This is a genomic window from Acidovorax soli, assembly GCF_014207955.1.
Classification (GTDB): domain Bacteria; phylum Pseudomonadota; class Gammaproteobacteria; order Burkholderiales; family Burkholderiaceae_C; genus Acidovorax; species Acidovorax soli_A.
Genome location: NZ_JACHLK010000002.1, coordinates 840623 through 895795 on the forward strand (window position 1 = coordinate 840623; position 55173 = coordinate 895795).

Sequence of the window (55173 nt, forward strand, 5' to 3'; positions counted from 1 at the left end):
CCACCGCCTGGCCCGTCAGCGCCTCGCCGCGCTTCTTCAGCGCTTCCACCTGCTGGGCCGTGGGCATCTGCTCTTTCGTCCATGACGCAGCCTTGCCCACCGCGCCCGCAATCTGCCCGGGCAATTCCGTTCCACGCATTCTGAGTTCCTCCATCTGCTGCGCCGTGGGCAGCTGTTCGCGGGTCCATGCCGCTGCCTTGCCGGCGGCACCGGCCACCTGGCCGCCATAGTGGTTGGCATGGCCCTTGGCCTGGGTCCAGGCCTTGGCGATCTCGCCCGGGGGCGGGGTCTGCAAGGTCTGCTGCACCTGGGCCAGCAACTGTTGTTCGGGCTCGGCCAGCACGGCCCCGCCGGCTGCCAGCATCTGTGCCAGGAAGGCGCCCATTTCGGCCGCGATGACCTGGTGGTTGCAGTCGGGGTTGGCATGCAGAAAGGCCGACAGCTCGCGCGCCAGCTCCTGGGGCGCAGCCTCGGCCAGGCCGGGCTCGATGGCGGCCATGGCGCGCGCGACAAAACGTGCGTCCAGCCCCCACTCGTCCACCAGGTGCGCGGCCAGGAAGTCGCGCCGCTGCGGCGGCACCATGCCCTGGGCGTCAGCGGCCAGCCGCAGCGACAGCGGTGCGATCAGATCGAACAGCGCCAGGCCCAGCGTATCGAGCGGGGTGTTGAGGCAGCGCGGAATCTCGATGACCCGGCTGCCCTTGGACGCACCGAGCCAGCGGTACATGCCATAGCAGGCTCCGCCCGAGGCCAGCGCCGCCAGCGCCACCCAGCCCACCGGTGTGACCGCCGCCCCCATGCCCAGCGCACCCACCACGCCCGAGGGCGCAAAGAACGCCGAGGCCACCAGGCTGGACTTGGCGACGGCCGCACCCGCGCCGGCAGCGCCGATCACGTCCCACAGCTCGCGCCCGCGGTTCACCATGCGCAGCGAGGCGTACGCGTTCTCGCCGATGGCCAGCTTGGCCTTGAAGCGCAGCGGCTCGGCCACCACGCGTTCGATACCGTCCAGGCCCGAAGCGGCCTCCTGCACAGCCTGGGGTTCGACCTTGGCTATCTCGCTCACTCTGCAGCTCCCGTGTTGGTCCTCGCCGGGAATGATCGCACGGGCCTGCCGAAAATCCCAAGCGCAGTTCCACGGCACGCCGCAGGGACACTGCGCTCAGCTCCCGGTAGAGGCATAGTGCCGCACACCCACGCGCCAGGCCCCGAAGGCCGCGGCCAGGAACACAAAGCCCGCCAGCGGCGACACCAGCCCCACCCACGCGGGCGCGCCCAGCGGGTCGGCCTTGCCCAGAATGGCCAGCACCGGGTAATAGGCCACGCAGGCCAGGGGCACGGCAAAGGTCAGCACGCGGCGGAACCACGGTGCGTACAGGGCCAGCGGGTACTGCGCCGCCTGCACGCCGCCGTAGGTGAGCACGTTGGCGATCTCCAGGCTCTCCACCGTCCAGAACGAGAGCGTGCCCTGCAGCACCAGAATGCCCAGGAACAGCGCCACGCCACCCGCCAGCGCCCACAGGGCAATGGCCACGGTGGCGGGCGTCCAGGCGATGCCCGCCTGCACCGTGGCAAAGCCCAGCACCAGCAGGCCCTGCGCCAGCCGGCCCAGGCGGCTGATGCGAAAGTCATGCCCCATGAGCTGCAGGGCCAACGGTCGCGGGCGCAGCAGCAAACGGTCGAAAGTGCCGGTGCGCAAGAACTCGGTGCCCAGCACATCGAAGCCACGGCCCAGCGCATCGGCCACGGCAAACATGCAGTTCACCAGCCCATAGAACAGCGCCACCTCGCCGATGCCCCAGCCCTGCACCTCGCCAAAGCGGTGGAACAGCGCCCACACCCCGATCACCTCGATGCCCGTGGCCAGGAACTGGCCCAGCGTGAGCATCAGCGCCGAGGCCGGGTAGCGCGCCTGCCCTGCGAGCGAGGCGCGCACGAGGCGGGCAAAAAGTGCCAGAGACCCCATATCAGCCTCCCTGGACCTCAAGGCGCCGCATGGTGTGCGCCATGGCCGCGCGGCCCAGCACCACCAGCAGCACGATCCACCCCGCCTGCAGCGCCAGGCCGCCCAGCGCCTGCAGGCCGGCCAACTGCCCGAAGTAGATACGCGCCGGGATGTCCATCACCCCCGCCAGCGGCTGCAGCAGCAGGGCCGTCTGCCAGGCATCGGGCAGCAGCACCAGCGGCAGCAGATTGCCCGAGAAGACGATGACCACCGGCGCTGCCAGCGCGTTGATGCCGCGCTCGTTGAGCGCCGCCACCGCCGCGATGTTGAGCAGCATGACCAGCGCGGCGGACAGCAGCAGTGCCAGCAGCGCCGATGCCGCAAACGCCAGGCCCGCGGCCACCCCGGCCGGCGGCTGCCAGGCCCAGGCGCCCAGGCCCGCCAGGGGCAGCGCCAGGCCGGCAAAGGCCAGCATCAGCGCCAGGCGCGGCAGCACGCGTGCCGCGATCCACCCGGCCGAGCGCACGAACCACAGCGTGTACGCATCCACCGGGCGCATGCGGTCGTAGGCGATGGAGCCGGTGCGCACGGCCTGCGCCACCTCGGGGTCGCCCAGCCAGGGCAGCAGTGCCAGCAGCCCCTGGGCCAGCCAGGTGTAGGTGATGGCCTGGGCCAGCGACATGGGCGCGCCATCACCGGCACTGCCGGCATAGAAGGCGGCCAGCACCATCACCTTGATGCCACCCCACCAGCACTGCGTGGCAAAGCCCGCATACGCCGCCGTGCGGTACTGCAGCATCTGCAGAAAGCGCGAGGCGAAGGCAGCCCTGTAGGGGCGCAGCCGTTCGTGCAGGGGCATGGCGGTGTTCGTCATGTCCGTCACGCCTCGGTGGCGCTGTGCAGGGCGTAAAAGCGCGTGATGACGGCCTCGATGGCCATGCCCTCGTCGTCCTCGGCATCCGCCTGCAAGCCCGTTTCGGCACGGCGCGCGGCCATGACCTGGGCGCGCAGCGCCTCCACCGGGCCATCGGCCAGCACGCGGCCGTGGCCGATCACGATGACGCGCTGGGCCAGCGCCTCGATGTCGTGCATGTCGTGCGTGGTCAGCAGCACGGTGGTGCCGCGCTCGCGGTTGGCGCGCAGCACGAACTCGCGCACCGCGAGCTTGGAGGGCGCATCGAGCCCGATGGTCGGCTCGTCCAGGAACAGGATGTCGGGCTCGTGCAGCAGGGCCGCCGCGATCTCGGCGCGCATGCGCTGGCCCAGCGAGAGCTGGCGCACCGGCTGGTCGAGCAGGCGCTCCAGTTGGAGCAGTGCCACCAGCTCGTCGCGCGTGCGTGCCAGGCGCACCGGGTCCACCCGGTAGATGTCGCCCAGCAGGCGAAAGCCGTCGCCCACGGGCAGGTCCCACCACAGCTGGGTGCGCTGGCCAAACACCACGCCGATGTGCGCCACATGGCGCTCGCGGTCGGCAAACGGGTCGCGGCCATTGACCTGCACCCGCCCGCCATCGGGCCGCAAAATGCCCGCCAGGATCTTGATGGTGGTGGACTTGCCCGCCCCGTTGGGCCCGATGAAGCCCAGCAGCTCGCCGCGCTCCAGCGCGAAGGACACGCCCGCCAGCGCTTCCACCGTGCGGTGGCGCGGGCGCAGCAGCGCGCGCAGGGCCCCGCCCACGCCCGGGTCGCGCTCGTGGATGCGGTAGCTCTTGCGCAGCTGGTCGACAACGATCTGTGGCATGGGGCGGGAGGGCAGCGCGGTGAAGGGGGGCGGATTCTAAGCGGTTTGCCCCCGCCCTTGCCCCGCCTGCTGGCGCTTGCCGTGCTCTAGCTCTTGCGGTCTGGCGCTACCGGCCACGGTCGGCCCTCTTCTTCTCCCGTTTCGCCCAGCCCTCGGCCCACGCGAGCAGCGGGTTCAGGGCTTCGCACAGGCGCCGGCCTTCCGGGGTCAGCTGGTAGCCCCCTGCGTCGTGCTCCACCAGGCCAGCGGCCCTCAGCTCGGCCAGCCGCATGTTCAGCAGCCGCGAGTTGGTCTCGCAGGCCTCCTGCAGCACCCTGAACGTGGCCGGATCGCCCCGGAGCTCCCACAGCAGGCGCAAGGTGGTTCGCCGCCCGAGCAGGTCCAGGGCCACCATGATGGGCCGCCCGGTGGTCGAGCCTCTGACAGGCTGTCCGATTTCTGGATTCTTCATGCTTTACTTTTTACAGCATAAAAAGCTACGATGGGCTACTTTACCTACCCCAAGGAGACCGCAGTGACCTGTCGCATCGCGCCAGCCCCCATGCCCTTCGATCCCGAAATCGCGCCCACCATCGAGCGCGTCATGAAGGGACAACCGCCGCTGCACCTGTTCGCCACGCTGGCGCGGGACACCCGGCTGGCCCAAAAATTTTTCGCCGCGGGCCTGCTGGACAAGGGGCACCTCAGCATCCGCCAGAGAGAGCTTGTCATTGATCGGACAACGGCACTGTGCCGGTCCGAGTACGAATGGGGCGTGCACGCCACGCTGTTCGCAGGGGTTGCCGGCCTGACCGCCGAACAGCTCCATTCGACTGCTGTTGGTGGTGCGGATGACCCCTGCTGGACGGGTGAAGACCGTTTGCTCATTCGCCTGTGCGATGCGCTGCACCAGGGCTGCGACGTGCCCGATGCACTGTGGTCCGAGCTTGCAGCACACTTCAGCGAGGAGGCGCTGCTGGAACTGTTGATGCTGGCAGGCTTTTATCGCACCGTGGCCTATCTGACCAACGCACTGCGAATGCCTCTTGAGAACGGTGTGGCGCGATTCCCCAAGCCCTGACCGCAGGCAGGAAACGCCACCCCCATCCAGAAAGCCACCGTGGATACCGACCAACTCGTCTCGTTTCTGGGCCACTCCTCCGTGCATGGCGCCCTCGACGCCTTTCTGAGCGCCCACGGCATCACCCGCCGACCCCGCCTGAGCGACAGCTACCCGTACAAGGTGGCCACGCCCGTGCCCGGCCTGGCCTTGGCGTTCGAGGACTCCGCCCAGGTGCAGGCCCTGCACATGGCCCGAAAGAGCGACGGCGAATTCGTCCTGCACGAGCTGTATTTCGACTGCGACCCAAAGAAGCACAGCGGCGCCTTCTTCCAGGGCCTGCTGCCCCTGGGCATGGGGGCGGCACGCTCCATGGCGCAGATCGAGGCGGCGCTGGGCACGCCCCGGGTGCGCAGGGATACCACCAATCCCAGGTTCCCGGGCCTCTTCGCCAGCTACCTGGCAAAAGAGGGCATCGTCGTACAGCTCAAGTTCACGGATGCCGAAGGCAGCGCGCTCAAGTTCGTGCGGGTCGGGCTTCTGGACAGCCGCCACGTAGCGCAAGGGCTGGCCTGAAGCACGGATGGCCGGGGCCGATGCCAGGCCGCCGCATCACCCGCCAAAATCCAGCTGCAGATACTGGGGTGCCAGTGCCTGCAGGAACGAGCGCGCATCGCCCAGTTGCCCTGCCGACAGGGCACCGCTGAGCGCCCCCTTGGCCGCCAGGATGCGCCCCACGGCCTGCGCGGCCAGGGGGCCCGTGATGGCATAGATGTCCTGCCCGCTGGCGCTGGCGCGGCGCTCTTCGCTGCCCCGGCGCACCACCACGTCCACCAGAAAGCGCTGGGCCGAGCGGCCTGACTCATCGACCGCCACGGGCGCGGGCGTGTCGGCCGCGCGCAGCTCGGTGAGCGGGGTCTCGTTCATCCAGGCGGGCACGTCGGGCACGCGGATGTGGTGGGCGATGGTCACGGCATCGGCGCTGGAAAAGCCCAGCATGGCCTGCTCGCCGAACGGCGCGGCAAAGGCCCAGGCCTTGCGCGGCGGCACGGCGGGCGGCAGCTGGAACTGGCCATCGCGGTAGACGATGTGCTGGCCCGCATTGCGCACACCGGTCTTGCGTGTGCCCGCGGTGGGGTGCCAACTGTCCAGCGCGATGTGGATGTCGATGGCATCGGCATCAGGCCAGTCACCCAGGGCGCTGGTGGCCAGCAGGTCGCCCACGGCACCGTAGAAGGCCACGGCCGGTGCGGCGCACAGGCCGGCGGCAGCAAAGCGCCCGCCCCACTGCTCGAAGACCGCGCGCGCCGTGGGCTGCTCGGCCGACACGTCCACATAGTGCACGCCGGCCTGCAGCCCGGCCTGCAGCAGCTGGGGCGCGCTGTCGGCAAAGGGGCCGGCGCAGTTCACAACCAGCGCACTCTCGGCGAGCAAGGCCGTGAGGGCCGCGGCATCGCCATCGAGCGCCAGCACACGCAACTGCTCGGCCGGTGCATGCGGAAAGGCGGCCTGCAGCTTGCCCAGGTCGCGCCCGGCCAGCAGCACGGCGTGGCCTTGGCTTCGCAGCGCCTGCACCACAAAGCGGCCGGTGTGCCCGGCGGCACCGTAGACCAGCACGGGGCGGGCAACAGCAGGGGAAGAAGAGGAAGGGAGGGAGGTGGCGATAGACACGATACAGACCTGTACGTTTTGTTGAGGGTGGCGCGATACTACATACAGGTCTGTATCGTGTCAACACGATCTGTGGGACAATGCCGCCATGAGCCCCACCGCCCCCCGCAAGACCGGCGCCGCCAGCGCCCCCGCCACAACGCCGCCAGCGCCTGCGGGCGACGTGCAGCAGCGCATCCTCGACACGGCCTGCCAGCTGTTCTATGCCGAGGGCGTGCGCGCCGTGGGCATCGACCTCATCATCGAACGCGCGCAGATCGCCAAGACCAGCCTGTACCGCTACTACCGCACCAAGGACGACCTGGTCGCCGCCTTTCTGGAGCGCGAGGACAAGGAGTTCTGGCAGCAGTGGGACGAGGCCGCCGCGCCGCACGCCCCCGAGGCGGCGGCCGAGCTCGACGCCCTGCTCGCCTGGGTGGGCGAGCGCGTGGCCCGCCCCGGCTACCGCGGCTGCCCGCAGCTCAATGTGGCGGCGGAGTTCGCCGACCCGGCCCACCCGGCCCGCGCCATATCGGCCGCGCACCGGCTGGAGCAAAAGCGCCGCCTGGCGGCCCTGTGCAAGCGCATGGGGCTGAAAAAGCCCGAGGTCACGGCCGCGCAACTGTCGCTGCTGGTCGATGGCGCGTTCAGCAGCGGCTCGCTGCTGCTGGGCGAAGGCGCGGGCAAGGTGCTGCGCGCGGCAGGCCGCGCGCTGGTTGACGCCGGTACCTGAGCCAGAGCGCGCCGCGTTCAAAGAGCGGTTGCGGCACGCCCGTCAATTAAGAATTTCATATTCTATTGACTGACAATCTATAAAAACATAGACTTTCAGGCATTGCCATGCCCAAGCAGCCCGCCCCGCCCATCGACATGACACGCCTGCGCCGCTCGGCCGAGGGCGCCAGCCGGCTCATGAAGGCCCTGGCCAACCCCGACCGGCTGCTGCTGCTGTGCCAGCTGTCGCAGGGCGAGCAGCGCGTGGGCGAGCTGGAGGCCCTGCTCGGCATTGCCCAGCCCACGCTGTCGCAGCAGTTGGGCGTGCTGCGCGACGAGGCCCTGGTCACCACCCGCCGCGAAGGCAAGCACATCTACTACCAGATCGCCAGCGCGCAGGCACTGGCCATGCTGCAGACCCTGTACGAACAGTTCTGCGCCCCCAAGGAGGCCCGCTGATGCACATCGATTGGAACCACTTCACCCCCTGGGCGGCCCTGGCGGGCGGCCTCATCCTGGGCCTGGCGGCCGCCGCCTTTGTGCTGCTGCACGGGCGCATCCTGGGCATCAGCGGCATCGTGGGCGGGCTGCTGCATCCACAAGGGAGCAAGGGCGGCAAGGACATCGCCTGGCGCGTGGCCTTCGTGCTCGGCCTGCTGGCCGCGCCCCTGCTCTACCAGCTGGCCGTGGGCGTGCGCGAGGTGCGCATCGACGCCGGCTGGGGCATGCTGGTGCTGGCCGGGCTGCTGGTGGGCGCAGGCACCCGGTACGCCTCGGGCTGCACCAGCGGCCATGGCGTGTGCGGGCTGTCGCGCATGTCGCTGCGCTCGCTGGTGGCCACGCTGGCCTTCATGGCGGCGGGCTTTGCTACCGTTTACCTGATCCGCCATGTGCTGGCCTGACCGCAAAGAAGGGGTAGCCCATGCTCAAGCGCATTTCTGAATTCGGCATCGGCCTGGTCTTTGGCCTGGGCCTCATCATCTCGGGCATGACCGACCCGGGCAAGGTGCTGGGCTTTCTGGACCTGGCCGGCCCGTGGGACCCTTCGCTCGCGCTGGTGATGGGTGGCGCCATCGTGGTCGGCGTGTTCGGCTTCACCCTGGCCAGCCGGCGCCGCACCAGCGTGCTGGGCGATCCCATGCAGATGCCCACCGCGCGCCAGATCGACCGGCGCCTGGTGCTGGGCAGCCTGGCCTTTGGCATCGGCTGGGGCATCGCAGGCTTTTGCCCCGGCCCGGCCGTCGTGTCGCTGGGCACGGGCGAACCCAAGGCCGTGGTGTTTGTGCTGGCCATGCTGGCGGGCATGGGGATTTTCGAGTGGCTGGAGCGGCGCAAGAAAGTGCCTCCCGGCAAGGCCTGACCGGAATGAACCGGCAGGAACTGCATGCGCTGCTGCAGGACACCGCGGGCCTGGTGCCCGAGCCAGTCGACAACCCGATCGCGTGCAGCTACTTCTTTCAGCGGGTCGAATGGCACCCGCAGCGCAGCACCCGGGTGTTTCGCGTGCTCGTCGACAGCGCGGGGGAACCGGCGCGCATACAGCTGTGCGCGTCGTCGGACAACAACAACACCGTGCTCCTTGCGCAGCCGTTCAGCCGGGAGCAACTGCTCGGCCTAGTCCGGCAGGAGGTGGCGTTGATCACTGCTCGGCTTGATCTCCAGGCGCCTGCTGCGCCATGGCACGCAGCGACCACGGCCGCGACTCCTACTGCATAGACAAACCGCACTGCTCATTTTTAGCGGACGACAAGGCTGCTTTGCGAGCGGGCATGGGTTCCGCAGCCGGAAACATGGCGCGTGACTTTGTCTACCTGACTGCCCCCACGCCCCCTGCTTTACCCTTGGTGGCGCGGATTTTTTCCCGAACGAAAGCGACAAACTCACGGCGTTTCTCGGATGACGTGAAGGCTCTATTCGGTATGACATGCGCCTTGTTGTGTGCCAGGTAAACGCCAGTAAATCCTGGCCTGGCCACCACCTTGCTCACACCGGGCCACTTCACAAACAACTTGGTGAAGGGCGTCGTCTCGACAAGTTCATCGTGCCTGGTCTCTAACGTATGCTCAGTTAATACAGTGACGTTGCGACGAAAATAGTCGAGCGCGCAGATGGCGACAATCGCAGCCCATTCTGCTAGATACAAGAGTGCTGCGCTGGCAACGGAAAAGCCGAATGACCTACCACCATCGCGAGCTGAGTTGAAGGCCATCCATGGAAGTACCAGGTAAAAGGCTTGTGCGATCGGGCTCAAGAAATGGTGCGAAACACTGAAGAGAAGCAAGTCCCGAAACTTGAGTTCATACTGAATTCTCATCTCGTTGTTTGCGGGTTCATCCATAAAAAGGCACAGGTGGTTGGTAAGACGAGCGCGAGCTTAGTGGATAGGCAAGCCAATTCCAAATGGCAAATGGAACCACCCCGAGCACGGCTCCACCCACTGTTGGTTTTCTAGCGCTCAACCCCAGAGTCTGCAAAGCCTGTCCGCGAGAAAATTCGCTATCGACAGATTCCGCAAGGGTTCAGTTCTTGCCCCATCCCGGTAGCGCCGCTGCCTGCTGGATCCACGCCACCATCTGCGCCTCGTCCAACCCACCTTCGTGGATGTTGACCCAGCGCGCATCCTCGCCCGCGCCGCCTTCGGGCGGCGGGTTCAGCGATGCGCCCTTGAAGAAGCTCACCTTGATGAACTTGGCGAACACGTGGTAGCCCAGGAACCAGCCCTGCCCGGCAATGCCGTAGAAGGGCGAGTTCCAGCGCACGGCCTTGAGCACCTGGGGCACATTGGCTTCGACCAGCACATCAAGCCGTGCGCACAGGGCACGGCGCCAGTCGTCGGGAATGGCGGCGATGTAGGCCTGCACGGGCGCGTCGCCATCGGCCTTGGCGATCTGGGGGTTGTCGCCTGACAGCAGCACGGGCTTGGCGGCGGGCTGTTTTTTGGCAACGGGCACCGCCGCTGCCTTTTTGGCGGGCGCTGCAGGCTTGCCGGCCACGGCCGCCGGCTTCTTGGCCGGGGCGGCCACGCTGCGGGTAGCGGTGGGCGCTGGCTTGGCCAGGGCCACCGTCTTGCTGCTCTTCGTGGGGGGTGACGATGCTTTCACGGGCGCCTTGGTGGACGCTTTTTTCGTTGTCGTGGAAGTCGAAGACTTCGCCGCTGCGGCTGCTTTTGCAGTTGCCTTGCGCGCAGGCGGCTTCGTCTCTGGCTTGCTGGTGGCCATGGCATTCACTCCCTGTGAATGGCGGGTCAGTCACCCCTATGGGGGATTGCCTGCCTTTGAAAAAGAGTGCAAAGGTTACCAGCCTTGTGTGAAGTTGTACGACGATTTTGCTTCAAGCAAAGTTGGAAACTGCGCTGATCCCACGGCCGGGACCAGCGCAGCCCTCAGCCAGCGCCAACCCCGCCCGGGTTGCCGATGCCTGTCAGGCCCACCCCTCCAGCACCACCTTGCCCCGCGCCTTGCCCGATTCGATGAGGGCATGCGCCTTCTTCAGGTTCTCGGCGTTGATGGTGCCAAAGCGCTCGGCCAACGTGGTGCGCACCAGGCCGGCATCGACCAGGGCAGCGACTTCGTTGAGCAACCGGTGCTGGCCGACCATGTCGGCCGTGCCGAACAGCGAGCGGGTGAACATCAGCTCCCAGTGGATGGAGACGGACTTGCGCTTGAAGGGCATCACGTCCAGCGCCTTGGGGTCGTCGATCAGGCCGAATTTTCCCTGAGGGGCAATGGCTTCGATGATCTGCGCCAGGTGGGCGTCGGTCTGCGTGAGGCTCACGATGTAGTCCACCGTGGGGTAACCGATGGCCTGGAGTTCTTCGGCCAGCGGCTTGCTGTGGTCGATGACATGGTGGGCGCCCAGCTCCTTCACCCAGGCCTGGGTTTCGGGGCGCGATGCGGTGCCGATCACCGTGAGGCTGGTCAGGCGCGATGCCAGCTGCACCAGGATGGAGCCGACCCCGCCCGATGCGCCGATCACCAGCAGCGTCTTGCCCTCGGGCTTCTTGCCGGGCTGCACGCCCAGCCGGTCGAACAGCATCTCCCACGCGGTGATGGCCGTGAGCGGCAGCGCGGCGGCCTGGGCAAAGTCCAGCGTCTTGGGCGCATGGCCCACGATGCGCTCGTCCACCAGGTGCAGCTCGGCATTGGTGCCAGGGCGGGCGATGGAGCCGGCGTACCACACGCGGTCGCCGGGCTGGAACAGGGTGACATCCGGGCCCACGGCCCGGACGATGCCGCTCGCGTCCCAGCCCAGCACCTTGTAGGGCTGGCCCTCGGCCGGGGCGCCGCTGTTGCGCACTTTCGTGTCCACCGGGTTCACGGAGATGGCCTTGACCTCCACCAGCAGGTCGTGGCCCGTGGCCACGGGTTCGGGCAGGGTGATGTCGAGCAGCGACTCGGCGTTGGCAATGGGCTGGGGCTTCTGGTATCCGACGGCTTTCATGGAGAAGGTCCTTTCAGGGGAGAGTAAACAACAAAGATCGAATCAACGCGGGTCAGGCAGTGGCCTCGGCAACCGCCTCGTACGGTGCGTAGTCGCTGTAGCCTTGTGCAGCTCCGCCAAACAGCGCCTTGGGGTCGAACGCGGCCAGCGGCAGGCCATGTGCCAGGCGGCGCGGCAGGTCGGGGTTGGCGATGAAGGGGCGGCCAAAGGCCACCAGGTCGGCAAAGCCATCGCTGAGCACCTGGCTGGCGCGCGTGGCGTCGTAGCCGCCGGCCACGATCAAGCGGCCCTGGTAGGCCTGGCGCAGCGCAGCGCGGAAGGACTCGGGGATCTGCGGCGCATCGGCCCAGTCGGCCTCCACCAGGTGCAGGTAGGCCAGGCCCGTGGCATCGAGCTGGCGCGCCAGGTGCAATATGGTGGGAATGATCTCGGGGCAGTCCATGCCGCGCTGGGTGATGAAGGGTGCCAGGCGCATGCCCGTGCGCTCGGCCCCAGCCTCGCTGGCCACGGCTGCGGCCACCTCCAGCGCAAAGCGGGTGCGGCCCTCCAGCGTGGCGCCGGTGTAGGCATCGGTGCGCTGGTTCGACGTGGTGCGCAAAAACTGGTCGATCAGGTAGCCATTGGCGCCATGGATCTCCACGCCATCGAAGCCGGCGCGCATGGCGTTGGCCGCCGCACGGCGGAAGTCGCCGACCACGGCCGCGATGTCCGGCACACTCAGCGCGCGCGGCACGGGGCTGTCGACCATGCGGCCCACGCCGTCATCGCCCGCCACCCACACCTGGGCCTGCGGCGCGATGGCCGAGGGCGCCACGGGCAGCCCGTCGGCATGGAAGCTGGCGTGCGACATGCGGCCCACATGCCACAGCTGCAGCACGATGCGCCCGCCCTCGGCGTGCACGGCCTCGGTCACGCGGCGCCAGCCTTCCACCTGCGCATCGCTGTAGATGCCGGGCGTGAAGCTGTAGCCCTGGCCCTGGCGCGAGACCTGGCTGGCCTCGGTCACGATCAGGCCGGCGCTGGCACGCTGGGCGTAGTACTGCGCCATCAGCGCATTGGGCACATCGCCGGGCTGGCTGCTGCGGGCGCGCGTCATGGGTGCCATCACGATGCGGCTGGGCAGATTCAACGGGCCCAGTTGCAGGGGGCGGAACAGAGGGGACGAAGTGGCGGTCATGGAAGTGGGCTCCGGGTTGGGGTCGGCGGGTTTGCCGTTTGCATGCCGCTATGGTCTTCATTTCGTGTTGATTGAAAAACCCCCATCACCTTGAAGCCACCTTCAATAAAATATTGAAGATTAACGCCGCCGCCTGCCCTTCGTCCATGAAAGCCTTGCAAGACCTCGACATCTTTGTGCGTACCGTGGACAACGGCAGCCTCTCGGCCACCGCGCGTGCGCTGGACCTCACCCCCGCCGCCACCAGCGCGGCCTTGAAGCGGCTGGAGGCCGAGCTGGGCGTGCAGCTCTTCGTGCGCTCCACGCGCAGCCTGCGGCTCACCCAGCAGGGCGAGCTGTTCCTGGAGCAGTGCCGCCCCGCGCTGGCCGCGCTGCAGCAGGCCAGCCAGCAACTGGCCGCGGGCGAGCAGGCGCTGCGCGGCGTGCTGCAGCTGTCGGCCCCGTCGGACCTGGGGCGCAATGTGCTGCTGCCCTGGCTGCACGAGTTCCAGGAGCTGCACCCCGGGGTGGACATCCGCCTGCAGCTGTCGGACCGCGTGGCCAATGTCTACAGCGACCCGGTGGACGCCGCCTTTCGCTATGGCAAGCCGCCCGATTCAGGCCTGGTCGCCCTGCCCCTGGCGCCCGGCGTGCGCCGTGTGCTGTGCGCATCGCCCGCCTACATCGCGCGGCACGGCGCACCCGCCACGCCGCACGAGCTCACCGGGCACGACTGCCTGTGCTTCATGCTAGGCGACGAGGTGCATGACCGTTGGCGCTTTGCGCCCCCGGGCGAGGGGCCTGAGGTGACGGTGCGCGTGCGCAGCGTGAATGTGTCGAACGACGGCGACGCCGTGCGCCGCTGGGCCCTGCTGGGCAAGGGCATTGCCTACAAGGCCGGGCTGGACGTGGCGGCCGACCTGGCCGCGGGCCGGCTGCAGGCCCTGTGCCCGGGCTGGGCGACCGAGCCCACGCCGCTGTTCCTGGTGGTGCCCAGCCGGCGCCAGCTCACGCCGCTGGTGCGGGTGCTGCGGGATTTCGTGGCGGAGAAGACAGCGGGGTTGCGCGCACCGATGAATCCGATCACTTGAATAAACCAATCTCTGCATGGGTTCACCGCCAAAACGACGCCTGTCCGGGCCGGTTGATCCCCATATGCAGGCCTGTTTCAGGCCCGGTGGCGCCTCTTTCACGCCCCGTAGGCGCCCTAACCCGACAGCGACATGTGCGCTTCCATGGCGCCATTGTCTTGGACGGCTGGCGCTGGGGATGATTGGGCGGGGCGGGCTTTGCTGACCTTCCCTAAGGTTTTATATCGTCCAACATGGTGCGAACCGATTGCAAGGATTGTGATGATGAATTCTTATCGATGAAATCGTATGCTTTCGAGCGTGCCTTCAGGATCTCAGCCGTATACGTCTTGTCGGTTGCCAGCTCTCTTCCACGACCGGAGATAAGGAAAGCGATGGCGAATCGTGGATCGGTATCGGCCATTTGAATTTTGTCGAAAACAGCTTGGTAGTTGGGCTTTGCAGCAGGACCATTCTTTTCGAATTCGGCCATCGCACCGAGCCACTTCTCCACGCGAATGGCTTCAAACATGCTGAAGGAGGCGGGCGCGCCACTGAAAATTGGCTCATTGGTTTTCAAAAACCCTTTAAGCGCTCCAATCTCGGCCGCAGTCAAATCGCCCGAATTACCTCCACTCATGTAGTCTGCAACGATGTCAGATGCATAGCGGTTATGCCCCTCTGCCAGCTCTTTGATCATTGATGTTCGTATTTCCGGCGGAGCACCAGGAAAGGCGTGGGCCAGTTCTCCGTAGTAGTCATCAAAACTCAAAAATTTCTTTTTGTATGATGTTGAAAGATTTTCAAGGGTATTTCCATCAAAAAGAAGCCGCGAATGGCTCAATGCCAAACTACGACCTACTTTCGGATCGGTCTCTGAACGAATGAGCTCTGTGAGGGTAGTCGATATCTTCTCTCGAAGCTGCTTGTCTTCGGTATTGAAGTATGCGGAGTTATAGAAGCGAGCCAATCGCAACTTCTCCTCGGCATCGGTACTGCCCTTGAACCGTTGACTGATCTGATCGATCATGCCGTAGCTTGCCGGTATCTTCTTTGACAACAGGGCATCCAGTTTGCTGGAGATATCACCTGGACCAGAAGAGTCGATCAATGAGGACAATGACTCCTGCTGCTGATCGCCTGGTTTTGCTTGTCTTTGCTCGGATGAGGACACCTTCGAAGGCGAAGGATCAGGGGCGGGCTCGTCTCCCCCAAAGGTTGTCGCAGCGTAAACCGCAAGGCCAGCCAAGCCGATGATGAAAGCAGGAGCCATTATTTTCATACTTGCCTCAGAGGTTGCGAATCAAGTCGTACAGAGCGCGAGGATTGGGAATCGCAGCGCTGTTCGAAAAAGCTGATATTTTGCTCGACCACCCGGAAGGAGGGTTGGCCTCGCTGCGTATAGGATGGTAGACATTGTTGTTGAGCAAGGTCGTCGTTTTGAATGCATCAATGACAAAGGTGTCGCAACGGTACATACCCCTCACGGATGGGCGTCGATAACTGGTCGGCTTCTCAGTCATCTCTGGCTCTGCAACAACAACCAGCGCAGTTCTCGTGTAGTCGGCGCCAATCAAGAACACTTGGAACGCACGCGCCGCAACCGCCTGCCTGGCTGTAAGACTGATATGGCCGTTACTAGGGAGAAAATCACACACTCTATCCCAGCAGCTTCTGATAGTATGGCTATTGGAATAATTCACCCGAATCGAATCCCAAGTCTTTTGCCGAAGCTTGAAGTCCTCCCAAGAATTCAAATTTACATAGTTTCCATTGATTCCACCATTTAGCATTTCGATTACGTACGTACCATCCCATACACCGATATGTCCCAGATCGCTGAAAACTGGTGAGTCAAGGTCTCGCGCAACGACATCGCCTGGATTGGCAGGGGGTAGAGCGTTGTTTGCTGGCCCCTCAAAAAAAATCATCACTGGTGAATTGTTCAAAGGAATCACTGTGCTGTTGGGGCCTGCGGTGACCAGCCTGACTTCGTGCCATTTGTTATCAAGAAGTGACGGGTCATTTTGAACCGCCATCACGAACCCATGGGCGGAGTGCGGACTATTGCAGGCGGTTCCTACAGCCTGTTCTCTAGGCAATGACGCAATGGTAGTCCCGATCAGCTTTCCATCATCTCTCCAGGCTTGAATGGCAAGCTGCTGACCTGGAAGAGTTGGATCGCAGCCCCAGCCTGAATACTGCGTAAGGGATGCCGAATCAATAATTCCCAATGCATGCGTGTAGCCAACGGAAAGCAGGAAAAATAATAAAGCAAGAATTCTCTTCATGGCCGCTCCTCATGTGCAAAACCTTCTTGGAGGTATGCAGGGTTTGACTACCGAGTTTTACAACCCAGTGGGTGGGACCTTCGCAAATGGTATGGAAGGCTGCACAGGAGCGTAGATCCAGGGACACAAACGGAGAATAGGACATTTGTCCCTTGTCAGAACCGAAGTGATCGACTCTACTTGAGGTAGGCAATGAGCTCCGTACGCTTGTGAATTCCTAGCGTGGAATAAATAGATGTGAGTTGGTTGCGTATGGTTTTCTCGCTCAGCCCAAGTTGAAGCGCAATCCGTTTGTCATTCAGCCCCGCTGCAAGCAGGCGAACAATTTCTGTCTGCCTGGAAGTTAGCGAAGCTGGCCAGCTTTGTGGGCGCAAATCGGTTTTGGCAATATAGTTTAGAAAAATTGAATTCAGGTGAGGCGCAATGAAACTGAGTGCCTGGCACTGCCACTCCCTCTCGGACGGTGAAGTGTTGGCGAACCCGAAATAAGTTCCAGCATTGGAGCGGGCATTGAGAACGCCATGCCCGGCAACGTTTTTAAATCCAAACTCCTTCATCTCTTTAATTTCAAAATCGCTGGCAAAGCCATCATGATCATCAGCATCGATGAATATCGGCTGACGTGAGGAGAACCATTTTTTCAGCGCCCCTCTCTGCTGCAGGTCGAAGCTACCTGCCAGTTGCGCCACGTACGCATCCGAGTGGCCATGCGCGAACATGTGCGTCACGGTCAATTGCCCCGCAACCAGTTCGCCATAAGCCATCACAACCGCCTGGAATGGATAGAGAGATTTGAGAGAACCCTCCAACCAGGCAATCAGTTCAAGTTTATCCTGCGGGGCTTTCGCAACAGCAGCACCCCACTCCCGGTGTAACCGATCCAGCACTTTCTCCCTCCCAATTGACCCATTAATTTTTGTTACCGGAAATGCAACTACTCTAATTTGTATTGAAGGCGATCTATTGTAAAAATTTGTGCTTTAGTGTTAGAAAATCCCTCGTTCGCCGCCCTTGGGATGGGGGACAAGCAGCTGGTATATATAAGCATGCATATCACCTTTTGGATTGCCAGCACCGAGGTGCATGCGACCCAATTCACAAGACGATGAGCGCCTGTACGAAGATGTTCAGCGAACCGGGCGAGACGCAAAATGCTCCCATGGCTGAAAGGAATCGAAAAGGTGGTTGATGCCACGACCACGAGTGACTCGCGTGTGAACGCCACTCGAATACCTGCACTTCCAACCCAATGCGCGATGTGGTGAAGGGGGGCGTACCCACTCGCCGAATTCCCAAAGATCGCCATGGAACGATTGCGCCGCGTTCAACTCCGGGCCAACATTTGGCGCTCCGTGGAGGTCACGGCAGATGGAGCCTTGAAACCAGCCAGGCCAGAGGGACAGGGGTTCAGCCCGCCGGGCCCATCAGCGGGCTCCACAGGCTGGGCGTATGCTCGCGGTCGCGCATCCAGCCGGGCACGTCCGCCGCGGGCATGGGCGGCGCGATGTAAAAGCCCTGCACCAGGTCGCAGCCCTGCGCGCCCAGCACCCGCATCTGTGCCGGTGTTTCCACGCCTTCGGCAACCACCTCCATGCCCAGCCCGTGCGCGAGCTGGATGACGGCCTGCACCACATGGCGGGCCTGTTCGCTGCTGGCCAGGTCGGTGACGAAGCTGCGGTCGATCTTGAGCTGCTGCGCCGGAATGTGGCGCAGGTGCGCCAGCGACGAGTAGCCGGTGCCAAAGTCGTCGATGGACAGGCGCACACCCAGCGCGCCGATGCGTTCGAGCGTGGCGCGCTCCTGCACCGAGTGCTCCATCATGGTCGATTCGGTGATCTCGCACTCCAGCTGCGAGGGCCGCAGCCGGTGCGCCGCCAGGGCTTGGCCGATGCGCTCCACCAGGTCGGGCTGGCGCAGCTGGTGGGGAGACAGGTTGACGGAAATGCGGCAGCGCAGGCCCTGGGCCTGCCATTGCGCCAGCTGGGCACAGGCCGTGTCGATCACCCAGTGGCCGATGGCGCCGATGAGGCCATAGCGCTCAGCCAGCGGGATGAAGATCTCGGGGCTGACCTGGCCGAACTGCGCGTGCTCCCAGCGCAGCAGGGCCTCCAGGCCCTGCACGCGGCCCAGGGTGCAATGCACCTTGGGCTGGTAGTGCAGCACCAGGTCGCCGCGCTCCAGCGACTCGCGCAGGGCCTGGCGCATCAGCACCTCTTCGGCCCCCTCGTCGGACATGGACTTTTCGTACAGCACGCAGCAGCTGCCGCCGGCGCGCTTGGCCTCGTACATGGCCGCATCGGCACAGGCCAGCAGGCGGTCGCCCGAGGGCTCCTGCCGGGGGTGCAGCACCACGCCGATGGAGCACGACAGCGACACCCGGTGCCGGCCCACGGCATACGGGCGCCGCAGTGCCTCGATGATGCGGCTGCCCAGGCGCATGGAGTCTTCGCCCGCCGTGGGCGACTCGATCAGCGCCACGAACTCGTCCCCACCCAGCCGGGCCAGCAGCTCGACGCCCCGCACCACGGACTGCAGGCGCCGCGCCACCTCCTTGAGCACGGCATCGCCCGCGGCATGGCCAAAGCTGTCGTTGATGGGCTTGAAGCCATCGAGGTCGATGAACATCACGCCCAGCTCGGCGGGCTGGTCCGCGCCCGTGGCCGCGCCCTGTGCGGCAATGCGCTGCAGGGCCAGGTCCAGGCGCTCGTTGAACAGGGCGCGGTTGGGCAGGCCGCTCAGAGGGTCCTCGAAGGCCTGGCGCTGCAGCTGGTCGTTGGCGCGGCGCAGGTCGGCATTGGCCTGGCGCAGCGAGTCGGCCAGGTCGGAGATGCGGCGCTCGGCATCCCTGCGCGCGGTGACGTCGCGCGACAGGGCGATGAAGGTGGCGCCCTCCTGCCCATCCGGCCCGTCCTGCAGGCTGTCGGCCGCCTTGCGCGCCACCGACAGCTCGAACCAGCGCTCGCCATCGGGCAGGTGCAGGCGGTAGGTGCGCGGCCGGGCATGGCCCAGCGTGCGCGCCTCGGCAATGGCGGCCATGGCCAGCTCGCTCAGCTTGGGCGACAGGGCTTCGCTGACCGTGCGCCCTACCAGCGCGCGGTGGGGCGTGGCCAGCTCTTCGCTGGCAGGCACATTGCACTGGATGAAGCGGCCCTGGGCATCGAGCTCGAACAGCAGGTCGGGCAGCGCGTTCAGGATGGCGGCGTTGCGCGCCTGCGCGCGCTGCAGGTCGCGCTGGATGCCGAAGTTCTTGAGCAGGTGCAGCAGCCGATGCCCCAGGATGGGCCAGTTCACCGGCTTGGAGATGAAGTCCGTGGCGCCCGCGGCATAGGCGTTCTCGACCGAGGCCACGTCGTCATTGCCCGTGACCAGCACAATGGGCACAAACGGGCCGGCCTCGCCGCGCAGGATGCTGCACAGCTCGTAGCCATTGAGGCCGGGCATTTCCACGTCCAGCAGCACCAGCGAGCAGGCCGCCTGGCGGAACGCGCGCAGCGCCGAGGCCCCGTCCTCGGCCAGCACGGGTTCGAACCCGAGCTTGCGCACGGCGGCCCGCAGCATGGCGCGCATGCCAGGGTCGTCGTCGGCGATCAGCACCCGAACGGCGGTGGCAGCCCCCTCCTCGGGCGGCTGCCCTGCCAACGTCGCCAGGGCCACGGCGCTCATGGGTGCGCCTCCAGCACGGCGTGCAGGGCGGCCGCGGTGCGGCGGCGGGTATCGTGCATGCGCACCAGCCCCTGGCGCACCCCATGGGCATCGTCGGCGAGCGCATGGCGCTCCACGCTGCGCATGCCTTCAGCCATCTCCAGCGCGCCAGCATGGGCGGCCGAGGACTTGAGGCCGTGGGCAATGCGCGCGGCCTGGGCCAGCCGGCCATCGGCCAGGGCCTGCTCCATGGCGGCCAGGCCCTGCGCTGCGGCGTCGAGGAAACCCGTCACCACCTCGCGCAGCAGCCCAGTGCCGCCATGCTCGTCCAGGTACAGCAGGGTTTCGACCGCGCGCGCGTCGATGGCGGCATGGCCGTCGGCAGGCACCGCGGGCGCCTCGGGCTGTGCCTGCGGCAACACCTGGAGCCAGGGCGCCAGTGCAGCCGCCAGCGTATCAATGCCGTAGGGCTTGGCGATGAAGCCATCCATCCCGCTGGCGCGGCAGCGCGCGGCATCGTCGGCCCCGGCATTGGCCGTGAGCGCGATGATGGGCAGGCCCGCGCCGCGGCCATCCGCCAGGCTGCGTATCGCCCGGCTGGCGGCATAGCCGTCCACCACGGGCATCTGGCAGTCCATGAGCACGGCGTCGAAGTCATGCTGGCGCACCTGCTCGATGGCCTGCGCACCGTCGTGCGCCTCGCGCCAGGCCAGGCCCAGCTTGCGCAGCATGCCCGCCGCCACGGCGCGGTTGACCGCATGGTCCTCCACCAGCAGCACCGTGCCCTGCAGCCGCGGTACCGGGGCGGCAACTGCGCCCGCTGCTGCTGTTGTTGCTACTGAAGCCGCGCCCTGCTCCGGCCCTTGCGCTGCGGCACGGGCGGGCACGGTGCCGGCCAGGGGCAGCTCCAGTTGCACCGTGAAGCGCGCCCCCGCGCCCGGCTGGCTGCGCACCGCGATGTCGCCGCCCATGGCGCGCGCCAGGTCGCGGCAGATCGCCAGCCCCAGGCCCGAGCCACCAAAGCGGCGCGTGGTCGAGCCATCGGCCTGCGCAAAGCGCTCGAAGATGCGCTCCTGCGCGTCGGCCGGTATGCCGATGCCCGAGTCCTGCACCACGATGTCCACCTGGGCGCGCCCGGCCATCTGCGCCGGCGCCACCCATGCCTGCACGCTGACATGGCCCTGCTCGGTGAATTTGATCGCGTTGCCGATGAGGTTGGCCACGATCTGGCGCAGGCGCAGCGGGTCGCCCACCAGCTGGCACTCGGGCATCTGCCACTTCACCTGCGCCTGCAGGTCCAGGCCCTTGGCCAGTGCGGGCTGCACGAACATGGCCTGGGCCTCGCCAATCTCGCGCCGCAGATCGAATTCGGCCTGCTCCAGTTGCAACTTCCCGGCCTCGATCTTGGAGACATCGAGCACGTCGTCGATCAGCGCCAGCAGGTGCCGGCCCGAGGCCTGCACCGCGCCGGCCCACTCGCGCTGCTCGCGGCTCAACCCGCTACCGAGCAACAGCTCGTTCATGCCCAGCACGCCGTTGAGCGGCGTACGGATCTCGTGGCTGATGGTGGCCAGGAACTCGCTTTTCACCAGAGCCAGCTGCTCGGCGGCCAGACGCGCGCGCTCCAGCGCCCACTGGGCCGCATAGTCCTTGCGCACGATGAACTCGCGCCACCAGCCCACGCCCACCGCGAGCAGGAACAGCGTGACCACATGGTAGGACCAGTAGGCCACCTCGGCCGGTGAATGGCCGGGATGCCACCACAGCGTGGCGCAGAAGGCCGCCAGGATGGCCAGGCCCGCCATCAGCGCCCAGCGGAACTGCAGGCCCAGCACGATGAAGCAATAAAACTCCAGGAAGGTGAAGTTCAGGATGCCGACCCAGGAGTTCAGCCCCTCGCCGCCGGCCGCATCGATGCGCAGCAGTATCCAGAACAGGCACAGCGACACCGCCACGATGAAACCGGCCAGCACCGGCTGCCAGTGCCGGCGCGCCTGGGGCGCAAAGGTGTACGCCAGCCCGGCCAGCAGAATGGGCACGGCCACCTGCAGCCTGAGCGCGTTGACCGCCACCGCGGGGTAGGCGATCCAGTCCACCAGGAAATCGCCGAGCACCAGCACCAGGCCCAGCAGCAGCGCGCCCTGGGCGTAGCGGTGGTAGAACGAGAGGTAATGCGCGCCGAACGCGCGTTCGACCTCGGCCGGCTCGAAGCGCAGCAGCACCCGCAGACGCAGCGTGGGCGCGGCGTCCTCAGGGGGGCGGGGGATGCCGCTGGCGGAGCCCATGGGGAAACAATCGAAACGGTGGAACGGGCAGTTGAGAATATCCTATAACGAATTGTTACTTTTGCGCAGCCGCAATTGCCGATGGCCCCGCAGGCCAGTCGGCTGTTGGCCAGCCCACTTCCATCCACCCCACCACCCCGCCCTCAGCACAGCCTGCCGGCAATGGCGCGCAGCGCGCCCGCGCGACAGCATTCGCCCGGCGCGGCCCGGCCTGTCCACCACAGGCAGCCATAGGGCATGGGTGGGCACGGTACCAGCGGGCTGAGGTTTTGGAGAAGCCCGCTCAGAACCGTGGCATAACATGCGGCCCGGCCTGCCCGCCCGAGGCCGGGGCCTGCTGGAGCAAACACCCACAGAACGGACAGGACAGAACAAGCCATGCTGATCACGCCCGCCGAGTACAAGGACGTGCTCGATACCTATTTCATCGTCGACTGCGCGATACGCGATCGCAATGTCTTCGGCTTTGCGCTGGACCGCGTCTTCACCGATGAAGAAGTGCAAGAGGAGGAGCGCAACAACTGGGACAGCTCCCGGCGCCCCAAGCGCCTGGCCGTCTTCTACCGCGAGGACCCCGAAGGAGATCGACTGGGAGCGGAGAACCTGGGCAACTGGGGGTCCCTGCGGCTGGGGGCCATTGCAGTTCCGAAGAGCCAGTTCTTCCTCTATGAGTGGCACCAGCATCGGGTCTATGTCATCGGATCGGGTGAAGACGCCTTTGAAACCCCGCTCAGCAGCCGAACGAACCCGAATGCTCCCCTGCACGCGGGCGTGGACCGGATCAAGACCTTCAACGGCAAGGCCTTCCTGTGCGGCGGCTACCGGGGTTTTGCCGAGCGCCTGGGGCCAGACAGCTACCGCAGCCACAAGGCCCTGGTGGAGGGCTACCCACTGGACGACGACGAAAGTGGCCACGAGGGCTTCGACGACTTCGACCTGTTCGCCGAAGACGACATCTACGCCGCCGGTGGCAAGGGCGACGTGTGGCACTTCAACGGCACGGCCTGGCGGCAGATCGCCTTCCCCTTCAAGGGCTGGCTGAACACCGTGTGTTGCGGTGGCGACGGCATGGTCTATATCTCGGGCTACGAAGGCGTGACCTTCATGGGCCGGGGCGACGAGTGGAGGCAGATCCACCACGGCGGCACCCACCTCAGCTGGCGCGACATGGTGTGGTTCGAAGACCGCGCCTGGGCCACCAGCGACAACGGGCTATGGACCATCACGAACGGCGTTGTCGAGTTCCAGAACCACCTGCTCGCGCCCGAGATCAGCGTGTGCAGCGGCAACCTCAGCGTGGCCGATGGCGTGATGCTCATGGCCGGCCTGGGCGGTGCCTGCTTTCGCGAGAACGGGCAATGGCACAGCATCTTCACCGCAGGCCAGATGGGCAAGCTGTTGCTGGAGAAGTAAAGGCGCTGGAATCCCCTGGTGCACTGGCAGCCGCACCGGGCTCAGGGCAGGCCCTGGCAGCCTGCGCAGTGAGGGTCTGGTCCTGGAGCCTGTTTCAGTGTCCTGAGTTGGAAGTTCGTTGAAGAAATCAATCTGCCGAAATCGCTGCCAGGCTAGGCGCAAAGCACAGCCATGCCGGGTGGCATGGCGAGCATTTGCAACAACGCATGGCGGGGATTGTCGGTAGATTGATTCAACGAATTTCCAACTCGGGGCACTAAGGCTTTTTCGCCCCTGGGCCGAGGAGCTCCAGCGTGCGGCTGTCCTTCTCCCCGCCAAAATACTTCTGCAGCACCGATGCAAAAACGCTGTCGGCCCCCGCCACCTCGGCAAACAGCGTCATGCAGGAGCGCAGTTTGAGGTCATCGGGCGAGCCGAAGACGGCATGGGCCGACGAGGCCTCGAGCGCCATCAGCAGCGCACAGCACTCCTTGATCCGGCTGCCAAGCACCGGGTGTGCGAGGTAGGACTGCGCCTCTGCGCGCGACTGGACGGCATAGCGCACGGCCATGTCGCTCTGGCCCAGGCCCTTGTACTGGGGAAAGACGAACCACATCCAGTGCGAGCGCTTCTTGCCGGCCTTGAGTTCGGCCAGCACCCGCTCCCACACGGGCTCCTGCGCAGCCAGAAAGCGGTCGAGGACAGGGGGCAAGGGCATAGGTCGTGGGGCACAGGGCCGTAGCTTGCTCGGCAGCGCCTTGCGGGGACGCAGGGCACCACGCGTTCATGTTCATGGTACCAAGACTTGCGGTGATGCAAGCTGCGCCGCGCGCAAAAGCAACAGTCAGGAATCCCGGGGTCCCTGCATGGCAGCCTGTACCCTCAATTGGGCCGCTTCATGATGACCTGGCGCAGTTCCTCGTACTCGCTGCGCGTCATGGCCTGGGCGTCGTAGGCGCGCACCAGGTCATCAAGCTCTCGGCCCTTGGAGAACTTGACGCCCTCTTGCACGGTCACACGCGAGGTGCTGCTGCTCACGCAACCGGCCAGCGATGCGAGGCAGGCGCAGGCGATGGCAACGCAGGCCATCCAACGGATATGGTTCTTCATGGCGTGGCCCTCCCTTTCACTTCACGCTGTCGATCAGCCGGCGGCGCTGGCTGTCGTATTCGCTGCGGCTCAAGGCGCCGTTGTTGAAGGCGCTCTTGAGGTCGATCAACTGCTGGCCAATGGTGGCCTCGACCGGCGCGCGCACGACCTCGGTGGAACTGCATGCCGGCAGGGCCAGCACGGCTGCCACGGCCAGAAACGCCATGCTTGTTGGAAACTTCATGCACCCTCCTCCTTGGATTGATATCAGGCACGGAATCCTAGCCCAGTTCGGGCCGGTCAACGGCATGCGAAATGGCGCTGGCGCGCCGCACCTTTCTCGCCCAGATGCCTGCCTTGGATTCCATCATCTATGCTCAGGCTGCCATGCACCTTACGACGACGCACCTGCACGACCTGCTGCTCGACCCCGCGACGCACCCGCGTGGCCAGCCGCACCTGAGCGCGGCCAGCGGCCTGGTGCGGGCGGGGGCCTGGTTGTATGTGGTGGCCGATGACGAGCACCATCTGGGCATGCTGCCCATCACTGCCGCTGTCGCGCCGCAGCCAGCACCGCTGGTGCAACTGCACCGCATCCTGCCAGGCGACCTGCCCACCGAGCCGCGCGAACGCAAAAAGCGCAAGCCCGACCTGGAAGCACTGGCCCTGCTGCCCGCCTCTTCTGCGTACCCTCACGGAGCACTGCTGGCCCTGGGGTCCGGGTCCAAGCCCAACCGGCAACGGGGCCTTGCCATCGCGCTCGACGCCACTGGGCGCCCCGATGGCGCTGCACAGGCGCTGGACCTGTCCGCCCTCTACGCACCGTTGCGCGCCGAGTTTGCCGACCTCAACATCGAAGGCGCCTTTGTCACCCACGACGCAATGCACCTGCTGCAGCGCGGCAACAAGGGCGATGCGCGCAGCGCCTGCATCACCTACCCGCTGGCACCGCTGCTGGCCTGGCTGGCCGGCACCCGTGCGCAGCCACCGGCGCCGCTGCGCACCACCCTGTTCGACCTGGGCACGGTGGACGGCGTGCCGCTGGGCTTTACCGATGGCGCGGCACTGCCCGGTGGCGATGGTGACTGCGGATGGATCTTCAGCGCCGTGGCCGAGAACACGGACGACAGCTATGCCGACGGTGAGTGCGTGGCATCTGCGATTGGCTGGGTCGAAGCGGATGGGGTACTGCAGCGCATCGCGGCCCTGGAAGGGGCGCCCAAGGTCGAAGGGATTGCGCTGGATGGGGCCGGGCGACTGCTGATGGTCACGGATGCGGACGATCCGGCGCGGGCTTCTCGACTATTGGCGGTCGCACTGGATTGACGGATGGCCAAGCACTTGCCCTTTGAAGAACAGTTCCATGCCCTGGCAGACAGGGCCACACCCGCTGGCAGCGCCCGCGCTGCCAGCAATGAAGCGGCCACCCGGCCCGCCATTCCCCTGCGCGAAGACCTGCGCAGCTTTGCAGACGCCCTGCGCGCCGCCCGCCTGGAGACTCCCGGCGAAGAAGAGGTCCAGGGCGCCCGCGGGATCCAGGAAGCCAACATGGCCGACACCAAGGCCCTGTGGGCCTCCATCCGCCCCCGGCTGCAGCGCGACCTGGCGCGGGCCGCGTGGATCGATGGCCAGCTGCAGCAGATGTTCAAGGCCTTCGACGCTGGCAAGCATGAACAGGCGCGCCAGATCGCCTGGGCTCTGTGCCGGGCCAAGCTGGGCACGTTGCGGTAAGGAGCTGCTCCAGCCCGTGCCAGAGCGGTGGGGTAGCTACAGGCCATCATCCCCGCTTGGAGACTGCTACTGCGTGAACCCAAGCCAGGTGGCGGCCCCCAGGCAGCCGACGGAGAGAACGACGAATACCCAGTACAGGCCTGGAATACCACCCACCGCGGTGAGTTTGTTGCTCTGCAAGCCTTCTTGCGCTGGCCTGGAAAGTGGGTCCAACCCCACTGCCCGACCGGAGGATGGCGGGGGTACAGCCCAGATTTGGTGCCGCGAGCTGCGCTCAAACTGGTACGCATCGAAGGCCAGGTACGCAAAAAAGACCGAGAGGGCCAGCAGGCCAAAAGGAACCACGAATATATGTCCTTTCTTTGAACCCAGTGCGTGGCGGCGCCAGTCACCGGGCTTCTGTCTTTGTCTTTATCGGCGGAGGCGCCGCGAAGCCACGGACCTTGGTCCAGTACTCGTCATGCACATCGGCATCCACCGCGGGCGCGATATGGGTCGCATACAGCGCATCGCGCCCATCCTTGCGCGGGCCGGAGATCCAGTAGGGGTCGCCCGTGGCCTCGTCGAAATAGTTCGACTTGAAGCCACTGCCCTTCTGGCTCTGGAAGGATTGCCCGGCGTAGTACAGGGTGGCGCCCGTCCTGGAAAAGCGCACCCGGCCAATGCGCGCAGGACCGGTGAGGCCGCCAGCCTTGGATTCGATGTACATGATGCGGGGTTTCATGAGAACCTATTTGGTCATTGGCAAGCCTGCGCCCGGCTTGCGCAGCCGCCGCAGCCAATAGGCCGCAGCCAGCAGAAGTGCCAACCCAATGGCTGCGCTGCGCTGCATTGAACCGGGTGGACCATCGTAGCGTGCCGTGATCGTGTGTTCGCCAGCCGCCAATCGAACCTGCATCCGGCCATCCGGCAACAACTGCTCTTCGATGGTCGCTGCGGCCAAGGCCACGCCGTTCACGTGCACGGACCAGCCTGGCAGGTAGATTTGCTGGATCACCACCACACCCGGGCTCGCGCCTGCGAAGCGGTAGTTGAGCGCGTGCGGCGAATGCCCGGGCTGTGGCTGCCCCTGCCAATGCGCTGAGTCACTGGTCATCCAATTCAATGTGGACGGGTTTGAAAATGGGTCAAATCCCAGACGTCCGGTCAAGGCGGCCCGATGTCGCGCCAGTTGTGCTTCGCATGCTGGACTGGCAGGCGTATGCCGTGCAGTTTCGGGCGGATTCTTGGCGAATCTTGCCGGCAACCATTCCCCAAAATCCAGGGTAGCCACCACTGTGTTGGGTCGGGCCAGGCTGGGATAGGTCTTGATGCAGTCGAGCTGCGCGCCGGCAACGGGCTCGCCCAACACGGGCAGTGCGCGAAAGTCATGGTATTTCCATACCGACCACGTCAGCGCCAGCAGCCCGAGGGTCAAGCCCAGCCGGCGCAGGACCGGGTGGCGCGTGCTGCCTTGCCAATAGCCAAGAGTACAAAGCACCTGCAGCGCGGGCGCAAACACCGCCAGACGCCAGGGAAACTGCATCAGTGAAAAGGGGTACAGATGCCAGAACCAGCGGCCGGTCGGCAGCATGGCTAGAAACAGTACAAGGTAGACCACGCCTGCGGCCCGGATCAGAGGGTGTCCACGGCCTTGCCAGGCACCGGACAATGCCAAAGCCACAAAGGGTGCGGCCAGAAACGCCTGGTGGCTGAAGGATGCCGACGGGTCTGGCAGGCCAAACAGCACACCAGACAGAGAGACGACGTTGCGCCAGGTCTCAAAACTGCCGATTGCAGCGGCCTGGGCATTGACCAGGGGTTTGAGTTGCGCAACCGGGAGCCAATAGGGCGAGGCCAGTGCCAGTGCCAGCAACAGGGCACCTGCGAGTTCAAAGAGGCTGCGCAGTCTGGCCGCCAGCGGTGCTTGGTGCCCGGTACCGGCCAGCGTCAGCACACCCAGCAGAGCGACGACCAATGGCAAAAACAGTACGGCAATCGGGTGGCTATAAAAGCTTGCCGCAAGGACCAGCGTCAGCCCGCTCCAGCACAGCGCCCGCCCCCTCAGATCCATTGTTGAGCGCTGCACTGGCGCCAGCAGGCACCAACTCCAGTGCAGCACCCACGGCGACAGTTGAATGACCATCCATTCACTCAAGTCACCGCGCTCACTCAGGTTGATGTGAACATAGGGCGCCGCCTGAAACAACACCACAAGGGCCAGAGCGGAGAGGCGGTCCACAAAAGTCCGTGCAAGTCGGTACGCCCCAAGCCCGCCAATGAGGCACAGCGTAGCCAGTGTCAGCAATTGGCGCCATAGCAGGTCGTCAGTCAGTACGGCCAGCAAGCTGTTGAGAAAGAAATAGCCAGGTTGATAAAAGACGAACTCGGGATAGCCGTACCCGCCATTGAACTCCGGTAGCCAGCGCGGATACCAAATGCCTGCGGCCATCGCCTCCTGAAAGTGACTCGACAACACGGCGTAGCGGAAGTAGTCGTGGGCGTCTGGCAGGACCGGGTTCAACAGGTTCAACCAAAGCGGCAGCAAGGACAGTACGGGCAGTGCCGCCCAAACGCCGAGCGTCAGCCAAGTCCAGCGCCTGGCAGGGGTGGCGCCAAACGCGCGGGCAGCCGTTTGCATGGTGCCCGCACCAAGCGTCTGGAACCAGAGCATGCCCGCGATCAACCGCTGCGTTGCGTGGTGAGATTTCATCGGCTCCGCCCCCCTGGTGGGCCCACATCGAAAGCCCTGCGTTGCCTTGTGCAGCCTTGGCAAACAACCGGATAGGCAAGGTTCCATCGATGCAGCACGGGCAGGCTTGCCATGCCGGGTCCGGTGCAATTCAGGGAGACCTTACGATCTTGTCGGGGTCGCGCTGCGGCGCCATCGGGATGCGTGGATGCTTCGGGTGCGCCGCGTGGGCCCGAGCCCATGCAAGCAGCCGGGGCGTCCAATCGCCCGATTTCACCCCAACCCTTCGGGCCAGTGCCTGGCCGGGCGGTCTGCGGCGTTGCGGCGCTTGCCAATAGCCGAGCTCTTGGCTGCACCCCGCGCCTGGCATCCCATCCCGGCAAGGTAGATGCACGACCCTCCAAAGATAGCAAACAGGCGCTGGACACCCCAAACGGCAGGGGTTCTGTTGCATGGGTGGCGTCGGGGCAAAAAGAGTGGTTCGGTTGCACGGGTGGACAAGCTGGAACTGGTGGGTGCGGTGAGGCACGCATGCAAAGGTAGGGCTGCACCGATCTTTGTCGAACGGCGGTGATTCGTCGGTGTCGGGTGTCACAAGATGGTGCGCACACCCATTTGGGTGGGGCTGGGCGATGGGCGTGCCAGCCAGCGCAGCGGCCGTGGTGTGTACGGTCTTTGCACGGCTTTTTCGAGGCCGCCCTCTGCGCTGCCCCGTGGTGGTGGGTAGCACAGCCGAACTTTCGCTTTTGGCCGGTGGCCGTCATGGCATCCACAACCTGTCCAGCGCCGCAGCACTGCCCCCAAACGCCGCCCCCAACACCCCCACAGCCTCCCGCCCCCGCCCACCCCGCACCCGCGAATGCAGCACCACCGGCAGCCGCGGCAAGGCCGGCAAGCCCAGCCGTGGGCCCACCTCCACCGCGCCCAGCGGCAGCATGCGCGGCGCCAGCGCCGCCACACCCAGCCCGGCGATCACGGCGGCAGACACCGCCGCCACCCCGCCACCCACGAATGCCTCGCGCCAGGGCACGCCCGCCTCGTCGAGCAAGCGGCTGGCCACCACGCGCACGCCGCAGGGTTCGGCCAGGGTGACAATGGGCAAAGGCTCGCCCGCGCGGTGCTGCCAGGTGGGCGCGGCGTACCAGCCAAAGGCTTCTTCGGCCAGCACCTGGCCGTCGCCGCGGCCCGCACTGAAGCGCAGGAGGGCGACGTCGAGTTCGCGGCGGTCGTAGGCCTGGAGCAGATCGCCCGACGAGCCGATGCGGATCTCGATCACCAGGCCCGGGTCGTGTGCGTTCATGCGGGCGATCAGGGCGGGCAGATCGGGCCCGGCCACATGGTCGCTGATGCCGATGGCAATGCGCTCGCGCCTGGCCTGCTCGGCAAAGGTGGCCAGCGTGCGCTGGTGCACGGCCAGCAGTTCGCGTGCAGGGTCAAGAAACGCCGCGCCGCGGGCCGACAGCTCCACATGGCGCGGCGTGCGCTCGATGAGGCGGCAGCCCAGGCGGTCTTCCAGGCGCTTGAGTTTGAGGCTCACCGCGGCCTGGGTGGTCTGCATGGCGTCGGCCGCGCGGGTGAAACTGCCCAGCTCGGCGATGCGCACAAAGGCCTCGATGGCGTCGAGGTCGAGCGGACGGTGCTGCTGTTGCGATTGCGGTTGATGGTCCTGCGCCATATGCAATCATTATCTCTGTTATCAATTGCAATAACAAAGTGCAATGAATAGCATGGGGCCACCTCAACTTCCGATGGACCGTTTCCCATGCCCCTGCTCCACATCGCCCTGCGCGCCGGCAAACCCGAGGCCTACCGCAAGGCCCTTTGCGACAACCTGTACCGCGCACTGCGCGAGACCTTCAATGTGCCCGAGGACGACGAGTTCATGGTCATCACCGAGCACGATGCCGCCAACTTCCGCTACAGCCCCACCTACCTGGGCGTGGCGCGCAGCGATGACCTGGTGTTCATCCAGATCACCGCCAACAACACGCGCACGCTGGAGCAGAAGAAAGCGCTGTACCAGCGCATCACGCAGCTGCTGGGCGAGAACCCGGGCGTGCGGCCCGAGGATGTGTTCATCAGCCTGGTCGAAGTGGCCAAAGAGAATTGGTCATTCGGCCACGGGTTAGCGCAATATGCGTAACCGGAAAGCCGCCCCAGGTCAAACCCGCTCGCCGTTTCGGATGCGGTAGCTGGGCTGGTACATGGTCACGAACTCTTCGGCCGCCGTGGGGTGCACGGCCATGGTGCGGTCGAAGTCGTCCTTGGTGGCGCCGGCCTTGAGCGAGATGCCCAGCAATTGCACCATCTCTCCCGCGTCATGGCCCAGCACGTGGGCGCCCAGCACCTTGCGGCTGGCGGCGTCCACGATGAGCTTCATGAGCATCTTCTCGGCCCGGCCCGACAGCGTGGCCTTCATGGGACGGAACTCGGCGCGGTAGACCTCGATCTCGGCATGGCGCTTGGCGGCGTCTTCTTCCGACAGGCCCACGGTGCCGATCTCGGGCTGCGAGAACACGGCCGTGGCGATCAAATCATGGTCGGGCGCGGTGGGCTGGCCCCGGTACTCGGTGGCAATGAAGCACATGGCCTCGTGGATGGCCACGGGCGTGAGCTGCACGCGGTTGGTCACGTCGCCCAGCGCCCAGATGCTGGGCACATTGGTGCGCGAGTAGGCGTCCACGATGATGGCACCGCGCTCGTCCAGGGCCACGCCGGCCGCCTCCAGCCCCAGGCCCCGGGTGTTGGGGTCGCGGCCCAGCGCCAGCATCACGGTGTCGACGGCCAGGGTTTCGCCGTTCTTCGTCGTGGCGATGAGGCCGCCGCCCTCACCCTCCCCCCGGGCCACGTTCTCGATCACATCGCTGAGCAAGATGCGGATGCCCTTGTCCACCATGGCCTTGTGCAGGCCCTGGCGCAGGTCATGGTCGAAGCGCGAGAGGATTTCCTTGCCGCGGTAGATCAGCGTCACCTCCACGCCCAGGCCGTGGAAGACGTTGGCGAACTCGACCGCGATATAACCGCCGCCCGCGATCAGGATGGAGCGCGGCAGCGCGGCCAGGTCAAAGGCTTCGTTGGAGCTGATGCACAGCTCGTGCCCCGGCAGCGCCGCATGCGGGTTGGGCGCGCCACCGGTGGCGATGACGATGCGCTCGGCGGTGACGGTCTTGCCGGTGGCCACGATGCGCACGGTGTGCGCGTCCACCAGCTCGGCGCGGCTGTCGATGAGTTCGGCCTGGTTGCTCTCCAGGCCGCGGCGGTACAGGCCCTCCAGGCGGGCGATCTCCTTGTCCTTGGCCGCTATCAGCGCCTGCCAGTCGAAGCTGGGCGTGCCCAAGGTCCAGCCATAGCCCGCAGCGTCTTCGAAGTGTTCGTGGAACTGCGAGGCATAGACAAACAGCTTCTTGGGCACGCAGCCGCGGATCACGCAGGTGCCGCCAAAGCGGTGCTCCTCGGCCACGGCCACGCGCTTGCCCAGCGATGCCGCCACGCGGCCGGCGCGCACGCCGCCCGAGCCCCCGCCAATCACAAACAGGTCATAGTCATAGGCGCTCATCGCATGGGTTTCCTTGAGGGGTGCGAAGCGGCGTCTCACGCCGCCGTCTGTGGAGATTCGCGGCGATGGTATGCCAATGCGCAAGGGCTTGCCTGCCTGGGGGTATGTGTCGCGCCCCTTCACTCACTCATTTATTCATGCACCTCATGCACCGCGCCGCGCCACACCCATCTGACGTTGTACGCCTCGTCCGTCACAGGGCTGCGCCGAAAGAAATACCGCTCGGCCATGCGGTCGCATACCTGTGCCAGCGCGCTTTTCTGCTGCCGGCTGAGCCCTGCCCCATCCATCTCCACCTCGGCCGTGCCGTTGAAGGACAGTGTCTCGGCATTCTTTTCCGAGTAATGGGCGAACACCTCGTCCACGGCCGCCAGCGCATGGCGCACCAGGGTGTCGAAGGGCAACTTGTCAGTAAATTTCACCACGCACGTGAATGCTCCGCCATCACCACCATCGCCATAGCGCTTTTCGGTGATGAACGACGGTTCTTCACACGCTACCTCGGTGGCGTCGCCCGCCAGGGCATGGGGCGACAGAAAAGCATAGCCCAGCCCCGACAGCCGGCCCGCTGGGTACAGGCTGCACACCACACCCTCCTGGTATTTCCCCAACGACATCAACCAGAACCCCTGGAGCGGAATGCGCAGGCTGGCAAAGGGTTGCTGCGCCAGCAGGTTGTCATGAAGATGAAGCACCGGCTCGCGCGCAAACGCCGCATACACGCCTTCCTCTGCGGCCAGGTAGCAATCCACCTTCTGCCCGGAAAAGGCCGGCTTCATGCCATCGGCATCCAGCAGATACAGCCTGCCAGCCCACATGAACGCCCAGGAGCCACCGATTTCCGCCAGGTCGTAAAAGCCTTCGCTGTCGGCTTCGATCTCAACGCTCTGGATGACGGCCCTGGCCTTCACGTCGTACACATCGCACCGGGACCGCGAGCCGGGCAGCTGGGTCGAAACCAGGATGCGGCCGTCGATCCACTGCGTGTAGGCCGCTTCGTCCAGCGGGCAGAGCACCTGCTCACGCCCGCTGGCATCGACGGCAAAGATCTCGCAGGGGCTGTGGCGGCGGAACACAAAATCACCGCCGCAGTGCCCCAGAAACTCCAAATAGCGCCCTGCCACCTCGAATGCCAGGCGGCCATCCGCGTGCTTCACGGTATGGGTGGACACGGGATAGCGTTTGTCGTCCAGGGAATAGACCCACTCGCCGTAGACCTGGGGTGCCTTTTTTGGCACCGCCTTTTTTGTCTTGGCTTTGACGAGGGCGCCCTGGCCATCGACCCGCTCCAGATAGAACACCCCGTCGGCCTGCTCGACCAGGATGTCGCCCTGGTCATCGGCCCACACCCGCTTCAAACCCTCGCCGGCGTGGACGATGGGAATGCCCTCTTTGCCCAGCTCCCACAGGTGGCCGAACGAGAGCAGGAACACCCTGCCCCCGCAAACCACCTGAATATTCTCGGACGCCGGGCAGATGACTGCCTTTGCATGTTTTGCCATGGTATCGATTGCTTGGTTGGCTGAACAGGGTGCGCTCATGCCGCCAGGTACTTCTGCGCAGCCTTGTTGCGCTTGGTGACGGCGCGGTCCATGGCCGTTCGTCCCTGCTGGTCACGCCGATCGCGGTCCACACCGGCCTGCAGCAGCAGGGGGATGCAGTTGGTGGCCTTCCAGTACAGGGCTTCATGCAGGGCATTGCCGCCGTCGTGCATGGTGTGGTTGGGGTCTGCACCGCGTGCCAGCAGCAGGGCCACGGCATCGGTCCATTGGGCGGCGATGGCCGCAGCCAGGGCGCTGGAATGCCCGGGCGGTGCGTTGGCGGGCAGGCCCAGGTCCAGCAGTTGCTGCAGCAGCGCCAGGGGCGGCCGCAGCTTGTCGCGGCGCACCCAGTGGCGCAGCGTGGAGGCTGCGGCACCGGCCCACAGCGGGTCGTCCTGCCCGGGCACGGGCTTGCCGGCACTGCGGGCCACCAGGTCGTTCAGCATGGCGGCATCCATTTCCGGCTGCTCGGTGACCGACTCCACCAGCAGGTTCGGAAAAATCCCGGGCACCAGCACCAGGGCGTGGTCGACACCCTCGCGCCACAGCCGGTCCAGCGCCTGGTGGTTGCCATCCTTCAGGGCATGCACCAACAGGCCACGGCGCTGCTCCTCGTCGGGTGGCGCCTGCTCCAGCAGGGTATCGAGCCAGGCATGGTCATGCGCCCAGACGGCATGGGTCTGGCGCAACGCCATCTCGCCCTGCAGCGTCGATTCGGGCCAGCCGATGCGGGCGCCGTGCGCCGCCAGCAGTTCGCGCACACGCTGATGGCATCCCTGGGCCAGGGGCGAGCCGTGGATCGGGCTGCAAGCGTTGACGTCGGCTCCCGCATCCAGCAGCAGCTGCGCGGCCTGCAGGCAGCGCGCGGGTGGCTCGCTCAAGTGTGAGGACGAGCCGACCAGCACATGCAAGGCGGTAGCGCCCTGGTCATCGGTGCCGTTCACGTCGGCACCGGCGTCGAGCAAGGCCTGCACCAGCCGGCTGTCGAAGGCATAGGCCGCGCGCAGCAGCGGAAACACCGACATGGTGGCGTACTCGGGCATGCGCGTGACCAGGGCCACCGGGTCGGGGCGCGCGCCGGCCTGCAGCAGCGCGATGATGGCATCGGTGGGCAGGGGCGTGTCGTTGCGCCCGTCCTTGACGGTGAACAGGTGCACCAGCAGCGGCCAGTGACCCACCACGGTGTTGGGGTCGAGACCATGGTGGTGCACCAGGTCGAGCAAAGCCTCATGGTGGTCGCCGGCGAGCAGTTGGCGCACCTCTTCCATCGGGTCCATCTTGCGCGCGGCGGCCTCGAACTGCTTCTTGCTGACCGCCTTGTCCGGGCCGTTGAACCACAGGCTCTGGAGCTGGCCGTCGCCTGCCCCATCGTCCCACTCGCAGCCGAAGAGCTTGCCGCCTCGCTCCGCCAGGCCGGCAGGCCAGCCATCGCCCGGAAGCAGGGACCAGGGGCCGAGCACAGCCAGCTCGGCCAGCAGGCCCACGCAGCTGGCAAACTCGAAGCTCGCGCCCGAGCCTTCGGGCAGGCCGAGCAGCGCCTCCAGAGCCTGGGCCTGCGCATCCAGCGGCAAGCCCTCCGTGGCCTCGGCTTCGTCGACCCAGCGGCGGGCCTCGGCGCGCGACTGGAAGTAAAGGGTGTAGTGCAAACGGTTTTCGGACATGGCCCGATTGTGGCGAAGGCCGGGGCCGGTTCGCTGGACAAGTTGTCCACTCCCGGCGTTCATGGCCGCAGGCTGTGCCCAGGCGCGGCAAGGCAGCCCACCAACGACCGATTCCGGCCGAAGGCGAATCCGCCTCACTCCTTGCTGCGCTCGAAATGCTCCGACAGCACATGCACCAGGCGCGCGGTGGAACGCACGCCCAGCTTGTCGCGCACGGCGCGCAACTGGTGGTCCACGGTGGAGAGCGAGCGGTCTAGGTGGCGCGCGATCTCCTTGTAGGTCAGGCCGGTGGAGGCCAGGTGCGCCACCTTGAGCTCGGCCGGTGTGAGGGCCCCAAGGTCGGGTGGAACTGCAGCGCTGGTGTCCTGCATGCTGCCCGGCGCGGGCAGCAGCAAGCCCTGCTGGCGTTCGCGCTCCTGCGCCAGTTGGGCGGCGCTGCGCAGCAGCGGGCCCAGGGCTTCGCTGGCCAGGGCGGGCAGCTGGTTGCAGGCCTCGCTGTCCCAGCGCGGCGCCTGGGCATGCCAGTCCGCGCACATCAGGCCGATGGGCTCGGCCCCGTCGCGCAGCGGCAGGGCCAGCTTGGCGGCGGTGCCCATGGACAACAGGGTGCCGCGCAGGTCGGTGGTGAGGGTGCGCTCCTGCGCCACATCGGCCATGGCGGTGATGCGCGCCGGGCCCCACAGCACGCGCAGCCCGGGGTTGGCGGCGCCAAAGCGCCGGCCCAGGGCCGAGGGCAGGTGCGAGGCCTCGCGCTGGGCCTCGGCCAGCACCACATAGTCGGTGGGCCGGCCGCCGGCCTGCATGAAGCCGCCAAAGCCGCCGTCCACGCGGTCGGCATCGAGCGTGTCGCGCAGCCATTCGGTGGTGATGCGCCAGCACGCCCGGGGGTCGTCCAGGTACAGCAGCAACTGCGCAGCCAGTTCGCGGCCGGGGCGCCAGCGGATGGCGCCGGGCCCCTCGAACAGGCGCCGCCGCAGGCTGCGCTGCACCTGCAGCAGGTGATCGTCGGCGTTCATGCGGCCTTTATAGCGCGATTGCACGCTTGCACGCCACATGCAGCGGGGCCGGCATCGTCACTTCTTGACGCTGATGACCTGCCCGCGCGTCATGCCCTTGAGGCCTTCCACGCCGAACTCCACCCCCCAGCCCGATCGCTTGGTGCCGCCAAAGGGCACCATGGGGTGGATGGCGCCGTGCTGGTTGACCCACACCGTGCCGGCCTGGATGCGCGCGGCCACGGCGGCGGCCTGGGCCGCATCGGGCCCCCAGACCGAGGCGCCCAGGCCCGCGCCCAGGCGGTTGGCGCTGGCAATGGCGTCCTCCACATCGTCGTAGCGCACGATGGGCAGCACCGGGCCGAACTGCTCCTCATCCACCAGGCGCGCGCCATCGGCAAGGCCGGTGACCAGGGTCAGGGGGTAGAAGTTGCCGGGGCCGGGCTCTGGGTTGCCGCCGCAGACGATGGTGGCGCCGCCCGCGCGCGCGTCTTCCACCAGCGCCACGACCTTGTCGTACTGCATGCGGTTCTGCACCGGGCCCATGGCCATGCCGGGCTGCATGCCGTCGCCCATGGGCATGGCCAGCGCCAGGGCCTTGAGCTCGGCGACCACCGCATCGTGCAGGCTGCTGTGCACATACAGCCGCTTGGCGCAGGCGCAGGTCTGGCCCATGTTGAGGAAGGCGCCCCAGAACAGGCCCATGGCGATGGCCTTGGGGTCGGTGCCGGGCAGCACGATGGCGGGGTCGTTGCCGCCCAGCTCCAGCGTGGTGGGCGTGACGCTGCGCGCCGCCGTGGCGGCGATGCGCGCACCGGTGGCAGTGGAGCCGGTGAAGGTGATCTTGTCCACGCCCGGGTGCTCGGTGAGCGCGGCGCCCACATCGCCCGCGCCGCTCACGGTGTTGAGCACGCCCGGCGGCAGCAGGCCCCCGAGCACGCGCACCAGCTCCAGCGTGCCGATGCTGGTGTACTCGGACGGCTTGAGCACCACGGTGTTGCCCGCGCGCAGCGCCGGAATGATCTGCCAGATGGCGATCATCAGCGGCCAGTTCCACGGCGCGATGGCGGCCACCACGCCGTGGGGCTTGCGGTGCACCTCGTCGCGGCGGGTGGCGTCCTCGAACACCACCTCGACCGGCAGGTCCAGGCTGGCGGGCACCTGGGTCCAGACCTCGCAGGCCCAGACCTCGAAATGCGCGCCGGGCACCTGGCCTTCGCCCACGCCGCCCAGGGGCTTGCCCTGCTCGCGGGTGATCCATTCGGCCAGCATGCCAGCGTTGTCCTTGATGGCCTGGGCCAGCTGGCCCATGAGGGCCTTGCGCTCGGCATCGGGCCGGGTGGCCCAGGCGGGTTGCGCTGCGCGCGCGGCGGCCACGGCCTCGGCCACCTGCTCGGGCGAGGAATGCGGCACCAGGCCGATGGCCTCGCCCGTGGCGGGGTTGACTGACTCGAAGCTGCGCGCGGAGCCGACCAGGCGGCCGTTGCTGTAGTTCTGGAAGGTGTGCATGGAGGGGTGCTTTCTTTCAAAGGTCGGCATCAGGTGGCCTTGCGCAGGATCATGTCGGCAGCCTTCTCGGCGATCATGATCACGGGGGCGTTGGTGTTGCCCGAGGTGACGGCGGGCATGATGGAGGCGTCCACCACGCGCAGGCCGGCCACGCCGCGCACCTTGAGCGTGTGGTCCACCACCGACAGCGGGGTCTTGCCCATGGCGCAGGTGCCCACCTGGTGGTGGTAGGAGACGACGGCACTGCGGCAGTAGTCGGCCAGCTGGGCATCGGTGGTCTTGTCGGGGCCGGGGTAGACCTCGCGGCCGCGCCATTCGGCCAGGGCGGGCTGGTCGGCCACCTGGCGCATCATGCGGATGCACCGGACCAGGGTGGCCACGTCGTAGTCGGTGGCCAGCACGTTGGGGTCGATGTGCAGCGGGTCGTCCACGCCCGGGCCGGTCAGGCGCAGCTCGCCCCGGCTGGTGGGCGTGACGCCGGCGGCGCACAGCGTGAAGGCATTGGCCGGCCCCTCCTGCCCCGGCGCGTAGTAGCCCACGTTGAAGAACAGGGGCTGCATGTCGGGCCCGGGCAGCGAGGGCGCGGACTTGGCGAAGAGCTGCGCATGCAGCACGGTGATGCCGGGATCGGCCGGCTCGGGGATGGGCTTGCGCCCCTCGTAGATCACCGGCAGCAGGGTGTGGTCGTGCAGGTTCTTGCCCACGCCAGGCAGGTGCTGCACCACGGGGATGCCAAAGGACGACAGCTGCGCCTTGTCGCCAATGCCCGAGAGCATGAGCAGCTTGGGCGATTCGAGCGTGCCGCCGCACAGGATCACCTCCTTGCGCGCCCGCACCTGGTGCTGCTTGCCGGCCTGCTCGTAGGCCAGGCCGGTGCAGCGCTTGCCCTTGAAATCGAGCTTGCGCGCCCGGGCGTTGGTGATGACCGAGAGGTTGGCACGCTCCAGCGCCGGGCGCAAGAAGGCGACGGCCGTGCTCTGGCGCTTGCCGCCGCGCGTGTTCAGGTGGTTGAAGCCCACGCCCAGGATCTCGGCGCCGTTGTGGTCGGCATTGCGCGGGTGGCCGGCCTGCACTGCGGCATCGACCATGGCCGCGGTGGTCACGTGCGGCGTGTAGTCGGCCGTCACGTGCAGCGGCCCACCGGCGCCGTGGAAGGCATCGGCGCCGCGCGAGAAGTCCTCGGACTTCTTGAAGTACGGCAGCAGGCTCTTGTAGTCCCACCCCGGGTTGCCGGCGGCGGCCCAGCCGTCGTAGACGGAGGAATGGCCGCGCACGTAGATCATGCCGTTGAGCGAGCTGCTGCCGCCCAGCGTCTTGCCGCGCGGCCAGAACAGCGAGCGGTTGTGCGCGTGCTTTTGGGGCACGGTGTCGTAGGCCCAGTCGTAGGGGGTCTTCCACAGCTCGATCAGGCGGATGGGGGTGGAGATCTTTTCCGAATCGTCGGGCCCGCCGGCCTCGATCAGCAGCACGCGCACCTTGGGGTCGGCGCTCAGCCGGTTGGCCAGCACGCAGCCGGCAGAGCCTGCACCCACGATGATGTAGTCGAACTGGCCATCGAGGTCGGTGGCCGCATTCACGCTGGCGCCGGTGAGCAGGCCGCCCACCATCAGCGTGCCGCTGGCCACCCCGGTGGTGGCCATGAAGCGGCGGCGGGTCAGCGGCTGGCCGCCGGCGGGCGTGGCCGTGGGGCACTGGTGGGTAGTCTGGTCCATCTCGCTTGTCTCCTGTTCGTTGTTGCCCCGATCCGAGGTCTGCAACGATTCTCAAAGCAAGGGCCAGGTGGGCGCATCGCGAAGGTTCGCACCGGGAAAACCCGGTGTGGCGGCGCCAAAGACTTGGGGGCGTCGCCGCCCTCACGGTGGGACGAGACGCTATGCGCCCGGCCCTTCATGTGCGATCTGCTCCAGCCCCTCGCGGTAGCCCGTCACGCGAAAGTCGGCAAAGCGCTGCTGGAAGCGGGTGGAGTCGAACAGGTTGTCGGCCCCATAGCGCGGCAGCAACTCCTGGATCTCGCGCACCTGGCTTGAGAACAGACCCGCCAGGGACAGCATCCAGGGGCGCAGCACCTTGTAGCCGGGCCCGCGCCCCAGTGCCTGCGCGGCCAGCGCGACGAACTCACGGTAGGTCAGGCGCTCGTCGTCGCAGGGCAGGTGCCAGGTGTGGCCGAAAGCGTCCGGCGCATTGCCGATGGCGGCCAGGGCGCGGCTGGCGTCGGGCGTCCAGATGAGGGTGCGGCGTGTGTCGTCGCGCACGGGCACGCGCGGCGTGGCACCGGCCTTGAGCGGGTCGATGACCAGGGTGTTGGTCACGCTCTGGGTCTTGCCCGGGCCGTAGAACTCGGGCGCACGGGCAATGGCCACGGGCATGTCGGCGCGCGCCATGGCCTGCAGCACCGTGGTGGCCATGGCGGCACGCACCCGGCCCTTGCGGCCCACCGGGGCAAAGGGCGTGTCTTCGGTCTGCAGGCGCGCATCCTGCGGGTACATGTAGGTGTTGTCGAAGTAGGCAAAGCGCGCGCCTGCCGCGCGGGCCGCGGCCAGGGCGTTGTGCAGCATGGTGGGGAACTGCGTCTCCCACAGCTGCGTGTCGGGCGGCAGGCCGGCGGTGAAGTAGACGACGCTGCTGCCGCGCACGGCCTTTGCGGTCTGCGCGGCATCCAGCAGGTCTGCGGCCACCATCTGGTCAGCGGGGTGCACCTGGCGCGGGTTGCGGCTCACGAGGCGGATGTCCTCCGTGTGGCTGCGGCGCAGCGCGCGCGCCAGTTCGATGGCGATCTGGCCATTGGCCCCCAATATCGTCTGCATGCCGGATGTTCCTGTTGGATGGGATGGGCCAAAGGTTAACCTTGAAGTCAAGTTCAATGTCAAACTGTGGGCCTTCGTTTCGCACCCCTGCCTTTCACCCCATGAACATCGGCGAACTCGCCCAGCGCACCGGGCTGGCCACCTCGCGCATCCGCTTCTATGAACGCATCGGCCTGCTCACGGCGGTGCAGCGCCAGGCCAACGGCTACCGCAGCTATCCCCCCGATGCAGTGCTGGTACTGAACCTCATCGCCACAGCGCAAAAGGCCGGTTTCAGCCTGGACGAGCTGCGCGCCCTGCTGCCCGGCGACCTCGCACGCTGGGAGCACGGCAATCTGCTGGACACCCTGCGCACCAAGGTGCGCGATATCGAGGCCATGCAAGTGCAGTTGGCACAAGCCAAGACGCAACTGGTGGAGTTGATGGCACAGATCGAGGCCAGGCCGCAGGGCATGGACTGTGCGGCCAATGCGCGGCGCGTGCTGTCGGGCATGCAGCTGGAGGGGGCCGATGCGGGCAAGGCAGGCGAAGCCAGTACGCGGGGAGCCCGGTCGCGCCGCCGGTAGGCAAGCCTGTCCATCGCCTGCGGCTCAACTGATCAGCGCCCCCAGCAGAAACGCCACGCCCAGCAGCAGCCAGTCGTTGGCGATATGCGCCAGCGAGGCCACGGACAGGTTCCTGGTGCGCAGGTAGGCGATCCACAGCACCATGCGCGACACGCTGATGACCACCAGACTTTGCGCGATATTCCACCCGTAGGTCGGCAGGTGCAAGGCACCGAACAGCAGCGCCGACACCCCCCAGGCCCCCACGATGGCCCGGCGCCGGGGCCAGCCCAGCGGGCCCGCCAGCCAGGTGAGCAGGGCCAGGAAGGGCAGCACAGTGAGGATCTCTTCTCCAATCAGGTGCGGGATGGTGCAGGCGATGAAGACAATCTTCTCGGCCGTGCCCATGGCGGCCAGCGCCTTGACCACCGGGTTGGGCACGGCGCCGAAGAACTTGGAAACCACCAGCGCTACCGCCACGGTCACCACGATGTTGAGCAGCACCAGGCCCACGGCCAGCCGCACATCGCGCCAGCCCATGCGCCGAAACAGCTGCTGCCACTGCGGCCCCGCCACCGCGCGCAAGGCCAGCAGCGGCAGCGCAGGGAAAGCCAGCGCCGGTACCAGTGCCGCCCAGCCGCCCGACACGCGCATGGCGGCCACGGCGGGAACGTGCAGCGCGCCATAGGCTGCCATGGCCACCAGCAGCACGATGGACCACTGGCGCGCGCCCAGTGCCACGGGCTGGCCGCTGTAGAAGGGGAAGTCGGTACCCGGGGGCGGGTGCGTGGGGTCAGGTGTCATGCAGTACGGATGGGGTGGCGCCGTGAAGAGCATAGCGGCACAGGCCCGCACTTCATACAGGCCTCACAGAGCGAAACCACACTGGCGCACCGTTGGCTCCTCTCTTCACACGACACGATGCAATTCCTGAAAACCGCGCTGCGCTGGTGCGCCCTGCCCTTCGTCTTCATGGGCGCGATCCTCATCGGCGGCTGGATGTGGTGGGTCTTCCTCCAGATCCCCGTGGCGGCCTGCCCGCCGCCGTTGGCAAGCTACGCACAGGACCCTGCCAGCGTGACCTGCGGCCTGCTGCTGGGCGCGCGCCTGATGCTGGACATCGGCGGCGCGTCGATGCCGGGCCTGATGGCGGTGTTTCTCTGCGCGCTGGTGGCCCCCGCACAGAGGCCCCTCGTGGCCAGCGCCGCGGCCCTGGCGGCCAGCGCGCTGGGGCTGGTATACCTGCTGGCCACCCTGTCTCTGCGCAGCCCCATGAAGCTGCCGCTGCGGGCCGACCTGCTGGGGATCGCCGCATCGCCCTGGCTGACGGTCTGGTTGGTTGTCCACCTCAACCGGCAGACGCTGCGCAGACGAGCTCGGCCTGGTGGTGTCGGCACCGCCTGAAGGCTCCCCCCGCTCAGCCCTGCTGCACCCGGTTGCGCCCGGCCTGCTTGGCGGCATAGAGCGCAGCATCGGCGCGCGCGTACAGGCGCTCGGCACCCTCACCCTCTAGCGCGCCGCGGTCTGGCAAGGGTGCCCTCACCACATCAATCCGCCGTGGCGTCTAGCCGGTAACCGAAGCCGCGCACGGTCTTGATCAAGGCCAGTGCATGGCCCTCGTCGATCTTGCTGCGCAGGCGGCGCACGTACACGTCGATCACATTGGTCAGGGGGTCTTCATTGGTGCCCCAGACATTGGAGAGGATGCGTTCGCGGCTGTACACGCGGCCCGGTGCGCTCATGAGCAGCTCCAGAAAAGCCAGCTCGCGCGCCGTGAGCGCAATGGACTGGCCGGCCCGGGTGGCCTGCATGCGCTCCAGGTCCAGCACCAGGTCGGCCACCTGCAGGGTGCTGGCGCGCGGGCGCTGTTCGCGGCCGCGGCGCAGCAGCGCCTCGATGCGGGCCAGCAACTCCTCGAAGGCGAAGGGCTTGGTGAGGTAATCGTCGGCGCCCAGGCGCAGGCCGTTGACCTTGTCTTCGGTGTTGCTCAGCGCGCTGAGCATCAGCATGGGCATGTGGCGGCCTTCGGCGCGCAAGGTCTGGCACAGCTCCAGGCCGCTCAGGCCCGGCAGCATCAGGTCCAGAAGCAGCAGCACGCCGGGGTCGGCACCGCGCGCCAGGGCCAGGCCTTCGGGACCGGTGCGTGCCAGCTCCACGCGGTAACCCTCGGCCTTGAGGCCGCGCACCAGGAAATCGGCCACGCGCGCATCGTCCTCCACCACCAGGATGTGCTGGTTCATGCCAGTGCCCCTGAACGTGCGCCTGCGGCCTGCGGCGCCGCAGGCGCTGCGCAAGCCACCCGCGGCAGCGCGATGCGCACCACCGTGCCCTGCTGGGGCGCACTGTCGATGGTGATGCGGCCCTGGTGCGCTTGCACGATGGCCTGGGCGATGGACAGGCCGATGCCCGTGCCATCGGCCCGGTGGGCGCGCGCCCGGCGCCCGCGCACGAAGCGCTCGAACACGCGGGGCAGTTCGTCGGCGTCGATGCCAATGCCTTCGTCGCGCACCACCACCTCGATCGCGTCCGATCCATCCGCCCCGTTCTCACCCGCCGCTTGCTGCAGGCCAATGTGCACGGTGGTGCCCTGCGCCGAATAGCGCACCGCGTTGTCCAGCACGATCACCAGCGCCTGGCGCAGCCGGTCCGCGTCGGCCAGCACCACGCTGCCCCGGTCCGCCGGCTGCGCGCTCTTGCCAGAGCCACTACCTTCGGGCCCGTGCAGCAGCCGCACCTGCACACCCAGCGTGGCGCCCAGGGCGGCGCCCTGCTCTGCAGCGTCGCCCAGCAGGGCCTGCAGGTCCACCGGGGTCGGGTGCATCACGAGCTGGTCGGCCTCGGCCTTGGCGATGAGCAGCAGGTCGTGGATCACGCGGGTGAGCTGGTCCACCCCGCCCACGATGCGTGCCAGGGTCTGGCGGTATTCCTCGGCCGGCTTGTCGCCGCCGCGCAGGGCGATCTCGGCCTCGCCTCGGATGGAGGTGGCGGGGGTGCGCAGTTCGTGGCCCAGGTCGGCAAAGAGCTGGCGGCGGCGCTGGTCCAGGCGCTGCAGGGTATCGTGCGCAGCACTCAGCTCCTGGGTGCGGGCCTGCACGGCATCTTCGAGCCCGCGGCGCGCGGCATCGGCGCGGGCGCGGTGCTGCTGCAGTTCGGCCGCCATGGCGTTGAAGTGCTGGGCCACGCGGTCGAATTCGTCGTTGGAGCCGGTGGCCACGCGGTGCTCCAGCGCCCCGGCCTGCAGGGCCTGCGTGCCTTCGAGCAGCCGGTCCAGCGGGCGCTGCAGGCGCCGCTTGAGGTGCAGCGCCAGCACCACGGCCACGGCCAGGGTGATGAGGGCCATGCCGATGGCCTGGGCGCGCAGCGCATCGAGCCCGCGCTCGGTGGCGGCGCGGGCCACCGGCACGGCCGCGCGCTGGTGGGCGATGGCGCCATTGATCAGCTCGCGCAGGTCGCGCCCGCGCGCCATGTCGAACACCTGGGTGAGCTCGGCCCACAGGGCCGGAAAGTCGGCGCCCTGCTCCAGCGGCACCAGTTGCGCGAGCCGCGCCTCCACGGCCTGGATGTTGTCGCGCAGCAGCTCGGTCACGCCCACGAGCTGGGGCACCTCGGCCGGCATGCTCACGCCTTCGCGGCGCACCAGTTCGGTCCACAGCGCCAGGTCGCGCTGCACCAGGTCATCGAGGTTGGCAGCACTGGCATACATCGCGGCCACCAGGCGCTGGCGCTGCTCGGGCTGGGCATCGGTGTCCATCAGGCGCTGCATGGCCCACACGCGCAGGCGCTGCTTGTTGGCCGACAGGTCCAGCAGTTCGGACTGGATGTCGCTGGCCAGCCGGCTGTGCTGGGCGTAGTCGTTGACGCGGTTGGCGCCCCAGTACACAAAGGCGGCCTGGATGCAGACCAGGGCCACCAGGGCAGCAAAGGCCAGGGAAAGTCGTGCGCGGTACATGGAGCGAAAGGCCTGTGCGGATGGCTCGGATTATGGATCCTGGCAGGCCCGGGCCCGCGGGACCGGGCCGGTCACCCGTCAGTTGCCGCTGAACGGCAGCGACGAGTGGTGCACCACGATGCGCAGCTTGCCCGCGTCGTCCTTCACGAAGGTCCAGGTCTTGTCCACCGTGGTCACCTTGCCGGTTTTGTCCGTGAATGCCACATTGCCCATGGTGTTGGCCGAGTCCCCGGTGATGAAGACTGCGGCATTGGCGATCTCGCATTTCGTCCAGCCCTTGAGGGCAAAACCCGTGTCCTTGGGGTAGGCCGGGTTGCCGCCCACGAAGTAGGCGAGCGCGCCCTCGCGGGTGGTGCGAAAGGTCTGGGGCGCCGTGGTGAGGGTCGGTTTGAACAGCACGGCCCCCATCTGGTAACCGTAGGCGGCATCGATCACCTTCTCTGCCAGTGCCTTGGCAGCCACCGGGCCACTGGCGGTGGCCGTGGTGCTGATGTCGACCAGCGCCTTGCACCAGGCCTGCTGGGCCGCCAGCACCTCGGCTTCGGAAATGGCGTGGTTGACCACCGGACCCTTGGCGGCGGCAGGCAGGGCGGCGGCGCCCAGCAGGGCACTGGCGAGGGCGATGCAAATGGATTTTTTCATGGTTTTCTCAGGTTGAAAGGATTGGTATCCCCTGGCCGCCCCATGGCCGCCGGGGGATCTCCAGTTCAACAAAGGCAACTGAAAACGCGCTGATCAGCGCGTGAGAAAACCATGACCAGAAGATGAACCGCAGATGAACCGGCCCACCCCAGTACGCCGTGCGCACCAGCAGCGCGCACGGCAATCCGCTCACGCCTGCTGCACCCGGTTGCGCCCGGCCTGCTTGGCGGCGTACAGCGCAGCATCGGCGCGGCCGTAGAGGCGCTCGGCGTCCTCGCCTTCCACCAGCGTGGCGGTGCCCACGCTGATGGTCACGGGCATCTCGGGCCAGGGGCCGGCTTCCACCATCTTGCGGATGCGCTCGCCCACTTCGTGGGCGCCGGCCTCGCCGGTGCTGGGCAGGATGACGGCGAACTCTTCGCCGCCCACGCGGGCCACCACGTCCACCGTGCGGGCGCAGGCCTTCATGTGCCCGGCAATGGCCTGCAGCACGCGGTCGCCGCCGTCGTGGCCGATGCTGTCGTTGACGCGCTTGAAGTGGTCCACGTCGAGCATGAGCAGGCTCAGCGCCGTGCCGCGGCGCTGCACGATGGCCAGTTCCTGCGCCATGTGCGCGTCGAAGGCGCGGCGGTTGCGCAGGCCCGTGAGGGGGTCGGTGGTGGCCAGCTCTTCAAGTCTCAGGTTGAGCTCGTCCACGCGCTGGATCTGCTCGACCAGCTGCAGGTTGATGCTGGCCGCCTGCTGCAAGGCGATGCGCAGGCGGATCTCGCGCAGGGCCGACTGGCCCAGCTCGGTGAGCACGTCGATGTCCTGTTCGGTCCAGTGCCGGGGCGCGAAGTCGAGCGCGCAGAAGGTGCCCAGGGCGTCGCCGTCTTCGGTGAGCAGCGGCATACCGGCATAGGCGCGCACGCGCCCGGCCTTGACGCCCGGCAGGTCGCGGAACACGGGCAGCAAGGTGGCGTCTTCGATCACCAGCGGTGTCTTGGACACCGCCACATAGTGGCAGAAGGTACGGCCCATCTGGTCGCGGCTGCCGCCGGGTGTGGCCACGCCGGGGCCCAGAGCCGTGCTCATGTGGAAGTCGCGCCCCCGGTCCAGCAGCGAGACAAACACCACCGGCGCCCCGGTGAGGCGCGAGGCCAGGCGGGTGAGGCGGTCAAAGGTCTCCTCGGGCGCGCTGTCGAGCAGGCCCGTGCGCTGCACGGCCTCCAGGCGACGCGGGTCGGACAGCGCGGTGTGGATGCTGACATCGTCCGCCGGGGGAGAAAGCGCGAGGTCCATGGCGTGGAGGTGCTGGGTGTGGTGGACGAAAGGTACATCATCCCCGCCCGCTGCGGACGCCTTGTAGGGAAGACCCTGTCAGGTACCGTCGGCCGGCGCCGCGTAGACAGCCGCCGGTATGCCCTCGAAGCGCGGCCCGCCCAGCGTGGCGCCGTCGAGCGACTGGCCGCCATTGAGCGCATTGTTCACGGCGTGCAGCAGGCCGCTGCGGTTGGTGACGGTCTCGAATTTCAGCCGCGGCCCGGTATGGAACATGCGCTGCGCGGCCAGCAGGGCGGCCACGAAGACGGGCTCGCGGGTCAAGGGAAAGTCCACCCAGTCGCCAGCCGCATCCTGCACCGAGAACTCGGTGGGCAATTGCAGGGTGGCGGCGGATTCGACATGCGACACCAGCACCAGGCCAAAGCCTTCGGGCACCATGTCGATGAGCCGGCGCGCAAGCATGGCGTCGCCATCGGCCAGGGCCAGCACGGCGGCTTCGATCTCGGGTGCGGAAAGTGCGGGATTGCCCAGGTGGTCGACGGTGGATGCGACCAGGGCCTCGATGCGCTCGTCCATCACGTCACTGCGGGCGCGGCCGGATGGCCACCAGCACGTTCTCGCCCTCCACCCGCTCGGCGCGGAACTCCACGCGCGTGCCGGGCTGCAGGCCCTTGAGCAGCGCCGCGTCGCGCACGCGGTAGGTGAGGGTGGAAAACGGAATCTTCACGCCCGGCGCCACCTTGATATGGGCAAAGCTGTCGCGGCTGCCCGGCTCCTGCGAGACGGCGCGGTACTCGCCCTGGGTGTAGACGGTGGCGGCAGGGTCGGCCACAACAGCAGTCGCCGCCTGGGCCGATGCGGCGCCCGGAAGGCCGCACGCCAGTGCCAGAACAGCGGCCGCGGACCGGAGCGTGGAGGTGGTGGTTGCAGGCATGCCACACAGCATACTGCAGGCCCATGCAACACCCAAGGTGCAAATGCCCTTGCCTATCTATCAGCTGACTGCCGGCGGGGCAGCCTGCGCGCGCCGGGCTGCAGTCGCCAGCGCAACGGCCAAGGCCCCCAGCGCCAGCAGCGCCGCCACGCCAAACGTGGCCTGCAGCCCGGCCAGCACCGCACCGGGCTGCGCCATGGCATCGCCCTGCCCGCCCACCCCCCAGGCGAACACAGCGCCCATGGCCGAGGCACCGGTGACCAGGCCCAGGTTGCGCGAGAGGTTGAGCAGGCCGGACACCACGCCGCGTTGCGTGCCCGCACCAGCCATGACCGCCGTGTTGTTGGCCGCCTGGAACAGCGCGTACCCTGCGGTGATGACCGCCAGCGGGCCCACATAGCCGGCCCCCCCTGCGACCGGGAGGGCCACGGGCAGCAGCACCATGAGCACCGCACCGGCCGCCATGGCCGCCAACCCCGCCACCACGGTGCGCCCGCTGCCCAGCCGGTCCACCAACCGCCCGGCCGGCACACCCGCCAGCGCCGAGACCAGCGGCCCGCACGACATGGCCAGACCCACCTGGGCCGGGGCCAGCCCCAGCGCGCCCGCCAGGTAGAACGGGCCCACCACCAGCGTGGCCATGACCACGGTGGTGACCAGCGCGCCCATTGCAAAGCCCGCACCCAGCGCCGGGCCCTGGAACAGGTCCAGCGGCACCAGCGGCGCCACACCCCGCCGCCCTGCCCCGCGCTGCAGATGGATGAACAGCACCAGGCCCAGCAACGCAGCAGCCAGCAGCGCGCCGTTGGGCATGCCAAAGCGGCCGCGCCCCAAAGTCATGGCCAGTGCATAGGCAGCCAGTGTGGCCGCCAGCAGCAGCATGCCCGCGATGTCGAAACGCGGGCGCTGAACACCGGCACGGGGGATGTCTGCCGGCAGGCTGCGGCGCGCCAGCCACCAGGCGGCCACGCCCAGCGGCAGGTTCACGGCGAACAGCGCCGGCCAGCCCCAGCCCGCAACCAGCACCCCGCCCAGCGTGGGCCCCAGCGCCGTGCCCACGGCCGACAGGGTGCCCAACAGGCCCATGGCGCTGCCCGTGCGTGCAGCGGGCACGGCATCGGCCACCAGGGCCATGCCGAGTGCCAGCATCACCGCGGCGCCCAGGCCCTGCAGCGCGCGCGCAGCCACCAGCCAGGGCAACGATGGCGCCAGCGCGCACAGCAGCGACGCGCCGGTGAACAGCGCCAGCCCTGCCAGCAGCAGGCGCCGGCGCCCCAGCAGATCGCCCAGCCGCCCCACCCCGACCACGGCCGTGGTGGTGGCCAGCAGGTAGGCCAGCACCACCCACTGCACCTGCTGGAACGGGGCACCAAACGCCTGCGCCAGCGTGGGCAGGCCCACATTGGCAATGCTGGTGCCCAGCGAGGCCAACAGCGTGGCGAGGCCCAGGCTGGCGAGCACGCCGCGCGGCGTGGCGGGGGTGGAAAGAGAGGCGGTGGTCATGGTGCAGCGGCAGGAATGGGATCGATGCACCGAGCGTAGGCATTTGCCGACTATGGCGGAAGGCGCAGCATTTGCATTGAATAAGTGCATCTAACGCCATTCCAGACCACAATGGACGCCCATGTCCCGACCCGACCTGAACCTGCTCGTCACCCTGGATGCGCTGCTGACCGAAGGCAATGTGGCACGCGCCGCGAAACGGCTGCACCTGAGCCCATCGGCCATGAGCCGGGCGCTCGCGCGCCTGCGCGAGACCGTGGGCGACCCACTGCTGGTACGCGCCGGCCGCGGCCTGGTGCCCACGCCGCGCGCGCTGGAGCTGCGCGAGCGCGTGGGCCAGCTGGTGCACGAGACCGAGGCCGTGCTTCGCCCGGCCCAGGCACCGGACCTGGCGCAGGTCGAGCGCACATTCACCCTGCGCACCAGCGATGGCTTTGTCGAGACCTTCGGCCCCACATTGATCGAACGCGTGGCGGCCGAGGCACCGGGTGTGCGCCTGCGCTTTGTTCAAAAGACCGACAAGGACAGCACCCCGCTGCGCGATGGCGCGGTGGACCTGGAGACCGGCGTGCTCGGCCCTGCCATGGGCCCCGAGGTGCGCGTGCAGGCCCTGCTGCGCGACCGCTTCGTGGGCGTGGTGCGCGCGGGCCACCCCTTGGCGGCGGCCCGCGTGACGACCAGGCGCTACACCGCCGGCCGGCACATCGCGGTGTCGCGGCGCGGGCTGGAGCAAGGCCCCATCGAGCAGGTGATGGGCCCGCTGGGCCTGCAGCGCGACATCGCCACCACCGTGGGCGGCTTTGCCACCGCGCTGGCCCTGGCCCGCGCGACCGACCTGATCGCCACCGTGCCCGAGAGGCACACGGCCGGCCTGCGCGCGGGCATGCACTGCTTTGCCCTGCCCATGGCGGTGCCGCCCATCACCGTGTCGCTGCTCTGGCACCCACGCCTGCATGCGGACCCGGTGCACCGATGGCTGCGTGGCGTGGTGCTGGAAGTGTGCGCGGAGTGAATGGCCAGGCGCCGTTCAGGGGTTCACTCCTTCAGGGGCCACCTTCAGGGCGGGGTCGGCCGCGAGCACCGGTGCGGGAAAGCCATGCCGCCGGGCACCCCACACCACCGCCAGCGACGCCGCCAGCAGCACCAGCGCGGCCGGTGCCAAAGTGCCTGCACCCAGCCGGCCGAGCAACACACCGCCAACGATGCCGCCACCGGCAATCGCCATGTTCCAGGCCGTGACCAGCATGGACTGCGCCACATCGGCCGCCGCATCGCCAGCGGTCTTTGCCAAGGCGGTCTGAAACAGCGTTGCCGCACCGCCAAAGGCCAGGCCCCAGGCAGCGACTGCGGCATAGACGATCAATGGCGCATCAGAAGCCGCAGCGAGGGCCAGCGCGGCGAGCCCAAACACCAGTGTGCTGGCCAGCGTCAGCGCGCGCAGATGGCGGTCGATCAGCGCGCCGACGATCCAGATGCCCAGCAGCGATGTGGCGCCCAACACCAGCAGCACGCCATCCGCCCGCCCGGCCATGCCCGCTGCGGCCAGAAACGGTGCGATGTAGGTGTACAGGATGTTGTGCGCCAGCACAAAGGCCAGCACCACGAACAGCACCGGGCGCACGCCGGCCAGGGTGAACACCTGCCCCAGTGGCAGCCGCCTGGATGCAGCCTGCCCACCAAAGTCCGGCACCTTGACGCGCACCCACACCATGAGCAGCAGGGCCAGCGCGCTCATGGCGCCAAAGCACATGCGCCAGCCCAGCCAATGGCCGAGAAAGGTGCCGGCCGGCACGCCCAGGGACAGCGCCAGCGGAGTGCCCGCCATCGCGATGGCAATGGCCCGGCCTTTCTGGTGCGCAGGCACCATGCGCGCGGCATAACCGGCCAGCAGCGCCCACAGCAGCCCGGCGGACACGCCGGCCAGAAAGCGCGCCACCATGGTCACGGCATAGCTCGCGGACAGCGCGGTCACGGTGTTGGCGATGGCAAAGCCGGCAATGGCCGCCAAGAGCAGCGGCCGGCGCCGCAGGCCCTGCGTGGCGGTGGTCAGCGGAACGGCGGCCACCAAGGAGCCGATGGCATAGGCCGTGACGGTCTGGCCGACCCAGGCTTCGGACACGGCCAGGCCCTGGGCCATCTGCGGCAGCAGCCCGGCCGGCAGGGCTTCAGTGAGGATGGTGATGAACGCAGCCATCGCCAGTGCCAGCAATGCGGCCAGCGGCAGGCGACCATTGCCGGCGGCGCTCATTGCCCCGCCCCCACGGCGCCGTAGACGGCATCACGCAGATCGGTGACGAAGCGACCCGACATGCCTTCGTACAGCGTGTTGGTGAAGGCCACGGCGCTGAGGCCCAGGGCACGGTCGACAAACCAGGCATGGCCATAGGCGCCACCCCAGCGCCAGGTGCCCACCGACTCGGGCGAGGCGGCCAGCCGCGCATCGCGCAGCACCGAGAAACCCAGGCCAAAGCCGCAGCCCGGGGCATTGGGTAGCTCCAGGCCACGCGTCTGGTCGCGGCCCATCTCCTCGACCAGTTCGCGGGGCAGCAGCGCGCCGCCGCCCTGCCGCAGGGTCTCCAGCAAGCGCAGAAAATCCCCTGCGGTGCCGGCCATGCCCGCCCCGCCGGATGGGAAGGCCTGCGCATCGAAGACGCGCGCGGGGCTGTAGGGGATGCCGACGGTGCCCTCGAAGGCCGGCACCACCTCGCCCTCGGCCAGCCGGTGCGGTTGCGGCAGGTCGTTGACGTAGGCCGTGGCCACCCGCCACGCATCGGGGGCGACAAAGCCCGTGTCGGCCATGCCCAGCGGGCCGGTCACCAAGTGCCGCACGGCCTCGCCCAGCGCCGTGCCGTGGATGCGTTCGATCAGCGCGCCCAGCACGTCCGTCGCCAACGAATAGCCCCAGGCCGTGCCCGGCGCGTACAGCAGCGGCACGCTGGCAAGGCGGCGCAGGTTCTCCTGGAGGCTGATGCCCGCAGCATCCATGCCGTCCGAGATGCCCGCCCGGGCATAGGTGCCATCCGCATCGGCCTCGAAGAAGCGGTAGCCCAGGCCCGCCGTATGGCTGAGCAGTTGCCGCGCCGTGATGCGCTGGGCGCTGCCGTCGGCCAACCGGGGCTGGAACTCCGGCAGCCAGCGCTCGATGCCGGCGTCCAGATCGAGCCGGCCCTGCGCGACCAGCACCAGCGCCGCCGTGGAGACGATGGGCTTGCTCACCGAGGCCAGCCGGAACACGGCATCCAGCGCCATGGGCCGAGCGCTTTCTCGGTCTGCAAGCCCGGTGGCCTGATGGTGGACCAGCTCACCATCGCGCGCCACAAGCACGACAGCGCCCACCAGGCGCTGGTCGTCCAAGGCCTGCTGGACTGCGGCTTGGATGCGGTGGGAGACAAGCGCGGGTGAAGCAGCTTGGCGCGCGGGAAGAAGGGAGTTCGTCATGGCAAATGAATCCAGTGAATGGGGATGCCACGACGATAGGAAGCATGCGATTAAAGATAAAGGAGGCTGCAGTTCCTTGGCATCAGGAGTAAAGTGTCCGCAATCATTGGGAGGACAAACCGTGGACAGCGTGAATGGCTTTGCCGTGTTTGTGCAGGTGGCAGAAACGCGCAGCTTTGTGGCCGCAGGCCGGCTGCTGGGCGTGTCGGCCTCGGCCATCGGCAAGAGCGTGGCGCGGCTCGAAGAGAAACTGGGCGTGCGCCTGTTCCACCGCAGCACGCGCAGCATCACGCTGACGGCCGAGGGCACGCTGTTCCTGGAGCGCAGCCGCCGCATCCTGGCCGAGATCGAGGCGGCCGAGCTGGAGCTGTCGCAATCCCAGGCCGCACCGCGCGGGCGCCTGCGGGTGAGCCTGCCGCTGGTCAGCTCGCTCGTGCTGCCCGTGCTGGGCGAGTTCATGCGCGCCTACCCCGCCATCGAGCTGGACCTGGACTTCACGGACCGCATGGTCGATGTGATCGACGAGGGTTTCGACGCCGTGGTGCGCACCGGCGACCCGGCCGACTCGCGCCTGTCCGCGCGCCGGCTCGGTGCCTTCCAGATCCGGCTGGTGGCCTCGCCGGACTATCTGGCGAAGAGGGGCACGCCGCAGGCGCCTGCCGATCTGCGCCAGCACACCTGCCTGCACTACCGGTTTCCGAGCAGCGGCAAGCTGGAGGCCTGGGTGCCCGGGCCATCGCCGCAGGGCGAACCGGAACTCCAGTTGCCCCAGTCGATGGTCTGCAACAACATCGAGACGCGCGTGTGCTTTGCGCTGCAGGGGCTGGGCATTGCCTGCCTGCCCGACTTTGCCATCCGCGAGCCGCTGGCCGATGGGCGGCTGGTGCCGCTGCTGCCCGAGCTGGACCGCAGCGGCGTCTTCCACGTGCTGTGGCCGGCGAGCAAGCACCCCTCGCCGAAAGTGCGGGCGCTGGTGGATTTTCTGTGCGCGCGGGTGTTTCCTGCCGTGGAGGACAAGCCGCCATCCGCGCGCGCGGCGCTCAGTGCCCGCCGAAAATAAGCGACTGGTGCGTGGCCGCCCCGGCCATGGTCCCATCCCCCACCGCCAGCGGCAGCGAGCCCCCTTGCCGCGCCGCGTCGCCGCAGGCGTACACGCCCGGCACGGTGGTGGCCTTCATGGTATCGGTCTTGATGGTGCGGCCCAGGGGCCCGTCTTCGAACTCGCAGCCCAGTTGCGCGGCCACGGGGCTGGCCACCTCGACGCGGCTCAGGGTGAACAGGCCGTCCTGCGTGATGGTGCGGCCATCGCGCATCACGATGTCCATGGCGCCCTCGATGCGGGCGATGAGCCCACGCTCCAGCGCCACGCCGCGCGCCTGCAACTGGGCCAGTTGCTCGGCGTCGGGTTCAAAGGCGCCGTTCAGGAAGAAGGTGGCGCGGCCCCAGTCGGGCAGCATGAGCGCCACGTGCATGGACAGCGGCGATACGCCCAAGGCGCCCAGCCGGCCCTGGTTGAGTTCGTAGCCATGGCAGTAAGGGCAGTGAAAGACATGCCGCCCCCAGCGCTCGGCCAGGCCAGGCACCTCGGGCAGGTGGTCGATGACGCCGGTGGCCAGCACCAGGCGGCGCGCCTCGATGGCCTCTTGCTTCTCGCCAGAGCCCTCCACCTCGATGCGAAAGCCCTGCCCTGCCTGCCTGGCCGCAGTCACCTTGCCCTGGCGCCACTCCACGGTCGGGTAGGCCATGAGCTGCTCACGCCCCCGGGCGGCGATGTCGGCGGCGGGCGTGCCGTCCTGCGTGAGAAAGCCGTGCGAGTGGGTGGCAAAGCGGTTGCGGCGCTGGCCGGCGTCCACCACCAGCACGCGCCGGCGCGCCCGCGCCAGTTGGGTGGCAGCGGCCAGGCCGGCATAGCTGCCGCCGATCACGATGGCGTCGTAGTGCATGTTGGGTTCCTTTTTCCCGATCAAGATACTTTTGA

At 67.4% G+C, this 55173-nt stretch carries 55 protein-coding genes (1 of these 55 running past the window's edge); 16 read left to right on the top strand and 39 right to left on the bottom strand.

All coding sequences use genetic code 11. The features are described from left to right. The 5 genes from HNP48_RS08330 to HNP48_RS08350 all read right to left on the bottom strand — a co-directional run. On the bottom strand, positions 1-1066 hold the 5' portion of the coding sequence (locus HNP48_RS08330; RefSeq protein ID WP_184856407.1) for a hypothetical protein. Its footprint begins 134 nt before the window's first position; 1066 of the gene's 1200 nt are visible here — the first part of the coding sequence; the start codon lies at positions 1064-1066; the stop codon falls past the left edge of the window. Between the two features lie 96 nt (positions 1067-1162). After that, positions 1163-1966 carry an ABC transporter permease gene (locus tag HNP48_RS08335; RefSeq protein WP_184856408.1) on the bottom strand — a complete coding sequence of 268 codons (804 nt, stop codon included), beginning with the start codon at positions 1964-1966 and terminating at the stop codon, positions 1163-1165. A gap of 1 nt (position 1967) precedes the next feature. After that, a complete protein-coding gene (locus tag HNP48_RS08340) occupies positions 1968-2804 on the bottom strand; it encodes an ABC transporter permease (RefSeq protein WP_184856540.1) in 837 nt (278 codons plus the stop codon). A 20-nt stretch (positions 2805-2824) separates the two neighbouring features. Next, positions 2825-3685 carry an ATP-binding cassette domain-containing protein gene (locus tag HNP48_RS08345; RefSeq protein ID WP_184856409.1) on the bottom strand — a complete coding sequence of 287 codons (861 nt, stop codon included), beginning with the start codon at positions 3683-3685 and terminating at the stop codon, positions 2825-2827. A gap of 106 nt (positions 3686-3791) precedes the next feature. Continuing rightward, positions 3792-4136, bottom strand: a complete 345-nt coding sequence (locus tag HNP48_RS08350) for a helix-turn-helix domain-containing protein (RefSeq protein WP_184856410.1) — start codon at positions 4134-4136, stop codon at positions 3792-3794. Between the two features lie 63 nt (positions 4137-4199). Here HNP48_RS08350 and HNP48_RS08355 point away from each other — a divergent pair, with 63 nt between their 5' ends. Both HNP48_RS08355 and HNP48_RS08360 read left to right on the top strand, forming a co-directional pair. Next, positions 4200-4745, top strand: a complete 546-nt coding sequence (locus HNP48_RS08355; RefSeq protein WP_184856411.1) for a carboxymuconolactone decarboxylase family protein — start codon at positions 4200-4202, stop codon at positions 4743-4745. Positions 4746-4784: 39 nt separating this feature from the next. Next, a complete protein-coding gene (locus HNP48_RS08360) occupies positions 4785-5300 on the top strand; it encodes a hypothetical protein (protein ID WP_184856412.1) in 516 nt (171 codons plus the stop codon). A 36-nt stretch (positions 5301-5336) separates the two neighbouring features. Here HNP48_RS08360 and HNP48_RS08365 read toward each other — a convergent pair whose 3' ends face one another. Further along, positions 5337-6395 (bottom strand): saccharopine dehydrogenase NADP-binding domain-containing protein, encoded by a 1059-nt coding sequence (locus HNP48_RS08365; RefSeq protein ID WP_311773816.1) that lies wholly within the window; start codon positions 6393-6395, stop codon positions 5337-5339. Between the two features lie 88 nt (positions 6396-6483). On the opposite strand from HNP48_RS08365, the gene HNP48_RS08370 reads away from it, so the two are divergent. The 5 genes from HNP48_RS08370 (at position 6484) to HNP48_RS08390 (ending at position 8804) form a co-directional block, all read left to right on the top strand. Continuing rightward, positions 6484-7107, top strand: a complete 624-nt coding sequence (locus tag HNP48_RS08370) for a TetR/AcrR family transcriptional regulator (protein WP_184856413.1) — start codon at positions 6484-6486, stop codon at positions 7105-7107. A gap of 107 nt (positions 7108-7214) precedes the next feature. Next, on the top strand, positions 7215-7547 hold the full coding sequence (locus tag HNP48_RS08375) for a helix-turn-helix transcriptional regulator (protein ID WP_184856414.1): 333 nt from the start codon (positions 7215-7217) through the stop codon (positions 7545-7547). Then, a complete protein-coding gene (locus HNP48_RS08380) occupies positions 7547-7990 on the top strand; it encodes a YeeE/YedE family protein (protein ID WP_184856415.1) in 444 nt (147 codons plus the stop codon). The genes HNP48_RS08375 and HNP48_RS08380 overlap by 1 nt, the downstream gene beginning before the upstream one ends. Positions 7991-8010: 20 nt before the next feature. Then, entirely contained in the window at positions 8011-8448 is a 438-nt protein-coding gene (locus HNP48_RS08385; protein ID WP_184856416.1) for a YeeE/YedE family protein, read from the top strand. Positions 8449-8453: 5 nt separating this feature from the next. Beyond that, positions 8454-8804, top strand: coding sequence for a hypothetical protein (locus tag HNP48_RS08390; RefSeq protein ID WP_184856417.1), 351 nt, complete (start codon positions 8454-8456; stop codon positions 8802-8804). Positions 8805-8895: 91 nt separating this feature from the next. On the opposite strand, the gene HNP48_RS08395 is transcribed toward HNP48_RS08390, so the two are convergent. From HNP48_RS08395 to HNP48_RS08410, 4 genes are all read right to left on the bottom strand, one after another. After that, entirely contained in the window at positions 8896-9426 is a 531-nt protein-coding gene (locus HNP48_RS08395; RefSeq protein WP_184856418.1) for a YcxB family protein, read from the bottom strand. A 181-nt stretch (positions 9427-9607) separates the two neighbouring features. Next, positions 9608-10081: a DUF1801 domain-containing protein gene (locus HNP48_RS35330; protein ID WP_409362539.1), complete on the bottom strand. Its 474-nt coding sequence runs from the start codon at positions 10079-10081 to the stop codon at positions 9608-9610. A 427-nt stretch (positions 10082-10508) separates the two neighbouring features. Next, on the bottom strand, positions 10509-11528 hold the full coding sequence (locus HNP48_RS08405; protein WP_184856420.1) for a zinc-binding alcohol dehydrogenase family protein: 1020 nt from the start codon (positions 11526-11528) through the stop codon (positions 10509-10511). 52 nt (positions 11529-11580) lie between these two features. Then, positions 11581-12705: an alkene reductase gene (locus HNP48_RS08410; RefSeq protein WP_184856421.1), complete on the bottom strand. Its 1125-nt coding sequence runs from the start codon at positions 12703-12705 to the stop codon at positions 11581-11583. Between the two features lie 146 nt (positions 12706-12851). Between HNP48_RS08410 and HNP48_RS08415 the strand changes: the two genes are divergently transcribed. Next, positions 12852-13775: a LysR family transcriptional regulator gene (locus HNP48_RS08415; protein WP_184856422.1), complete on the top strand. Its 924-nt coding sequence runs from the start codon at positions 12852-12854 to the stop codon at positions 13773-13775. A gap of 211 nt (positions 13776-13986) precedes the next feature. On the opposite strand, the gene HNP48_RS08420 is transcribed toward HNP48_RS08415, so the two are convergent. The 5 genes from HNP48_RS08420 to HNP48_RS08440 all read right to left on the bottom strand — a co-directional run bounded on the left by HNP48_RS08420 (position 13987) and on the right by HNP48_RS08440 (position 21972). After that, positions 13987-15036, bottom strand: a complete 1050-nt coding sequence (locus HNP48_RS08420) for a hypothetical protein (protein ID WP_184856423.1) — start codon at positions 15034-15036, stop codon at positions 13987-13989. 7 nt (positions 15037-15043) lie between these two features. Continuing rightward, positions 15044-16045, bottom strand: a complete 1002-nt coding sequence (locus tag HNP48_RS08425) for a hypothetical protein (protein ID WP_184856424.1) — start codon at positions 16043-16045, stop codon at positions 15044-15046. Positions 16046-16221: 176 nt separating this feature from the next. Then, a complete protein-coding gene (locus tag HNP48_RS08430; protein ID WP_184856425.1) occupies positions 16222-16932 on the bottom strand; it encodes a LuxR C-terminal-related transcriptional regulator in 711 nt (236 codons plus the stop codon). Positions 16933-17452: 520 nt separating this feature from the next. After that, positions 17453-19708: a bifunctional diguanylate cyclase/phosphodiesterase gene (locus HNP48_RS08435; RefSeq protein ID WP_184856426.1), complete on the bottom strand. Its 2256-nt coding sequence runs from the start codon at positions 19706-19708 to the stop codon at positions 17453-17455. Further along, positions 19705-21972 (bottom strand): ATP-binding protein, encoded by a 2268-nt coding sequence (locus HNP48_RS08440; RefSeq protein WP_184856427.1) that lies wholly within the window; start codon positions 21970-21972, stop codon positions 19705-19707. Before HNP48_RS08440 ends, HNP48_RS08435 begins: the two co-directional genes overlap by 4 nt. Before the next feature lie 378 nt (positions 21973-22350). Between HNP48_RS08440 and HNP48_RS08445 the strand changes: the two genes are divergently transcribed. Next, on the top strand, positions 22351-23385 hold the full coding sequence (locus tag HNP48_RS08445) for a hypothetical protein (RefSeq protein WP_184856428.1): 1035 nt from the start codon (positions 22351-22353) through the stop codon (positions 23383-23385). A 256-nt stretch (positions 23386-23641) separates the two neighbouring features. Here HNP48_RS08445 and HNP48_RS08450 read toward each other — a convergent pair whose 3' ends face one another. From HNP48_RS08450 to HNP48_RS08460, 3 genes are all read right to left on the bottom strand, one after another. Next, positions 23642-24082: a DUF1810 domain-containing protein gene (locus HNP48_RS08450; RefSeq protein WP_184856429.1), complete on the bottom strand. Its 441-nt coding sequence runs from the start codon at positions 24080-24082 to the stop codon at positions 23642-23644. Positions 24083-24246: 164 nt separating this feature from the next. After that, a complete protein-coding gene (locus HNP48_RS08455; RefSeq protein WP_184856430.1) occupies positions 24247-24474 on the bottom strand; it encodes a hypothetical protein in 228 nt (75 codons plus the stop codon). 16 nt (positions 24475-24490) lie between these two features. Then, positions 24491-24697: a hypothetical protein gene (locus HNP48_RS08460; protein WP_184856431.1), complete on the bottom strand. Its 207-nt coding sequence runs from the start codon at positions 24695-24697 to the stop codon at positions 24491-24493. Between the two features lie 143 nt (positions 24698-24840). Here HNP48_RS08460 and HNP48_RS08465 point away from each other — a divergent pair, with 143 nt between their 5' ends. Both HNP48_RS08465 and HNP48_RS35160 read left to right on the top strand, forming a co-directional pair. Beyond that, complete coding sequence (locus HNP48_RS08465; protein ID WP_184856432.1) at positions 24841-25779, top strand: DUF6929 family protein; 939 nt, start codon at positions 24841-24843, stop codon at positions 25777-25779. Positions 25780-25782: 3 nt separating this feature from the next. Continuing rightward, positions 25783-26184, top strand: coding sequence for a hypothetical protein (locus HNP48_RS35160; RefSeq protein WP_221480122.1), 402 nt, complete (start codon positions 25783-25785; stop codon positions 26182-26184). Between the two features lie 388 nt (positions 26185-26572). Here the strand turns inward: HNP48_RS35160 and HNP48_RS08475 are convergent, their stop codons facing one another. From HNP48_RS08475 to HNP48_RS08485, 3 genes are all read right to left on the bottom strand, one after another. Further along, positions 26573-26908: a 1-deoxy-D-xylulose-5-phosphate synthase gene (locus tag HNP48_RS08475; RefSeq protein WP_184856433.1), complete on the bottom strand. Its 336-nt coding sequence runs from the start codon at positions 26906-26908 to the stop codon at positions 26573-26575. Between the two features lie 6 nt (positions 26909-26914). After that, entirely contained in the window at positions 26915-28876 is a 1962-nt protein-coding gene (locus HNP48_RS08480) for a hypothetical protein (protein WP_184856434.1), read from the bottom strand. Between the two features lie 739 nt (positions 28877-29615). Beyond that, positions 29616-30530 (bottom strand): LysR family transcriptional regulator, encoded by a 915-nt coding sequence (locus HNP48_RS08485; protein WP_184856435.1) that lies wholly within the window; start codon positions 30528-30530, stop codon positions 29616-29618. An 87-nt stretch (positions 30531-30617) separates the two neighbouring features. Here HNP48_RS08485 and HNP48_RS08490 point away from each other — a divergent pair, with 87 nt between their 5' ends. After that, on the top strand, positions 30618-30998 hold the full coding sequence (locus HNP48_RS08490) for a tautomerase family protein (RefSeq protein ID WP_184856436.1): 381 nt from the start codon (positions 30618-30620) through the stop codon (positions 30996-30998). A gap of 18 nt (positions 30999-31016) precedes the next feature. On the opposite strand, the gene gor is transcribed toward HNP48_RS08490, so the two are convergent. The 7 genes from gor to HNP48_RS08525 all read right to left on the bottom strand — a co-directional run bounded on the left by gor (position 31017) and on the right by HNP48_RS08525 (position 40921). Beyond that, on the bottom strand, positions 31017-32411 hold the full coding sequence (gene gor, locus HNP48_RS08495) for a glutathione-disulfide reductase (protein ID WP_184856543.1): 1395 nt from the start codon (positions 32409-32411) through the stop codon (positions 31017-31019). A 131-nt stretch (positions 32412-32542) separates the two neighbouring features. Further along, the gene (locus HNP48_RS08500) at positions 32543-33913 is read right to left on the bottom strand and encodes a hypothetical protein (RefSeq protein ID WP_184856437.1); all 1371 of its coding nucleotides are present in this window, start codon (positions 33911-33913) and stop codon (positions 32543-32545) included. A 35-nt stretch (positions 33914-33948) separates the two neighbouring features. Further along, positions 33949-35613, bottom strand: coding sequence for an ankyrin repeat domain-containing protein (locus HNP48_RS08505; RefSeq protein ID WP_184856438.1), 1665 nt, complete (start codon positions 35611-35613; stop codon positions 33949-33951). A 134-nt stretch (positions 35614-35747) separates the two neighbouring features. Beyond that, on the bottom strand, positions 35748-36629 hold the full coding sequence (locus HNP48_RS35165) for a LuxR C-terminal-related transcriptional regulator (RefSeq protein ID WP_221480123.1): 882 nt from the start codon (positions 36627-36629) through the stop codon (positions 35748-35750). 57 nt (positions 36630-36686) lie between these two features. Further along, complete coding sequence (locus HNP48_RS08515; RefSeq protein ID WP_184856439.1) at positions 36687-38117, bottom strand: aldehyde dehydrogenase family protein; 1431 nt, start codon at positions 38115-38117, stop codon at positions 36687-36689. 29 nt (positions 38118-38146) lie between these two features. Beyond that, entirely contained in the window at positions 38147-39829 is a 1683-nt protein-coding gene (locus tag HNP48_RS08520) for a GMC family oxidoreductase (RefSeq protein ID WP_221480124.1), read from the bottom strand. Between the two features lie 159 nt (positions 39830-39988). Next, positions 39989-40921: an NAD-dependent epimerase/dehydratase family protein gene (locus tag HNP48_RS08525; protein ID WP_184856440.1), complete on the bottom strand. Its 933-nt coding sequence runs from the start codon at positions 40919-40921 to the stop codon at positions 39989-39991. Positions 40922-41022: 101 nt separating this feature from the next. Between HNP48_RS08525 and HNP48_RS08530 the strand changes: the two genes are divergently transcribed. Next, complete coding sequence (locus HNP48_RS08530) at positions 41023-41487, top strand: MerR family transcriptional regulator (RefSeq protein ID WP_184856441.1); 465 nt, start codon at positions 41023-41025, stop codon at positions 41485-41487. A 24-nt stretch (positions 41488-41511) separates the two neighbouring features. On the opposite strand, the gene HNP48_RS08535 is transcribed toward HNP48_RS08530, so the two are convergent. Next, complete coding sequence (locus tag HNP48_RS08535; protein ID WP_184856442.1) at positions 41512-42270, bottom strand: CPBP family intramembrane glutamic endopeptidase; 759 nt, start codon at positions 42268-42270, stop codon at positions 41512-41514. A gap of 117 nt (positions 42271-42387) precedes the next feature. Here HNP48_RS08535 and HNP48_RS08540 point away from each other — a divergent pair, with 117 nt between their 5' ends. Beyond that, positions 42388-42870, top strand: a complete 483-nt coding sequence (locus tag HNP48_RS08540) for a hypothetical protein (RefSeq protein ID WP_184856443.1) — start codon at positions 42388-42390, stop codon at positions 42868-42870. A 143-nt stretch (positions 42871-43013) separates the two neighbouring features. Here HNP48_RS08540 and HNP48_RS08545 read toward each other — a convergent pair whose 3' ends face one another. The 7 genes from HNP48_RS08545 to HNP48_RS08575 form a co-directional block, all read right to left on the bottom strand. After that, positions 43014-43706 (bottom strand): response regulator transcription factor, encoded by a 693-nt coding sequence (locus HNP48_RS08545; RefSeq protein WP_184856444.1) that lies wholly within the window; start codon positions 43704-43706, stop codon positions 43014-43016. After that, positions 43703-45415 (bottom strand): cell wall metabolism sensor histidine kinase WalK, encoded by a 1713-nt coding sequence (locus tag HNP48_RS08550; protein WP_184856445.1) that lies wholly within the window; start codon positions 45413-45415, stop codon positions 43703-43705. Before HNP48_RS08550 ends, HNP48_RS08545 begins: the two co-directional genes overlap by 4 nt. 78 nt (positions 45416-45493) lie before the next feature. Continuing rightward, positions 45494-46057: a hypothetical protein gene (locus tag HNP48_RS08555; RefSeq protein WP_184856446.1), complete on the bottom strand. Its 564-nt coding sequence runs from the start codon at positions 46055-46057 to the stop codon at positions 45494-45496. A 189-nt stretch (positions 46058-46246) separates the two neighbouring features. Continuing rightward, on the bottom strand, positions 46247-47338 hold the full coding sequence (locus tag HNP48_RS08560) for a sensor domain-containing diguanylate cyclase (RefSeq protein WP_184856447.1): 1092 nt from the start codon (positions 47336-47338) through the stop codon (positions 46247-46249). 78 nt (positions 47339-47416) lie between these two features. Then, positions 47417-47896, bottom strand: a complete 480-nt coding sequence (locus HNP48_RS08565; RefSeq protein WP_184856448.1) for a hypothetical protein — start codon at positions 47894-47896, stop codon at positions 47417-47419. 4 nt (positions 47897-47900) lie between these two features. Beyond that, the gene (locus HNP48_RS08570; protein ID WP_184856449.1) at positions 47901-48254 is read right to left on the bottom strand and encodes a copper-binding protein; all 354 of its coding nucleotides are present in this window, start codon (positions 48252-48254) and stop codon (positions 47901-47903) included. A 60-nt stretch (positions 48255-48314) separates the two neighbouring features. Next, complete coding sequence (locus HNP48_RS08575) at positions 48315-49757, bottom strand: MFS transporter (RefSeq protein ID WP_184856450.1); 1443 nt, start codon at positions 49755-49757, stop codon at positions 48315-48317. Positions 49758-49878: 121 nt separating this feature from the next. On the opposite strand from HNP48_RS08575, the gene HNP48_RS08580 reads away from it, so the two are divergent. Beyond that, entirely contained in the window at positions 49879-50769 is an 891-nt protein-coding gene (locus tag HNP48_RS08580) for a LysR family transcriptional regulator (protein ID WP_184856451.1), read from the top strand. 15 nt (positions 50770-50784) lie between these two features. On the opposite strand, the gene HNP48_RS08585 is transcribed toward HNP48_RS08580, so the two are convergent. Then, positions 50785-52005 (bottom strand): MFS transporter, encoded by a 1221-nt coding sequence (locus HNP48_RS08585; protein WP_184856452.1) that lies wholly within the window; start codon positions 52003-52005, stop codon positions 50785-50787. Continuing rightward, positions 52002-53195: a serine hydrolase gene (locus HNP48_RS08590; protein ID WP_184856453.1), complete on the bottom strand. Its 1194-nt coding sequence runs from the start codon at positions 53193-53195 to the stop codon at positions 52002-52004. Before HNP48_RS08590 ends, HNP48_RS08585 begins: the two co-directional genes overlap by 4 nt. A 121-nt stretch (positions 53196-53316) precedes the next feature. Here HNP48_RS08590 and HNP48_RS08595 point away from each other — a divergent pair, with 121 nt between their 5' ends. Beyond that, positions 53317-54255: a LysR family transcriptional regulator gene (locus tag HNP48_RS08595; RefSeq protein ID WP_184856454.1), complete on the top strand. Its 939-nt coding sequence runs from the start codon at positions 53317-53319 to the stop codon at positions 54253-54255. Here the strand turns inward: HNP48_RS08595 and HNP48_RS08600 are convergent. Next, on the bottom strand, positions 54236-55138 hold the full coding sequence (locus tag HNP48_RS08600) for an NAD(P)/FAD-dependent oxidoreductase (protein ID WP_184856455.1): 903 nt from the start codon (positions 55136-55138) through the stop codon (positions 54236-54238). The two genes, HNP48_RS08595 and HNP48_RS08600, sit on opposite strands and share 20 nt — an antisense overlap. Between the last annotated feature and the right edge of the window lie 35 nt (positions 55139-55173).

Bases quoted from the DNA above. Each gene is read 5' to 3' on its own strand.
- HNP48_RS08545 (WP_184856444.1), bottom strand. From the start codon at position 43,706: ATGAACCAGCACATCCTGGTGGTGGAGGACGATGCGCGCGTGGCCGAT.
- HNP48_RS08505 (WP_184856438.1), bottom strand. From the start codon at position 35,613: ATGTCCGAAAACCGTTTGCACTACACCCTTTACTTCCAGTCGCGCGCC.
- HNP48_RS08565 (WP_184856448.1), bottom strand. From the start codon at position 47,896: ATGGACGAGCGCATCGAGGCCCTGGTCGCATCCACCGTCGACCACCTG.
- HNP48_RS08600 (WP_184856455.1), bottom strand. From the start codon at position 55,138: ATGCACTACGACGCCATCGTGATCGGCGGCAGCTATGCCGGCCTGGCC.
- HNP48_RS08500 (WP_184856437.1), bottom strand. From the start codon at position 33,913: ATGGCAAAACATGCAAAGGCAGTCATCTGCCCGGCGTCCGAGAATATT.
- HNP48_RS08425 (WP_184856424.1), bottom strand. From the start codon at position 16,045: ATGAAGAGAATTCTTGCTTTATTATTTTTCCTGCTTTCCGTTGGCTAC.
- HNP48_RS08375 (WP_184856414.1), top strand. From the start codon at position 7,215: ATGCCCAAGCAGCCCGCCCCGCCCATCGACATGACACGCCTGCGCCGC.
- HNP48_RS08465 (WP_184856432.1), top strand. From the start codon at position 24,841: ATGCACCTTACGACGACGCACCTGCACGACCTGCTGCTCGACCCCGCG.
- HNP48_RS08410 (WP_184856421.1), bottom strand. From the start codon at position 12,705: ATGACCGCCACTTCGTCCCCTCTGTTCCGCCCCCTGCAACTGGGCCCG.
- HNP48_RS08460 (WP_184856431.1), bottom strand. From the start codon at position 24,697: ATGAAGTTTCCAACAAGCATGGCGTTTCTGGCCGTGGCAGCCGTGCTG.
- HNP48_RS08395 (WP_184856418.1), bottom strand. From the start codon at position 9,426: ATGGATGAACCCGCAAACAACGAGATGAGAATTCAGTATGAACTCAAG.
- HNP48_RS08540 (WP_184856443.1), top strand. From the start codon at position 42,388: ATGCAATTCCTGAAAACCGCGCTGCGCTGGTGCGCCCTGCCCTTCGTC.
- HNP48_RS08515 (WP_184856439.1), bottom strand. From the start codon at position 38,117: ATGCACACCTTCCAGAACTACAGCAACGGCCGCCTGGTCGGCTCCGCG.
- HNP48_RS08575 (WP_184856450.1), bottom strand. From the start codon at position 49,757: ATGACCACCGCCTCTCTTTCCACCCCCGCCACGCCGCGCGGCGTGCTC.
- HNP48_RS08535 (WP_184856442.1), bottom strand. From the start codon at position 42,270: ATGACACCTGACCCCACGCACCCGCCCCCGGGTACCGACTTCCCCTTC.
- HNP48_RS08340 (WP_184856540.1), bottom strand. From the start codon at position 2,804: ATGCCCCTGCACGAACGGCTGCGCCCCTACAGGGCTGCCTTCGCCTCG.
- gor (WP_184856543.1), bottom strand. From the start codon at position 32,411: ATGAGCGCCTATGACTATGACCTGTTTGTGATTGGCGGGGGCTCGGGC.
- HNP48_RS08480 (WP_184856434.1), bottom strand. From the start codon at position 28,876: ATGAAATCTCACCACGCAACGCAGCGGTTGATCGCGGGCATGCTCTGG.
- HNP48_RS35160 (WP_221480122.1), top strand. From the start codon at position 25,783: ATGGCCAAGCACTTGCCCTTTGAAGAACAGTTCCATGCCCTGGCAGAC.
- HNP48_RS08345 (WP_184856409.1), bottom strand. From the start codon at position 3,685: ATGCCACAGATCGTTGTCGACCAGCTGCGCAAGAGCTACCGCATCCAC.
- HNP48_RS08415 (WP_184856422.1), top strand. From the start codon at position 12,852: ATGAAAGCCTTGCAAGACCTCGACATCTTTGTGCGTACCGTGGACAAC.
- HNP48_RS08335 (WP_184856408.1), bottom strand. From the start codon at position 1,966: ATGGGGTCTCTGGCACTTTTTGCCCGCCTCGTGCGCGCCTCGCTCGCA.
- HNP48_RS08385 (WP_184856416.1), top strand. From the start codon at position 8,011: ATGCTCAAGCGCATTTCTGAATTCGGCATCGGCCTGGTCTTTGGCCTG.
- HNP48_RS08445 (WP_184856428.1), top strand. From the start codon at position 22,351: ATGCTGATCACGCCCGCCGAGTACAAGGACGTGCTCGATACCTATTTC.
- HNP48_RS08580 (WP_184856451.1), top strand. From the start codon at position 49,879: ATGTCCCGACCCGACCTGAACCTGCTCGTCACCCTGGATGCGCTGCTG.
- HNP48_RS08520 (WP_221480124.1), bottom strand. From the start codon at position 39,829: ATGGACCAGACTACCCACCAGTGCCCCACGGCCACGCCCGCCGGCGGC.
- HNP48_RS08450 (WP_184856429.1), bottom strand. From the start codon at position 24,082: ATGCCCTTGCCCCCTGTCCTCGACCGCTTTCTGGCTGCGCAGGAGCCC.
- HNP48_RS08560 (WP_184856447.1), bottom strand. From the start codon at position 47,338: ATGGACCTCGCGCTTTCTCCCCCGGCGGACGATGTCAGCATCCACACC.
- HNP48_RS08370 (WP_184856413.1), top strand. From the start codon at position 6,484: ATGAGCCCCACCGCCCCCCGCAAGACCGGCGCCGCCAGCGCCCCCGCC.
- HNP48_RS08475 (WP_184856433.1), bottom strand. From the start codon at position 26,908: ATGAAACCCCGCATCATGTACATCGAATCCAAGGCTGGCGGCCTCACC.
- HNP48_RS08350 (WP_184856410.1), bottom strand. From the start codon at position 4,136: ATGAAGAATCCAGAAATCGGACAGCCTGTCAGAGGCTCGACCACCGGG.
- HNP48_RS08590 (WP_184856453.1), bottom strand. From the start codon at position 53,195: ATGACGAACTCCCTTCTTCCCGCGCGCCAAGCTGCTTCACCCGCGCTT.
- HNP48_RS08570 (WP_184856449.1), bottom strand. From the start codon at position 48,254: ATGCCTGCAACCACCACCTCCACGCTCCGGTCCGCGGCCGCTGTTCTG.
- HNP48_RS35165 (WP_221480123.1), bottom strand. From the start codon at position 36,629: ATGAACGCCGACGATCACCTGCTGCAGGTGCAGCGCAGCCTGCGGCGG.
- HNP48_RS08490 (WP_184856436.1), top strand. From the start codon at position 30,618: ATGCCCCTGCTCCACATCGCCCTGCGCGCCGGCAAACCCGAGGCCTAC.
- HNP48_RS08525 (WP_184856440.1), bottom strand. From the start codon at position 40,921: ATGCAGACGATATTGGGGGCCAATGGCCAGATCGCCATCGAACTGGCG.
- HNP48_RS08555 (WP_184856446.1), bottom strand. From the start codon at position 46,057: ATGAAAAAATCCATTTGCATCGCCCTCGCCAGTGCCCTGCTGGGCGCC.
- HNP48_RS08485 (WP_184856435.1), bottom strand. From the start codon at position 30,530: ATGGCGCAGGACCATCAACCGCAATCGCAACAGCAGCACCGTCCGCTC.
- HNP48_RS08585 (WP_184856452.1), bottom strand. From the start codon at position 52,005: ATGAGCGCCGCCGGCAATGGTCGCCTGCCGCTGGCCGCATTGCTGGCA.
- HNP48_RS08405 (WP_184856420.1), bottom strand. From the start codon at position 11,528: ATGAAAGCCGTCGGATACCAGAAGCCCCAGCCCATTGCCAACGCCGAG.
- HNP48_RS08440 (WP_184856427.1), bottom strand. From the start codon at position 21,972: ATGGGCTCCGCCAGCGGCATCCCCCGCCCCCCTGAGGACGCCGCGCCC.
- HNP48_RS08550 (WP_184856445.1), bottom strand. From the start codon at position 45,415: ATGTACCGCGCACGACTTTCCCTGGCCTTTGCTGCCCTGGTGGCCCTG.
- HNP48_RS08380 (WP_184856415.1), top strand. From the start codon at position 7,547: ATGCACATCGATTGGAACCACTTCACCCCCTGGGCGGCCCTGGCGGGC.
- HNP48_RS08530 (WP_184856441.1), top strand. From the start codon at position 41,023: ATGAACATCGGCGAACTCGCCCAGCGCACCGGGCTGGCCACCTCGCGC.
- HNP48_RS08390 (WP_184856417.1), top strand. From the start codon at position 8,454: ATGAACCGGCAGGAACTGCATGCGCTGCTGCAGGACACCGCGGGCCTG.
- HNP48_RS08420 (WP_184856423.1), bottom strand. From the start codon at position 15,036: ATGAAAATAATGGCTCCTGCTTTCATCATCGGCTTGGCTGGCCTTGCG.
- HNP48_RS08435 (WP_184856426.1), bottom strand. From the start codon at position 19,708: ATGAGCGCCGTGGCCCTGGCGACGTTGGCAGGGCAGCCGCCCGAGGAG.
- HNP48_RS08455 (WP_184856430.1), bottom strand. From the start codon at position 24,474: ATGAAGAACCATATCCGTTGGATGGCCTGCGTTGCCATCGCCTGCGCC.